The organism is Citrobacter sp. MNAZ 1397, assembly GCF_023613995.1.
Classification (GTDB): domain Bacteria; phylum Pseudomonadota; class Gammaproteobacteria; order Enterobacterales; family Enterobacteriaceae; genus Phytobacter; species Phytobacter ursingii.
Genome location: NZ_JAKIVH010000008.1, coordinates 1 through 57,671, shown reverse-complemented (window position 1 = coordinate 57,671; position 57,671 = coordinate 1). Strand labels below are relative to the sequence as shown.

Here is a 57,671-nt window from a genome sequence, read left to right as displayed (position 1 = left end):
ATGGCGCGAACTCGATGGTGCGGCGTGTTCTGTATCCCGATCATGAAATCCGCAAGTACGTCTCGTTGCAGCAGTGGTTCCAGGACCGTCACCCCTCACCGTTCTATTCCTGCGTGTTTGATAACGAGACAACCGATTGTTATTCATGGAGTATCTGTAAAGACGGCTATTTTATTTTCGGTGGGGCATTTGCCATGAAGGATGGCAGGGAGAATTTTCTCCGCCTCAAACAGCGTCTTGAACCGTTCGATTTTCGCTTTGGCGACGCGGTGAAAACGGAAAAATGTACAGTGCTGTGCCCGTCCCGCTGGGCGGATTTTGTCTGCGGAAAAGAGAATGCGTTTCTGATTGGCGAAGCAGCGGGTTTTATCAGCGCCAGTTCCCTGGAGGGGATCAGCTATGCACTGGATAGTGCGGAAATTCTGGCAGACGTATTGCGCGGAGGGGCAAAAAACCTCAATGCGGAATACTGGAAGAAAACGCGGCGATTACGCATGAAATTGCTGGGAAAAGTTGTTAAAAATCGTTGTCTGACTACGCCATGGATACGCAGTCTCATCATGAAAAGTGGGATAAGCCATATCCCGGTGCAGCAGGAGACGCCTGGGCAGGCAAGGGCCTGATCGCCCCTGCCTGACGGCAGATTAATTCAGCACAAACTTCTCAATGGCATACGCTACGCCATCTTCAAGGTTGGATTTGGTGACAAAGTTGGCCACTTCTTTCACCGACGGAATGGCGTTATCCATTGCCACACCCACGCCAGCATATTCAATCATGGCGATGTCGTTTTCCTGATCGCCGATGGTCATGATCTCTTCCGGCTTGATGCCCAGCACCTCAGCCAGCGATTTCACGCCGGTACCTTTATTGACGCGTTTATCAAGCATTTCGAGGAAGTACGGCGCGCTTTTCAGCACGGTATATTTTTCTTTCACTTCTGCCGGGATGCGGGCAATCGCTTTATCGAGGATTTCCGGCTCATCAATCATCATCACCTTGAGGAACTGCGTGTTCGGATCCATGTTTTCCGGCTCACAGAACACCAGGGGGATGGTGGCGACGTAGGATTCGTGCACCGTATAGTAGCTAATATCCCGGTTGGCGGTGTAGAGCGTATTGCGATCGAGCGCGTGGAAGTGTGAACCGACTTCGCGGGACAGTTTTTCCAGATAGCGATAATCGTCATAGCTCAGTGCCGTTTGCGTCACCGTGCTGCCGTCATGGGCCTTTTGCACCAGCGCGCCGTTGTAAGTGATGCAGTAATCACCTTCCCGTTCCATGTGCAGCTCTTTGACGTAGGCATGAACCCCGGCGTAAGGGCGGCCTGTCGTCAGTACCACTTTCACGCCTTTTTCACGCGCTGCGGCAATCGCGTTTTTTACGGCAGGTGAAATTGTGTGGTCAGGCAGCAGTAAGGTGCCGTCCATGTCGATTGCAATAAGTTTGATAGCCATGAGATCCCCGGGATAAATGAGTGCTGCCTCATGCTAACGCGATTAAGCACACAAAAATAGAGCTACATTGCGCTACAGAAGCACCCCTTTTGCACCGTTCCCGGGGAACGAGGGCTCACTCGCGGGTGAGAACTATTTTGCCAAACGCACCGCGATCGAGGTGCTTAAGCGCCTGTTCAAGCTCGTGAAAGCGGTAGCGGTGCTCAATCACCGGTTTCAGCCCGTTGACATCAACAGCACGCACCAGATCTTCCAGCGCACGGCGGTGACCGACGCCAATCCCCTGAATCACCGGCGATTTCAGCAACAGTTCACTGGCAGAAAGCGAGATTTCATTCCCCGCCAGCACCCCAATGACCGAGATGCGCCCATGAACCGCCACGACTCGCAGGGAGTGTTTCAGATTTTCTCCACCCACGGTTTCAATAATATGGTCAATGCCACGATCTTCGGTCAGCGTAAGGAGCTCTTCAGCCCAGTCGCCTTTTAGCCGGTTAACGCCCTGATCGGCCCCAAGCTTTTTGGCCTGTGCCAGCTTTTCATCACTGCCGGAGGTGACAAAGACTTGCGCACCATGGGCTTTAGCGATTTGCAGCGCGAATATCGCCACGCCCCCTGTCCCTTGTACCAGCACCGACTGACCGGCGCGTAAATTGCCCCGCTCCACCAGCGCGAACCAGGCCGTTAGCCCTGCACAAGGCAAGGTGCTGGCCTCTGCGTCATCCAGTGTTTCCGGGGCGGCAACCAGCCAGTTTTCATTCATGATGACATATTCGGCCAGCACTCCCTGGAAATAGCCTCCGAGGGTTCTGTAGGGCAAAACGCGTGCGTCCGCTTTTGGTTTGCCGTCGATCCACTCCGGGAAGAAGTTTGAAATGACGCGTGCTCCGGGTTTGAAACGCGTGACGCCCTCGCCAGTACTCTCCACAACCCCCGCCATGTCAGAAGCAGGTGTAAAGGGGAAGGTGCGCGAAATGGGCATATTGCCTTCAATCACCATTTTATCGCGATAGTTGAGCGCAACGGCATTCACCCGCACGCGTACTTCACCCGGGCCAGGCTGCGGGAGGGGTTCCTGGGTAAGTCTGAGGTTCTCGCGCCCGAGGGCGTCCATTGACCAGCGTTGTATTGTCTCTGTCATTATCTTTCTCCTGCCATTAAATGAGCTTCAGTAACGACAGTCTAACGTTGACTCAAGGTCGCCAGTGGCGATACCTTTTCTCTTCATTGACGCCATGATGGATACAATCCATGACTGATACGTTGAAAGATATTCCTGTTCTTGTGGCTGCCGTTGAAGCGGGTAGTTTTGCTCAGGCCGCGGTCCGCTTGCATTTGTCGCGCTCGGCAGTGGGAAAAAGTATTGCACGGCTTGAACAGCGACTGGGGGTACGTCTGTTTCAGCGCACCACCCGTAGCCAGCGGCTGACCGATAACGGCGCGCTTTTTTATGAGCGTTGTCTGCGCGCGCTGGAGGAAATACGCAGTGCAGAATCGCTGCTGGAAACAGGGAAGCAGCAGGTGAGTGGTCGTCTGCGTGTGGCTATGCCGGTGCTCTTTGGTCGACAGTGCGTCGCCCCGCTGCTGATAACGCTGGCACAGGAACACCCAGGGCTTGAGCTGGAAATGTCATTCAGCGACAGGGTGGTAGATCTCGTGGGGGAAGGGTTCGATATGGCGGTGCGTAACGGCATACTGGCAGACAGTACCGTGCTGGCCGCCAGAAAACTGGGCGAGCACCAAATGGTCCTGTGCGCCGCGCCGGATTATCTGATGAAAAAAGGCCATCCAGAAACCGTTGCCAATTTACGTCAGCATACGGCGATTAACTATCTGCAGGCAGGCAGAATTTTACCCTGGCAGCTCGCGGACAACGAAGGAAAGCCGCAAACCCTTGTTCTCCGTTCATCACTGAATATGGATGATTTACAGGCGATCTGCGACGCAGCGATAGCCGGACACGGTATTGCATGGTTGCCCTGCTGGATGGCAAGCAAAGAGATCCAGACTGGAAAACTCGTCCTGCTCTTCAGGCAGGCGCCGGATGTGCGCTTTGACGTTCATGCAGTCTGGCAGAAGACGCCGCATCTGCCGCTGAGGGTGAGAATGGCTATAGACACGCTGGTGAGCCGCTTACCGACGGCGATGTCGCTGGATTTTCCTGACCCCATAAAAAAGCCGCGCTAAAAGCGCGGCCCGGGTATGGTGTACAGCGACGATTAAATATCGATGTTCGCGGCTTTCAGGGCGTTCTCTTCAATAAAGGCGCGGCGTGGTTCAACGGCATCACCCATCAGGGTGGTGAACAGTTGGTCTGCGGCAATCGCATCTTTAACGGTCACGCGCAGCATACGGCGGCTTTCCGGATCCATCGTGGTTTCCCACAGCTGATCCGGGTTCATTTCACCCAAACCTTTATAACGCTGGATAGCCAGACCACGACGTGACTCTTTGACCAGCCAGTCCAGAGCCTGCTCAAAACTGGCGATCGGCTGCTTGCGCTCGCCACGTTCGATAAACGCATCGTCTTCGATCAGACCACGCAGTTTTTCACCCAGCGTGCAGAGACGGCGATATTCGCCACCGGCGATAAACTCATTATCCAGCGGATAGTCAGTATCAACACCGTGGGTACGCACGCGAATAATCGGCTCGTAATGGTTAAGCTCCGCATTTTCGCGAATATCGAACTTCCAGGTGCTACCGTGCTGTTCTTTCTCATTCAGCTCAGTGACCAGCGCGTTCACCCAGCGGGTGACGGTCTGCTCGTTGCCCAGGTCGGCTTCGGCCAGCGTCGGCTGATACACCAGCTCTTTTAACAGCGCACGCGGGAAGCGACGTTCCATACGACCAATCATCTTCTGCGCGGCATTGTATTCAGAGACCAGTTTTTCCAGCGCTTCACCGGCCAGCGCAGGCGCGCCTTCGGTGGTGTGCAGGGTCGCACCGTCCAGCGCGATAGCGATCTGGTACTGATCCATCGCCTCGTCGTCTTTAATGTACTGCTCCTGCTTGCCTTTTTTCACTTTGTACAGCGGCGGCTGGGCAATATAGACGTGACCACGTTCAATGATTTCCGGCATCTGACGATAGAAGAAGGTCAACAGCAGCGTACGGATGTGCGAGCCGTCGACGTCCGCATCGGTCATGATGATGATGCTGTGATAACGCAGTTTGTCCGGGTTGTACTCGTCGCGACCAATACCGCAGCCGAGCGCGGTGATAAGCGTCGCCACTTCCTGAGAAGAGAGCATCTTGTCAAAGCGCGCCTTCTCAACGTTAAGGATTTTACCTTTCAGCGGCAGAATCGCCTGGTTCTTACGGTTACGCCCCTGCTTCGCAGAGCCGCCCGCAGAGTCCCCTTCCACAAGGTACAATTCAGACAGCGCCGGGTCGCGTTCCTGACAGTCAGCCAGTTTGCCCGGCAGGCCTGCTAAGTCCAGCGCCCCTTTACGACGGGTCATTTCACGGGCCTTACGCGCCGCTTCACGGGCACGCGCCGCATCAATAATTTTGCCGACCACGATTTTTGCGTCAGACGGGTTTTCCAGCAGGTATTCGCCCAGCAGTTCGTTCATCTGCTGTTCAACCGCCGTTTTCACCTCGGAAGAGACCAGTTTATCTTTGGTCTGTGAGGAGAATTTCGGGTCTGGTACTTTTACAGATACAACCGCAATCAGGCCTTCACGGGCATCGTCACCGGTGGCGCTGACTTTCGCTTTTTTGCTGTAGCCTTCTTTGTCCATGTAGGCGTTCAGGGTACGGGTCATCGCCGCACGGAAGCCTGCAAGGTGCGTACCGCCATCACGCTGTGGAATATTGTTGGTGAAGCAGTAGATATTTTCCTGAAAGCCATCGTTCCACTGCAGCGCAACTTCCACGCCGATACCGTCTTTCTCGGTGGAGAAGTAGAAAATATTCGGGTGGATCGGCGTTTTATTCTTGTTCAGATATTCAACGAACGCCTTGATGCCGCCTTCGTAGTGGAAGTGGTCTTCTTTGCCATCGCGCTTGTCTTTCAGGCGGATGGATACGCCGGAGTTCAGGAAGGACAGCTCGCGCAGACGTTTCGCCAGAATTTCATACTCAAATTCGGTGACGTTGGTGAAGGTTTCATAGCTCGGCCAGAAACGCACCATGGTACCGGTTTTTTCTGTGTCGCCCGTGACGGCCAGTGGTGCCTGCGGTACACCGTGTTCGTAAATTTGACGGTGGACTTTATTATCACGCTGGATAACCAGCTCCAGTTTCTGCGACAGGGCGTTTACAACCGAAACCCCTACGCCGTGCAGACCGCCGGAGACTTTATAAGAGTTATCATCGAACTTACCGCCCGCGTGCAGCACGGTCATGATGACTTCGGCTGCAGAAACCCCTTCTTCCGGGTGAATACCGGTTGGGATCCCACGTCCGTCATCCTGTACGGAGACGGAGTTATCGCTGTGGATCGTAACAACGATATCTTTACAGTAACCTGCGAGCGCTTCGTCGATAGCGTTATCTACCACCTCGAATACCATGTGGTGCAGACCGGTGCCGTCATCCGTATCGCCGATATACATACCCGGGCGCTTACGCACCGCATCCAGCCCTTTCAGGACTTTGATACTGGAGGAGTCATAAGAATTCGACATCAACGTTTCTCGCTCATTTTGTCTTGGGTTAATCCGTTATTTTACCCTTTTCCACGGTGAACATCTTCGAATTTTTGTCCGACATGTCCAGTACGTGTTCAGCGCTGATGGCGCTGACGAAAACCTGTGATTGCGTGGCTTTTAAGCGGCTGGCAAGCAGTCCGCGACGCGCATCGTCAAGTTCCGAGGCAAAATCATCTATCAGGTACAAACAGCGGCGACCGCTCTCGCGGGTCAAAAACTCCCCCTGTGCCAGGCGTAGCGCGCACATCAGGAGTTTTAGCTGCCCACGGGAAAGCGTATCTTCCACCGGCGCACCGTCAGCACGGATGCGGAAATCCGCTTTGTGCGGGCCGTGTGCGGTGTAAGTCAGCAGGCGATCGCGTTCGAAGTTCTTCTCCAGTACTTCGGCATAATCCGTCTCTTTCTCCCAGCCGCGCTGGAAAGAAAAGGTCAGAGAGAACTCCGGTAAAAATTGTTTGCAGGTGTCTGCCATATCCTCAGCGATACCGGCGCTGTACTCGGCACGCCACAGGCTGATTTGCTCCGCCAGGGGAATCAGTTCTTTATCCCACGGACGCAACTGGCCGTAGTGGCTTACCTGACGAAGCGCGGCATTACGCTGTTTGAGCAGCCGCTTTAGGTTGCTCCAGGCGTTAAAGAATCCGGCTTCGTTGTGAAAGCATCCCCAGTCAAGGAACGCTCTTCTGTATTTGGGGCCGCCGTTGAGTAAAGTAAACCCCTCCGGCGTAATCAACTGCATAGGCATCAGCAACGCCAGTTCCGCCACCTTGTGACCATCGGTTCCATCGATGCGCACGGTGCTGTCGCCCTGTTTATCCTTCGTCAGACCAATGGCGATTTCCCGCTCCGCCTCCTGCAAACGCCCGTGCAGAATAAATGACTCCTGCTCATGGCGAATGACGCGGCCAATTTGCAAACTGCGAAAGGCCCGACCGTGGCCAAGTGTATAGATGGCTTCCAGCACGCTGGTTTTGCCGCTGCCATTCGCGCCAACCAGAAAGTTAAAGCCGGGAGATAAGGCGAGATCCGCATTTTCAATATTGCGGAAGTCTTTGATTAGGAGTCGGGATAGCGACATATCAGCTCGTCATCATTCAAGGGGCGTGGGTGTCGCAGCCAGTTCGTCTACCGCCAGCGCGCAGAAAGCGGAGCGTACACGAAGTACGTGAGCATTTGCTCGCTCCGCTCGTCCTTCGGACCGTCTTACAGACGTCCAAAACGCATAGCATTTTGTCGAGCACTGCCGGAAGGCGAAATGGCAAGTAAACCAGCCCCTTTGCAGATTCTACAATCGCATGGGCATGACGACGTAAGCTGCGGATTGCGATGCCGCATCCTCAATCTGCACGCTCGAAACGGAATCCGTCAGCATAATGCGTACATTTTCGCACTTCAGCGCATTAAGTACGTCCAGCACATAGCTAACGTTAAAACCAATCTCCATTTCGCTACCGGAGTAAGTCACATCCAGTATCTCTTCCGCTTCTTCCTGTTCCGGGTTGTTAGCGGTGATTTTTAACTGGTTTTCACTGACATACAGACGCACGCCGCGGAATTTCTCGTTCGAGAGAATGGCGGCACGGGCAAAGGCCTGCTTGAGGATGTCGCAACCCGCATCCAGGTGCTTGTCCGGGTTCTTCGGTAATACGCGGCGATAATCCGGGAAGCGACCATCGACCAGCTTCGAGGTGAAGATAAAGTCGCCGACATGTGCACGGATGTTGTTGCTGCCGATCTGCACGGTCAGCGGGTTGTCGCCGCCGTCGAGCATACGCATCAGTTCAATCACCCCTTTACGCGGTACGATCACCGAATGGTTGGGCAGAGGCTGCCCGACAGGCATAGAGCATACCGCCAGGCGGTGGCCGTCCGTTGCCACGGTACGCAGCTCTTCACCTTCGGTTTCAAACAGCATGCCGTTTAAGTAATAACGCACATCCTGATGCGCCATTGAGAACTGAGTCGCTTCAATCAGGCGTTTCATTGTGGCCTGCGGCAGCGTGAACTCCACTTCGCTTTGCCAGTCATCCAGATTCGGGAAATCGGCGGCAGGCAGCGTGGAAAGGGAGAAACGGCTGCGGCCAGAACGCACCAGCATACGCTCGCCTTCAAGCTGGACGGCGATTTCTGCGCCTTCCGGCAAACCACGGCAGATATCAAAGAATTTCCGCGCCGGGACGGTAGTCGCGCCGGGCTCATGCGGCTGGACGAGCGCAACACGGGCCACCATTTCCATTTCAAGATCGGTACCGGTTAGCGAAAGCGTACCGTCTGCAACCTGAAGCAGCAGATTACCGAGAATGGGTAACGTCGGGCGACCGCCCAGCGGGCCGCTGACTTGTTGCAGCGGCTTTAAAAGATGTTCACGTTCAACGGTAAATTTCATAGCGTCACGATGATAATGTTCTGATTAAATTGGAAAAATCTTCTTTGATATCGTGGCTCTCTTCACGCAACTGCTCAATCTTACGGCAGGCGTGTAGCACGGTAGTATGGTCACGGCCACCAAACGCATCGCCAATTTCCGGCAGACTGTGGTTGGTGAGCTCTTTCGCCAGCGCCATCGCCATCTGACGCGGCCTCGCGACAGAACGCGAGCGACGCTTCGACAGCAGGTCCGCGACCTTAATCTTGTAATACTCCGCCACCGTCTTCTGAATATTGTCGATGGTGACCAGTTTTTCCTGCAGCGCCAGCAGATCACGCAGCGCTTCACGCACGAAATCAATGGTAATCGCCCGGCCGGTAAAGTTGGCATTGGCAATAACGCGGTTCAGTGCCCCTTCCAGCTCACGCACGTTAGAGCGCAGACGCTTGGCAATAAAGAAGGCCACTTCACCCGGCAGACGAATGTCATTTTCGTCGGCCTTTTTCATCAGGATCGCGACGCGGGTTTCCAGCTCAGGCGGCTCGATCGCGACCGTCAGCCCCCAACCGAAGCGGGATTTCAGACGATCTTCAACGCCGTTGATCTCTTTAGGATAACGATCCGACGTCAGGATGATCTGTTGATTACCTTCCAGCAGGGCGTTGAAGGTGTGGAAAAACTCTTCCTGAGATCGTTCTTTATTGGCAAAGAACTGGATGTCATCGATAAGTAAGGCGTCAACGGAGCGGTAGTAGCGTTTAAACTCTTCGATCGCATTATTTTGCAGGGCTTTTACCATGTCCTGGACAAAACGCTCGGAGTGCATATACACCACTTTGGCATTGGGTTTACGCGCCATGATGCCATTGCCCACCGCGTGCAACAGGTGAGTTTTACCTAAACCCGTACCGCCATAAAGGAACAGTGGATTGTAGGCGCCGCCAGGGTTATCCGCCACCTGACGCGCCGCCGCGCGCGCCAGCTGGTTTGATTTACCTTCGACGAAGTTATCAAAGGTATGTTTCAGGTTGACGTTGGAGCGGTATGTTGGCTCAGCCGGCGCAGGAACGTTGTCCCAGCCAGGACGTACCGCCGGCGCAACGCGCTGTGGCTGTACCTGAGTCGTCTGTACAGGCGCAGCAACATGGGCAGGTTCCCGGTGGATCTGCGTGACAGGCTTCGTACCGACCTCAAAGCGCAGTTGCGGGGCGTCCGCACCGCAGAAATCGTTCAGCAGTCCATTGATATTATTGAGATACTTGTCTCTTACCCAATCGAGCACAAAACGGTTTGGCGCATACAAAGCCAGCGTGTTATCGCTCAGTTCCGCCTGCAACGGGCGGATCCACATGCTGAATTCTGTGGCTGGTAACTCATCCTGCAATCGGGCAAGACACTGCTGCCAAAGCGAAAGTGACACGGCGGACTCCACTCGAACAAAAATCGATAAATAAAAGGCAGAAACATTAATGATTGTTGACACACGTCGATCAGACCCAACGAGGGTGACGTGCGAACCGCTATCTGCGGTTTTACACGCTTCCTTCTGGCTGCATCATTGCGCCTTAAAGGAAAGTGTACTTTGCCCTGTTCACGATCCACGGATCGCGATCGGGACCGCGGATCATAGCCTAAACTGCGTCAGAGATCTTCTGTTTATCACAGATTCTTCACGATTTATCCACAGGGGGATTCGGAATCGGGTAAGTGTAATCGATCCCAGGTGCAGTGCGGGACGATTTACGCCGCATATTGGAAAATTTAATGAGTAATGCCGAATTCCTGCTTAATCGATCTAATGAAGATCCCGGCGGATCCTTGCGCTTTGCCCACCAGGCCGTATAATCCACCACCCGGCGCGCTTTGCTCGTTTTTAGTCGTCGAGCACGGCTTATTTTTTACGCGAAACTGTGCAAAAATAAGCGTGTTATAAGGAAAGAGAATTGACTCCGGAGTGTACAATTATTACAATCCGGCCTCTTTAATCACCCATGGCTTCGGCGTCCGTCGTACGATATTCGTTCGGATATCCAAAAAAGCCATTGAATTTATTCAAGTTTAGGTAGAAATCGCCATGAAACGCACTTTTCAACCGTCCGTACTGAAGCGCAACCGTTCTCACGGCTTCCGTGCTCGTATGGCTACTAAAAATGGTCGCCAGGTTCTGGCTCGTCGTCGCGCTAAAGGCCGCGCACGTCTGACCGTTTCCAAGTAATAAAGCTAACCCTGAGTGGTTAAGCTCGCATTTCCCAGGGAGTTACGTTTGTTAACTCCCAGTCATTTCACTTTCGTCTTCCAGCAGCCACAACGGGCTGGCACGCCGCAAATCACCATTCTCGGCCGCCTGAATTCGCTGGGGCATCCCCGTATCGGTCTTACCGTCGCTAAGAAAAACGTTAAACGCGCACATGAACGCAATCGGATTAAACGTCTGACGCGTGAAAGTTTTCGTTTGCGTCAACATGAACTTCCCGCAATGGATTTCGTGGTAGTGGCGAAAAAGGGGGTTGCTGACCTCGATAACCGTGCTCTTTCGGAAGCGTTGGAAAAATTATGGCGCCGCCATTGTCGCCTGGCACTCGGCTCCTGATAGGCCTGATTCGGGTCTATCAAATCCTGATTAGTCCGCTACTCGGGCCGCGTTGCCGTTTCAACCCTACATGCTCTCGCTATGGAATTGAGGCATTGCGCAGGTTTGGAGTGATAAAAGGCAGTTGGTTGACAGTGAAACGCGTATTAAAATGCCACCCTTTACACCCGGGTGGAGACGACCCCGTCCCGCCAGGACCCTTTAATACCAGAGAACACTAACGATGGATTCGCAACGCAATCTTTTTGTCATCGCTTTGTTGTTCGTGTCTTTCATGATCTGGCAAGCCTGGGAGCAGGATAAAAATCCTCAGCCTCAGCAGCAGACCACGCAGACTACGACCACCGCAGCGGGTAGCGCAGCCGACCAGGGCGTACCAGCCAGTGGCCAGGGGAAACTGATTACGGTTAAAACCGACGTGCTGGAATTGACTATCAACACCCGTGGTGGTGATGTCGAGCAGGCACAGCTTTTGGGTTATCCGAAAGAGCTGGGTTCCAGTGAGCCGTTCCAGTTACTGGAAACGACGCCGCAGTTTATTTATCAGGCTCAGAGCGGTCTGACCGGTCGCGACGGCCCGGATAATCCGGCAAACGGCCCACGTCCTCTGTACAACAGCGAAAAAGATGCGTTTGTGCTGGCCGATGGCCAGAACGAACTGGCAATTCCGCTGACCTATACCGATGCTGCGGGTAACACCTTCACTAAAACTTTCACCCTGAAACGCGGTGAATATGCGGTGAATGTAGGTTACAACGTGCAGAACGCCGGCGAAAAACCGCTGGAAGTTGCTACCTTCGGTCAGCTGAAGCAGTCCATCAATCTGCCATCGCACCGCGACACCGGCAGCAGCAACTTTGCATTGCATACTTTCCGCGGTGCGGCGTACTCCACGCCTGACGCGAAGTATGAAAAATACAAATTTGACACCATCGCCGATAACGAAAACCTGAACGTCAGCGCAAAAGGTGGTTGGGTCGCAATGCTGCAGCAGTATTTCGCGACTGCATGGGTTCCGCGTAACGAAGGCACCAATAACTTCTATACGACGAACCTGGGCAACGGTATTGCCGCTATCGGTTATAAATCTGAGCCGGTTCTGGTTCAACCGGGTCAAACCAGTACGCTGGGCAGCACCCTGTGGGTCGGCCCGGAAATTCAGGATAAAATGGCTGCCGTTGCGCCGCACCTGGATCTGACCGTGGATTACGGCTGGCTGTGGTTTATCTCTCAGCCGCTGTTCAAACTGTTGAAATGGATCCATAGCTTCCTGGGCAACTGGGGCTTCTCCATCATCGCCATCACCTTTATCGTCCGTGGCATCATGTACCCGCTGACTAAAGCGCAGTACACCTCTATGGCGAAAATGCGTATGCTGCAGCCGAAAATTGCGGCGATGCGTGAGCGTTTAGGCGATGACAAGCAACGTCAGAGCCAGGAAATGATGGCGCTGTACAAAGCAGAGAAAGTAAACCCGCTGGGTGGTTGCTTCCCTCTGGTTATCCAGATGCCAATCTTCCTTGCGCTGTACTATATGCTGATGGGTTCCGTTGAACTGCGCCATGCGCCGTTCGCCCTGTGGATCCATGACCTGTCTGCACAAGACCCGTACTACATCCTGCCGATCCTGATGGGCGTGACGATGTTCTTCATTCAGAAGATGTCGCCGACCACTGTGGCCGACCCGATGCAGCAGAAGATCATGACCTTTATGCCGGTCATCTTCACGGTGTTCTTCCTGTGGTTCCCGTCAGGTCTGGTGCTGTACTATATCGTCAGCAACCTGGTGACCATTATCCAGCAGCAGCTGATTTATCGTGGTCTGGAGAAACGTGGCCTGCATAGCCGCGAGAAGAAAAGCTCCTAAACTGTAGGCCGGGTAAGCTAAGCGCCACCCGGCAAACGGAAGAGTAAAGAGAGGGCGGTCAGCAGACCGCCTTTTTTATTGGTAAAAAAGAGACATATCATGAGCCATAACGACACGATCGTCGCCCAGGCTACCCCACCGGGACGCGGTGGCGTTGGTATCCTGCGTATTTCCGGTCTCAACGCGCGCGATGTCGCGCAAGCCGTACTGGGCAAGCTGCCAAAACCCCGCTACGCCGACTATCTGCCATTTAAAGAGGCAGACGGCACCGTGTTAGATCAGGGTATTGCGTTGTGGTTTCCGGGCCCGAACTCCTTCACTGGCGAAGATGTGCTGGAACTGCAGGGCCACGGCGGCCCGGTGATCCTCGATCTGCTGCTCAAACGTATTCTGCTGCTCCCGGGCGTACGCATTGCAAAGCCGGGAGAGTTCTCTGAGCGGGCGTTCCTCAATGACAAGCTTGATTTAGCCCAGGCGGAAGCCATTGCCGATCTGATTGACGCCAGTTCAGAACAGGCGGCACGCTCGGCGCTGAACTCACTGCAGGGGGCTTTTTCCGTACGCATTAATCACCTTGTGGAAGCACTCACTCACCTGCGCATCTACGTGGAAGCGGCGATTGATTTCCCGGATGAGGAAATCGACTTCCTGTCCGACGGCAAAATTGAAGCTCAGCTCAACAGCGTGATGAGCGATTTAGATGCCGTGCGTGCCGAAGCTCGCCAGGGTAGCCTGCTACGCGAAGGGATGAAGGTAGTGATTGCCGGGCGTCCAAACGCCGGGAAATCGAGCCTGCTGAATGCGCTGGCGGGCCGTGAGGCTGCGATCGTGACAGATATCGCTGGCACCACGCGCGATGTATTGCGCGAGCATATCCACATTGATGGCATGCCGTTGCATATTATCGACACCGCCGGGTTGCGCGATGCCAGCGACGAAGTCGAGCGCATCGGTATTGAGCGAGCCTGGCAGGAGATTGAACAGGCAGACCGCGTACTGTTTATGGTAGATGGTACGACGACCAGCGCCGTTGACCCGGCAGAGATTTGGCCGGACTTTATCGCCCGTCTGCCCGCCAAACTGCCCATTACCGTGGTGCGTAACAAAGCGGATGTGACCGGCGAAACGCTGGGTATCAGCGATGTAAATGGTCACTCACTGATTCGTCTGTCGGCACGTACTGGTGAAGGCGTGGATGAGTTGCGTAACCATCTCAAGCAGAGCATGGGTTTTGATACCCGTCTGGAAGGCGGCTTTCTGGCACGTCGTCGCCATCTGCAGGCACTGTCAGACGCTGCCAGTCACCTTGAACAGGGCAAAGCGCAGCTACTGGGCGCCTGGGCAGGGGAACTGCTGGCAGAAGAGCTGAGACTGGCACAGCAGGCGTTAAGTGAGATCACCGGAGAGTTTACCTCCGACGATCTGCTGGGCCGTATTTTCTCCAGCTTCTGTATCGGTAAATGAGCCAGACGAACGATAGCCTGTCCGCCCTCTACGAAGCGACCAGCGAACGTACGCTGGCCGCCTGGCAAAAAGCGCCTGATTGCGGCGACATTATGCTGCAAGGCTATTACGATCCGCACAAACTGGCGCTGGCCAGCGGTATTCAGCCACCATTGCCCACTCTTGTCGCTTCCCTGCGCCAGCAGCTGGCGATACGGGCAAGCGGCGATACGCTGGCCGATGTCATGCCTGCTAACGGCCTGCACTTTACCTTTCTCCCGATCACTTTACCGCTTTATACCGCCGCAGAGCCGCCGGATGACATAGGCACTTTGCTGACGCTCTGGCAGCGCTGGCGGCAACATAGCATCCGCATCAGTGAACTACGGCTGGTTGCGCTACCGGGCCAGATTTTACTGGCGGGCATTCCTGATGAGAAAAGCCAACAGGCGCGCCAGCAATTTTGCGACGCGCTACTCGCCTCCCCCTGGCGCACTCCTCTGCTTGACCGTCATGCGCACACTCCTCTGCCACCGCCATTCTGGCACACCACGTTATTACGTTATCGTGCACAATACCTGCCCCCATCTTTACGACGCTTTTTCCTCGCAAATCGCCAGCAACGCTACGGCAGCGTAGAAGGAATGCTGAAACTGGCTCAGGTGAATTACAACTGGACACGCGTACTGCCGATTGAATGAATTGTGCAGGAAATATGTAGATGGGCACATATTGACTAAATATATTGTAAATGTGGCCAGTTTGGTCTTTTCAGCGGCGTTTTTCCGCATTAAAACCTATGCGGTATGCGCGATAATGTTGATTATCGTTTCCTGCATCAGACCATTATCACGGAGGGAAAATGGCAACGCATTTTGCACGAGGGATCCTCTCAGAGGGATGTTTAGTTTCAACGCGACTCTCCGGGGCTTGTCATAACAGCGCCCGGCAACTTCCTGAACACCAGCAGTCGCGCTATCTGGCTTCACGAGCACTGCTCGCCGAAATGATGTTTATGCTTTATGGCATCAGCGAGCTCCCGGACATCATAATTGAGTCCAGCGGACGCCCGAAATTTTCCGATCCTGGCCTGCCCCATTTCTCTCTGGCGTACGCCGGAAATATGGTCGGCGTGGCGATAACCACCGAAGGTGAGTGTGGCCTGGACATGGAGTTACAGCGCGCCACCCGCAGTTTTCATAGCCCTCATGCTCAAAAAGCCTGGCAGTTCAGCAGCAACGAACAGCTGTGGATCAATAACCAAAACGACCCTAACGAAGCACAGGCACAGCTCTCAACCCTGAGACAAAGCGTGCTCAAGCTTCTCAATCAAATGCAGGATTCCCCCGGCATGCTGCAACTCCTGCCCGGCGCCGGGCGACTGCGCGTTCCCCAACTGGCTCAGGTTGAAGTGTTATGCGATGCTGAGGATGTCCTAATCTGGTCGGTTGCGGTAACGCCGGCCATCGAGAGCCTTAAGATCTGGGAGTTTGATTGTAGAAATGGGTGGAGATTTCTGCCTGACGTGCAGACACGCGCTAACGATCCCGCCTCCCGCCTGATGCGCTTCACCAGCTTACCAGCAGAAAAAGCCCTTATTATTAACTGACCCGATTGCAAGGAGTCATTATGTCTGCATCACTTAACGTTGTGACGTTACTGGGTAGTTTGCGTAAAGGATCGTTTAACGCGATGGTTGCACGGACGCTACCCAAACTGGCCCCTGTGGGCATGGACGTTTTACCGTTACCGTCCATCGGTGACATTCCGCTGTATGATGCCGATTTGCAGCAGGAAAGCGGTTTTCCCGCACGTATCGAAGAGATCGCACAACAGATTCGCGAGGCGGATGGGGTGGTCATTGTGACGCCGGAATATAACTATTCCGTACCCGGCGGGCTGAAAAACGCCATCGACTGGCTCTCACGTCTTCCTGAACAGCCGCTGTCCGGCAAACCGGTGCTTATCCAGACCAGCTCAATGGGCGCGATTGGCGGCGCGCGTTGCCAGTATCACCTGCGGCAAATTCTGGTCTTCCTTGATGCCATGGTGATGAACAAACCGGAATTTATGGGCGGCGTGATTCAGAGCAAAGTCGATCAGCAAACGGGAGAAGTGGTCGATCAGAGTACACGCGATCATCTGACCGGGCAGTTGATGGCATTTGGCGATTACATCAGGCGGGTAAAAGCGTAAGCAAAGTGCGGGCTGATGCCCTCTCCCACGGAGAGGGCGCAAACACGAAAGCCCTTTTCTTCGAAAAGGGCTTACTGCTTATTTGGCGTCGATAAAGACAATTTTCAGCACGAACAGCACCGCAACCACAACCACACACGGGCTGAGGTCACGCAGGCGACCGGTGAACAGCTTCATCACACAGTAAGAGATAAAGCCCAGCGCGATACCTTCGGTAATCGAGAAGCTGAACGGCATCATTACGGCGGTAATAAATGCCGGGACGGCTTCGGTCAGGTCATCCCACTTCACGCGAGAAAGGCTGGATGTCATCAGGACACCAACATAAATCAGCGCGCCCGCAGCAGCATAAGCAGGAACCATTCCGGCCAACGGTGACAGGAAGATAACCAGCAGGAACAGGATGCCGACGACAACAGCCGTCAGGCCTGTGCGGCCACCAACAGAGACGCCGGAAGAGGATTCGATATAGGCGGTCACCGAAGAGGTACCGATGAACGAACCTGCCACGGAAGAGATACTGTCGACATACAGCGCCTGCTTCATGCGCGGGAATTTACCGTTCTCATCAACCAGACCCGCTTTGTCAGTTACACCGAGCAGGGTACCGGAGGAGTCAAAGAGGTTAACCAGCATAAAGGAGAAGATAACGCCTGCCAGGCCAATGTTGAATGAACCGGCCAGGTCAACGTTACCCACTACGCTCGCCACGCTCGGCGGCGCAGAAATAATCCCGTGATACTGCACGTCACCCATCATCCAGCCCAGCAGGGTGGTCACGACGATAGAAATCAGTACCGCAGCGTGAATATTGCGGGAAGCCAGAACAGCAATGATGAAGAAGCCCAGAACACCCAGCAGAACACTATGAGATGTCAGGTTACCAATCGCCACCAGGGTATCTTTGTTCGGGACAATCACACCGGCGTTTTTCAGGCCCATCATGCCGATAAACAGACCAATACCGCTGGTGATGCCCACACGCAGGCTGACCGGAATGTTAGCAATCATCCAGTAACGCACGCGAAAGATAGTCAGCAACAGCAGACCGACTGCGCCCCAGAAAATCGCGCCCATACCAATCTGCCAGGACAACCCCATCGCACCAACAACCACAAACGCGAAGAAAGCGTTCAGGCCCATCGCGGGTGCCAGCGCAACCGGCAGGTTAGCAAACAGCCCCATCAGGATACTGCCGAACGCGGCAATCAGACAGGTGGTGACGAATACCGCACTGGTGTCCATCCCGGCGACACCCAAAATCTGCGGGTTAACAAAAACGATGTAAACCATCGTCAAAAACGTGGTGAAACCGGCGATCACTTCGGTGCGTGCCGACGTGCCATGTTCACGCAGTTTAAACACGCGCTCAAGCAACCCTTGGCTCGACGCCTGGGTAGTGTGTTGTTGGCTCATTATCAATTTCCGAACAAGGAGGGAAAATTCGTCGCTATCCTATACCAAAATGAGACAATGTTGACGGTTATCACACACTTTTTTTCATTGAATTTGCTTATACGGCAACGATTGCGTGGGGTAATCTGCCTTAAGTAAACGATAAACTTGCAAGTTACAGGAAATCACATGTCCCAAATAGAAGCAGTATTTTTCGACTGTGACGGCACCCTGGTCGACAGTGAAGTCATCTGTTCGCGCGCATATGTGCATATGTTTAAAGAATTTGGCATCACGCTCGATCTTGAAGAGGTGTTCAAACGTTTCAAAGGGATGAAACTCTACGAGATCATTGAGGTGACAGGTGAAGAACACGGCGTGACGCTGGATAAGACCAAGCTGGAGCCGGTTTTTCGCAGCGAAGTGGCGCGGCTGTTTGATTCCGAGCTGGAAATCATTCCGGGGGCGAAGGAGTTACTCGATGCGGTCAGCGTGCCTGTTTGCGTGGTCTCTAACGGGCCGGTAAGCAAAATGGAACACTCTCTTGGCAAAACAGGCCTTCTGCACCATTTCCCGGAACGCCTGTTTAGCGGCTACGATATTCAACGCTGGAAGCCGGACCCGGAACTGATGTTCCATGCGGCAAAAGCGCTGAATGTGAATACGACACGCTGCATTCTGATTGATGACTCGGTGGCGGGCGCGCAATCGGGTATCGCAGCGGGCATGGAAGTCTTTTATTTCTGTGCCGATCCGCACAACAAACCGATCGACCATCCGCAGGTGACCACGTTCACCGAACTGTCGCAACTCCCGGCATTGTGGAAAGCGCGCGGCTGGAACATTACGCGCTAACGGTAAACGCCTCCCCCATAACAGGAGAGGCGTAATGCATCACTTAAACAGTTTCTGCACAAACTCGGCATAAGCCGGACGCCAGACATCCATTTCGTGGTTCAGGCCAGGGTACATTTTATAGTCAAACTTGATACCCTGTTTTTCCAGGTCGGTTTTCAGTCCGGCAATATCTTTCCCGGTAACAGAATCTTTTTCGCCGACCACTACCGTGAAGTTATGCAGTTGCTTATTGATCTCCTGAGGTTTATTGAGCTGAGCGGTAACACCGGCATCCGGAACGGTGGTGGTGGTCACGCCGCTGAATGTTGCCAGCCAGCCAAAGCTATCCAGATGGTTCATCCCGGATACCAGCGCCTGATAACCGCCCTGCGATAAGCCAGCCAGCGCGCGTCCGTTTGCATCTTTACGCACGTTAAACCGTGCATCGACCATCGGTATAATGTCATGCATCAACTCGCGATCGGCCGCTTTCGCATTGAGGGGATAAAATGCTTTGCGACGATCTTTTGGCGGGTAATTTTCCGGTATGGCCTGCACAATATCCGTTTCCGTATCCGGAACGACCACCAGCATCGGCTTGATTTTCCCCTCCGCCAGCAGGTTGTCCATTATCTGCGGCAAACGCCCCTGATCGATAGCGGACAGACCGGTGTCGCCAAAACCATGATAGAAATAGAGCACCGGCAGGGGTTCGCCTTTGCCGTTATAGCCCGGCGGCGTCCAGATAGAGACGCGACGTTCTGAGCGCAATTCTTTCGAGTGATAGGTTACCGTCAACAGATCGCCATGCGGTACGGCGCGATCGTCGAGAATACTTCCCGGTACCAGGATCAGGCTGGTATTGACCTGACGCTGCGGTTTCTGAAAACGGCTTCCTGTGTCTACCGAGCGGAAACCATCCACATCAAAGTAGTACTCGTACAGATTCGGCGTCAGAGAATCGCTTTTCCAGGACCAGACGCCGCTCTCATCTTTGCTCATATCATGGGAGACAAAGCTGTCCGGGGTGGAACCGGTCACCACCGACACCCGTTTTGCTGCGGGCGCAAACAGGCGGAAGGTAATGCTTTTATCAGCGTTCACCTGGGTTACGTACTGGCTCACCGGCACCGACATGTCCGGGGTTGCCGGAAAGGGTGCGGCGAACGCAGGCAGGGCGGCACCACCCAGCAGCGCAGTGATGGCGAGTGTCAGACAGGCGATGTTTCTTTTCATAGCAAATCCCTCATTTTATTGTCTCGTTCATGTAAATCCCTGTGCGGGCATTACCACCAGACCTCAGCCTGAACGCCTGCGGCAAACTGATTGTTTTTCTCGTCAGCGAAGCTGAAATTATCCAGTTCGTTGTCCAGCGCATGGATGTAGGTACCATAAAAACGAATTTCCGGACGGGACGTCAGCATGCTGGTGTTGACTTTAAGCGTATGGTAAAGCGTGGTTTTATACCCCGCCTCTTTGAATTTCGCGCCATACTGATTTTTATTCTGCTGGTTGAAATACGCCAGTTCTACGCCCGTCTGGTTGTATTTGTCCCAGATATACGCCGGACGCACCACCGCGCGATAGCTGTTGAAATCACTGTGTGCGCCCGTCTCATAGCTATAGACATCTTCGCCGCGTGAGTAGACCAGCGCGTTGGCCACGATCACATCGTCACGTAAATAGGTTTCACCCTGCGAAACCAGACGAATCGCCGTACCGTTGGTGTGGTCGCCATAGTAACGGCCATTGAACGCGATGTACGGGCTGGAGCCGCTGTAGCGGGCAAAGCTGCTTGCCAGCGAGTTGTTGGCCATCAGGAAGCTGAATTCGTTATAGCCGCCATTTTTGAATTTCTGCGTTAACGCCGTGCCAAACATCCAGGTATCTTTCCATTTGTAATACCCGTTGTCGTTCACGTTCTCTTTCTGCGTATCCGTTGAGTTCGCCATCGCATAACGGCCATTGATCATCAGCTCGGCTTTATCCCACAACGGAATGGCTTTGTAGCGGACATCAACGGTGTTGGTATTGAGTTTCTGTGAGTGGCTCAGTGAGCGGTCGTACTGGTCAATATCCTCACGCAACAGCGCAATATCGAGCTTACCGCTGCCAAGCTTCATGTTTTCAATCCCGGCGCCGCCTGATGAATCAGTACGCTGCGTTTTCCAGTCGAGCATCTGTACTTCATATTTGGGAAGCTGGTGCTTACCCACCCACAGATCCGCTTCCGGGGCGAATGGCAGGAAACCGGTGGTGGTGAGGTAGATATCGGAAAATTGCAGGTAGTTTTCGTTGGTGCTGTTATCACCAAACCAGCCAGCAGAGTAAGACTGTCCAACGTTGCCATCCAGCATGACGACCGCTTTCGCACTCTTACCATTTTCGTTATAGACGCGCTGGGAGAACTGCAAATCAAACCAGCTGGTGTATTCGTTGCCAAAACGCCCCAGCGAGCCGATAGCCCAGGATTTTGGGGATCCGTTAGTGGTGGTCGCCCAACCAGAACGGAAATAACCGTTGTAACTAAACCCAATTTCATCTTTAACGAACTTACTGAGATCTTTCATCGATATAGATGAAACATCGTCAGTTTTAGACGGTTGAGCGCCCGGCGCTGGCGCTGTCTGAACCAGCACAGCTGCGGGTGCAGGAGCCGGGGTCGCTTTCGCCGTATTTGCCGCCGCCGATGCTGGCGCAGAAGAGGCCTGGGCAAAATAAACCGCCTGTTTACCCTTCTCTTCGTCCTTGTAGCGCTGTAATTCCTTTTTCGTTTCGCTGAGGTCTTTCTCCAGCGCCGCAAGACGCTGCTCGATGGTCATATTTCCGCTCGCGGCCATCGCTGGGGTCACTGAGTATAAAAAAGATGATGCCAGAATTAAGGGTATTGTTTTTTTCATGGTTTCCATCCAACCATTTTTTGGATAAAAAAAAACCTGAACCCACCCGAGAGTGATCGGGTATGGGTTCAGGTTTTGCCTGTCTAAAGCAGTAACAATCCTGTACTGGACACATCTTTGCGGCTGACTGTTTTTTTCAACAGCTCAAAAAACAAAAAACCTGGCACCTCCGAAGAAGAGATGTCAGGTTTAGCCCGCAAAGCGGTAGCAATCCAGTTTCAGCCCACAACATAGCGATTTTTAAACCACCAGCAATGAGCAAAAGAATAAATTGTGATTTATAACGAGTTTTTCTGTCGCCACTTGCTGTCGACGACAGGTTTTACGGCGATCAGTCTTACTCTTTCGGATCTTTCCCGGCGAGCAATTTATCCAGTTCATCGCCACCTACATGACGGAAGTCCTGGCCTTTAACAAAATAGAAAATGTATTCGCAGATATTCTGGCAACGGTCGCCGATACGTTCGATGGAACGGGCGCAGAACAGCGCAGTCAACACGCTCGGAATAGTACGCGGGTCTTCCATCATGTAGGTCATCAGCTGACGCACGATGCCTTCATATTCCTGGTCGACTTTTTTATCTTCACGGTAAATACGTACCGCTTCGTCAATATCCATACGCGCGAAGGCATCCAGCACGTCGTGCAACATCTGCACGGTGTGACGGCCGAGTGACTCCAGGCTCACCAGCAGCGGCTGGTGCTGCGAAGAGAATTTCTCCAGCGCGGTACGACAGATTTTATCGGCAACATCACCAATACGTTCCAGTTCAGCGATCGTTTTAATGATCGCCATAACCAGACGCAGGTCGCTGGCGGTCGGCTGACGCTTGGCAATAATACGTACGCAGGCTTCATCGATAGCGACTTCCATCATGTTCACCTGCTTATCACCCTCAACAACGCGCTGAGCCAGCTCGCTGTCCTGGTTATGCATCGCAGTGATCGCATCAGAAAGTTGTTGCTCTACCATCCCACCCATGGTCATGACCTGAGTACGGATACTCTCCAGCTCAGCGTTGAACTGGCCCGAAATATGTTTGTTAAGATTGAGGTTGTCCATGGTGTCTCCTGATGCCCAACTATTTTTGGGCTATAACAAGGCGGCAACTGAGCGAATCCCCGGAGCGCATCACACGATACGACCGGGGTGAACAAAGGCAGCCAACACAGCTAGAGCCTGAAAGCAGTATGGCAAATCAACCGTAGCGGCCAGTAATATAATCTTCGGTTTGCTTTTTCTTCGGCTTGGTGAACAGGTCATCTGTGTTGCTGAACTCAATCAATTCGCCGAGATACATAAACGCCGTGTGATCGGAACAACGCGCAGCCTGCTGCATATTGTGAGTGACGATGACCACGGTGTAATCCTGCTTCAACTCGGTGATCAATTCTTCGATACGACCAGTCGAAATGGGGTCCAGTGCGGAGCAAGGTTCATCCAGCAGTAACACTTCTGGACGGATCGCAATCCCGCGGGCAATACACAGACGCTGCTGCTGGCCACCGGAAAGAGAGTACCCGCTCTGGTGCAATTTATCCTTGGTTTCATTCCATAATGCAGCCTTGGTCAAGGCCCATTGCACGCGTTCGTCCATATCGGCGCGAGAAAGTTTTTCAAACAGACGCACGCCGAAGGCGATGTTGTCGTAAATCGACATCGGGAACGGCGTTGGCTTCTGGAAAACCATCCCAACTTTTGCACGCAACAGAGCGATATCCTGGGTATTGGTGAGGATGTTATCCCCATCCAGCAGAATTTCACCTTCTGCGCGTTGTTCCGGGTACAGTTCAAACATTTTATTGAACGTACGCAGCAGCGTTGACTTACCGCAGCCTGACGGCCCGATGAACGCCGTTACCTGGTTTTTAGCAATGTCCAGGCTGATGTTTTTCAGGGCATGGAATTTGCCGTAATAGAAGTTCAAATCGCGAACCTGAATTTTGCCCGGCGTGGTATCAACCATACTCATTTATCTCTTTCCTCACTCGGCACCGCGTTACACCGCGCCGCAAAAATTAGTGTTTCTTCGCCGCGAAAATGACACGCGCCAGAATGTTCAGCAACAGCACACACAGCGTGATAATCAGGACACCGGCCCAGGCCAGTTGCTGCCATTCAGCAAACGGGCTCATCGCAAACTTAAAGATGGTGACCGGTAAGTTCGCAATCGGCCTCATCATGTCGGTGCTCCAGAACTGGTTCGACAGCGCAGTAAACAGCAGCGGTGCGGTTTCACCTGCAATACGCGCAACCGCCAGCAGTACGCCGGTCATGATCCCGGAGATAGAAGCTTTCACGGTAATCGCGGAAATCATCTTCCACTTTGGTGTCCCCAGCGCGTAAGCCGCTTCTCGCAGGCTGTCCGGCACCAGTTTCAGCATGTTCTCGGTGGTACGAATGACTATCGGCACTTGCAGCAGCGCCAGCGCAATCACACCCGCCCAGCCAGAGAAGTGTTGCATCTGCGCCACCACAATGGTGTAAACGAACAGGCCAACAACAATAGACGGTGCGGAAAGCAGAATATCGTTAATGAAACGGATAATTTCGGCCAGAATCGATTTACGACCATACTCGGCCAGATAGATCCCGGCCATAATACCCAGCGGCGTACCAACAGCGGTCGCCCAGAAGATGAGCAGCGCGCTTCCCGCCAGCGCATTCGCCAGCCCCCCACCCGCCGTGTTCGGCGGCGGCGTCATTTCGGTAAAGAGCGCCAGAGACATCCCATCAAAGCCACGCCCAATGGTCGACAGCAGGATCCAGACCAGCCAGAACAAACCAAAAGCCATGGTCGCCATCGACAGCGTCAGGGCGATACGGTTTTTGGTACGGCGCTTAGCCTGCATCTTGCGGCGAGATTCAGCCAGCTCTGCGGTGGTTTGCATTTCAAGCGTAGCCATTATCGAGCCCCCTCATTTTTCGCCAGGCGCATGATCATGAACTTCGAAATCGCCAGCACAATAAAGGTAATGACGAAGAGGATAAGACCCAGTTCCATCAAGGCGGCAACGTGCAGACCGGATTCCGCTTCGGCAAACTCATTCGCCAGCGCGGAGGTAATACTGTTGCCAGGCATATACAGCGAGGCGTTATCGAGCTGGTAGGTGTTACCGATGATGAAGGTCACCGCCATGGTTTCGCCCAGTGCACGACCCAGCCCCAGCATAATGCCGCCGATAACGCCATTTTTGGTGAACGGCAGAACAATACGCCAGATAACTTCCCACGTGGTGCAGCCGATACCGTAGGCAGACTCTTTCATCATCACCGGGGTTTGTTCGAATACATCGCGCATAACGGCGGCGATGTACGGAATGATCATAATGGCGAGGATGACCCCAGCAGCCAGGATACCAATACCAAATGCAGGGCCAGAGAAAAGGGCGCCAACAAACGGAATCGCGGACATGACGTTGCCGACCGGCTCCTGGAAATATTTGGCAAACAGCGGCGCAAAAATAAACAAGCCCCACATGCCGTAAACGATACTCGGAATAGCCGCCAGCAGTTCAATCGCAATCCCCAGAGGACGTTTCAGCCAGCCAGGCGCCAGCTCCGTCAGGAACAATGCGATACCAAAACTCACCGGAACGGCAATCAGCAGTGCGATAAATGACGTGACCAGCGTACCGTAAATGGGAACCAGTGCCCCAAAGGTTTCATTCGGCGCATCCCACTCTTTGTTCCATAAGAAGGAAAAACCAAATTTCTGGATACTCGGCCATGAGGAGAAAATCAGAGACACGATAATGCCGCCGAGCAGCAATAGCACAATCAGCGCAGCCAGTTTTACCAGCGCGCTGAAAATCATGTCACCTTTTTTGCCCGGGGGGCTAAAAGCCGGCTTGGTTGCAGCCATAAATCACTCTTTAAGTTTGGGCCAGGAAGCGCGCATTTTATCGTGCTTCCTGGCTAACGTAATGCCATACCCTAAATAATTCGAGTTGCAGCAAGGCGGCAAACTTGTGAAGCCCCAGGAGCATAGATTCACTATGTAACTGGGGTGGACAAGTGCAGCCAACACAGCTGCGGCTCGAAGTATGACGGGTATTTAGTACAGCGCTTTACCGCTGCTGTCTTTCACGTTGGTTTTCCATGCAGCGCGAATCTGTGCAACAACACTCTCAGGCAGGGTAGCGTAGTCCAGGTCATTAGCCTGTTTGCCGCCGTTTTTGTATGCCCAGTCGAAGAATTTCAGCACTTCTGCGCCCTGCTCAGGATTTTTCTGCTCTTTGTGAACCAGGATGAAGGTGGTGGACGTAATCGGCCACACATCGGCACCTTTTTGGTTGGTCAGGTCCTGTGCAAAAGATTTGCTCCAGTCGATGTTTTTGGTCGCATTGGAGAAGTTTGCTTCGGTCGGGCTAACCGGCTTGCCATCAGCAGACAGCAGTTTGGTGTAGGTCAGGTTATTCTGCTTAGCATACGCATATTCAACATAACCAATGGAGCCCGGAAGACGTTGTACGAATGCAGCGATACCGTCGTTACCTTTACCGCCCAGACCGGTCGGCCAGTTAACAGTAGAGCCAGCGCCGACAGAGGATTTCCACTCTTCGTTAACTTTTGCCAGATAGCTGGTAAACACGAAAGAGGTACCGGAACCATCAGCACGACGCACAACAGCGATATTCTGAGAAGGCAGTTTCTTACCCGGGTTCAGCTTAGCAATGGCCGCATCATCCCATTTTTTGATTTTGCCCAGATAAATATCGCCCAGCGTTTTACCGTCCAGCACCAGTTCACCAGATTTGAAACCTTCCAGGTTAACAGCCAGAACAACGCCGCCGATGACGGTCGGGAACTGGAACAGGCCTTCCTGAGCCAGTTTATCGTCAGCCAGCGGAGCATCAGAAGCGCCGAAGTCTACAGTGTTTGCAGTGATCTGTTTTACGCCGCCAGAAGAACCGATACCCTGGTAGTTAACCTTATTACCGGTTTCTTTCTGGTAGGTATCAGCCCATTTGGCATACACCGGCGCCGGGAAAGTTGCACCCGCACCTGTCAGGCTTGCAGCGGCGTTAACTGCAAATGCACTCAGAGAAAAGGTCGCGGCGACAACAGTTGCGACAGTGGTACGCATAACGTTCATAATGTCTCCTGCAAGAATCGTAAATCGTTGTTTAAGTGGCTACGACGAGCAAAATAGGACACTTTGATGACAGTTATATGCAATGATTGTTACTGTTTGATGACAATGACAGCTTTCACATAGATTAACCGTATCTTGTATGATTTATCAGCAAGATAACGTGTTTCATGACAGTGAGATGTCAGCAAGATTTTAGTTTTATGACACTAGAAAAGTAGTAGATGCCGGCAAGATGTCCCAGCAAAAATCGACAAAAGATAGCCGCAGATCAATTCATTTGCGTCTGGGTTGCGTCAATGCCTGGCGCCGATACTGCGCTATCCGAAGTGAAACACGCCACTGCATCAGTTTCGTCAGTTCTGGCCCGTTCATGACCTGCCGTGTTAGCCATAAGAGAAGTAAACTCCCGGCCCAACAACCGACACTTAACCATGAAAAAGAGGCGAACAGCAGCCATCCTGCCACCAGCACATTGCAAACACATAACAGCGACCAGACGGCTAAAAATAATCTCAGGGATCGTGTTCTCCCTTTATCTGCTCCTGATAACGCCATCACCAGCAGAATAAAGACAACAAGACCTGTGATAACACCCCAGCCGCCGGTAACGGTTCTGAGTGCAATGGCAAGTCCGACATAGCTCAAAAGCAAGGTATAAAACAGCGCCAGTATGCTGCCGAAATATGTCGTCACGCGGATGTAGTAAGCCTTCGGCATTTCCTGAAAGGCCTCTGCCAGCTGTTTTAATTGCGCAAGTTTACGGCCCGATATTGCTGCTTCCACCTTGTCGCAGTAGTCGATGAGCGCCAAAAATTTGCGCCCGATTATGCGTTTCAACAGATTCATCATCATCCTGAAAAAAAAGAGGCTGCCACCAGGCAACCTCTTTTATGCGTTATGACGTGTTTACGACTTTATTCCACGGTCACCGATTTTGCCAGATTGCGCGGCTGGTCCACATCAGTGCCTTTAATCAGCGCAACGTGATAGGCCAGCAGCTGTAGCGGAACAGTGTAGAAGATAGGGGCAATAACTTCATCAACATGCGGCATATCAATGATATGCATGGTATCGCTGCTGACAAAGCCTGCATCCTGATCGGCGAAGACATACAGTACGCCGCCACGAGCGCGAACTTCTTCAATGTTGGATTTCAGTTTTTCCAACAGTTCATTGTTCGGCGCAATGACGATAACCGGCATATCATCATCAATCAGGGCCAGTGGGCCATGTTTCAGTTCACCAGCGGCATACGCTTCTGCATGAATATAGGAGATCTCTTTGAGCTTCAGCGCGCCTTCCAGGGCAATCGGGTATTGATCGCCACGACCAAGGAACAAGGCGTGATGCTTGTCAGAGAAGTCCTCTGCCAGTTGCGCGATGCGTTTATCCTGCGACAGCATCTGTTCAATGCGGCTCGGCAGCGTCTGCAGACCGTGAACAATGCTATGTTCAACAGAGGCATCCAGCCCTTTCAGATGGCTCAGTTTCGCCACCAGCATCAGCAGCACGGTTAACTGAGTCGTGAAGGCTTTGGTCGAAGCCACGCCAATTTCCGTACCCGCATTGGTCATGATAGCCAGATCGGATTCACGCACCAGTGAGGAACCAGGAACGTTACAGATAGCCAGCGAGCCCAGATAGCCCAGCTCTTTAGACAGACGCAGCCCCGCCAGAGTGTCGGCCGTTTCGCCAGACTGAGACAGTGTAATCATCAGACTATTGCGACGCACGGCAGATTTGCGGTAACGGAACTCGGAGGCGATCTCTACATCACACGGAATACCCGCCAGCGATTCAAACCAGTAGCGAGAAACCATGCCGGAGTTGTACGAGGTACCGCAGGCGATGATCTGGATGTGCTCAACTTTGCTCAGCAGATCATTGGCATGTGAGCCCAGTTCACTTAAATCCACTTCACCGTGGCTGATACGCCCGGTCAGCGTGTTTTTAATCGCATTCGGCTGTTCGTAGATCTCTTTTTGCATATAGTGACGGTAAGCGCCTTTATCGCCTGCGTCATATTGCAGATTGGATTCGATCTCCTGACGCTTAACCTGCGCGCCCGTTTTATCAAACACCGTCACGCTACGGCGTGTTACCTCAGCGATATCGCCTTCTTCAAGGAAGATAAAGCGACGCGTCACCGGCAGCAGAGCCAGTTGATCGGAAGCGATAAAGTTTTCACCCATGCCCAGACCGATAACCATCGGACTACCGGAGCGAGCAGCCAGCAGCGTGCTCGGATCGCGGGAATCCATGATGACTGTGCCGTACGCGCCGCGCAGTTGCGGGATAGTACGCAGTACAGCATCACGCAGCGTACCGCCTTGCGCCAGCTCCCAGTGCACTAAGTGAGCAATCACTTCTGTATCGGTCTCAGAAACAAAAGTGTAGCCGCGCGCTTTCAATTCTTCGCGCAGCGGTTCGTGGTTTTCGATAATGCCGTTGTGTACTACAACGATGTGTTCAGACACATGCGGGTGTGCGTTGCCCTCGGAAGGTTCACCGTGCGTCGCCCAACGGGTGTGAGCAATACCGGTACCACCGTGTAACGGATGCTCTTCCGCGGCCTGAGCCAGCATCTGTACTTTGCCGAGACGACGCAGACGGGTCATATGACCTTCTGCATCAACCACTGCCAGACCGGCAGAGTCATAGCCACGGTATTCCAGACGACGTAAGCCTTCCAGAAGGATTTCAGCAATATCACGCTGCGCAACTGCGCCAACAATTCCACACATAGTTAGATTTCCTGATTATGGCATTGTGCCATGCGTTGTCGCTGACCTGTTTTCACCCTTTGTCTTTCACACTGTAACTGCGTTGGCTACATGTGTTCTCCATGGTCACTTACATCAGTAAGCTCCCATGGCCTCACGCATTTGCCGCCTTGCCACAACGCGAAATCCTTTGGGTAATGCCCTTTTTTGGGCGCCCCGAGCCTTGTAGAGAGTGGGGTTATTTTTATGGTACTGATTATCGGGCGGGGGATTATGTTATCCCCTCATCCCTGTTTGCCGGATTCCTCCGGCATCAAAATTACTTTTTTTTCACCGGACGCTGCCAGCCCTGTTTATGGACCTGCGGCACGCGGCTTAAAACCAGTTCGTTATCGGCGACATTACGGGTCACTGTCGTGCCTGCCGCTATGGTTGCCCCTTTACCCACGCTCACCGGGGCCACCAGTTGGGTGTCGGACCCGACAAACACATCATCGCCAATAATCGTCTTGTGTTTGTTGGCCCCGTCATAATTACAGGTGATTGTCCCCGCGCCGATATTGACGTTGTCGCCAATTTCCGCATCGCCAAGATACGTCAGATGACCGGCTTTCGAGCCTTTGCCCAGACGCGCTTTCTTCATTTCAACGAAGTTACCTACGTGCGCACCTTCCTGTAATTCAGCACCCGGACGCAGGCGGGCAAACGGGCCAATCGTACAGGCAGCTTCAAGCGTGGCATCTTCCAGCACACTGTAAGGGCTGATTTCACAGTCATCGCCAATTACGCTGTTTTTGATGACACAACCCGCGCCAATTTTCACGCGGTTGCCAAGTTTGACGTCACCTTCAACAATCACGTTAGCATCAATCTCAACATCCCGCCCATGCGTCAGGGTTCCACGCAGATCGAAGCGTGCCGGATCGCGCAACATCACGCCAGCAAGAAGCAATTTTTCAGCCTGCTCAGTTTGATAGACACGTTCGAGGCGGGAGAGCTGGAGGCGGTTGTTCACCCCCTCCACTTCACTCAGGCGCTGCGGATGGACGGCTGCGATTTCATGACCTTCCTGATAAGCAAGAGCAATGATGTCGGTGATGTAATACTCACCCTGCGCATTATTATTGGTGAGCTGACTCAGCCAGCGTTTCATGTCGCCGCCGTTTGCTATCAGAATACCGGTATTGATTTCCTGGATCTGGCGCTGCTGCTCGGTAGCATCTTTATGTTCAACAATGCCGGTAACTTTACCGTTCTCACGCGTAATTCGGCCATATCCACTCGGATCGTCAAGCTTCACGGTGAGCAGACCAATCCCCCCTTGCGGCTTTGCTTCGCGCAGGCGGGTGAGGGTATCGATGGAAATCAGGGGCACATCGCCATAAAGCATCAGGATATCTTCGTCGTCAGCGAAGAAGGGCGCAGCCTGCTGCATTGCATGCCCGGTGCCCAGTTGCTCAGCCTGTAACACCCAGTTGAGTTTGTCGTCAGACAGCGTTTGTTTTAATAGATCGCCGCCGTGCCCATAGACAAGGTGTACATGATCGGCGCCAAGATTATTCGCCACATCAATAACATGCTGAACCATCGCTTTCCCTGCAAGGGTATGCAGCACTTTCGGAAGATCGGAATACATGCGTGTGCCTTTGCCAGCGGCAAGGATCACCACACTCATTTTCGTGTTCAACATACGCGTCCTGACTTTAATTTGAGTGGAAGTTTTACTGTTTCACCTTGAAAATTCTACATTTTTTTCAACGCGAAATGGCAAGAAAGTAAAATGCACAACCTGCCTTATCAGAGCGTAATTTAGGGCATTTTTTTTGCTTTTACACGGTACTTTATCTGCAAAAATAGCGCTTCCTGCCCGGATATCGTGAGCAGGACGATGTTTTTGCTATTTTTTTTAGCGGTGAATAAAGTCTTGAGCAGGGCATTTGTGTCATCAATAAAAGTACAGATTTTGCCCATAAAAAAAGCCAGCCTGATAATCAGACTGGCTTTTTGACTTTAAGCCGGTGTTACATCGCTTTTTTGGTCAACTCGATAACGCGCAGTTTCGCAATAGCTTTCGCCAGTTCGGCAGACGCCTGAGCGTAATCCACGTCGCCGTGCGAGCTCTTAATGTGCTCTTCGGCCTTACGTTTCGATTCCAGCGCTCGCGCTTCGTCGAGATCCTGGCCACGAATAGCGGTATCAGCCAGTACGGTCACGTTGCCAGGCTGCACTTCAAGAATGCCGCCGGACAGATAGATAAACTCTTCATGACCGTGCTGTTTCACGATGCGGATCATACCAGGCTTAATGGCGGTGAGCAGCGGCGCGTGACCCGGGTAAATACCCAGTTCACCTTCGCTACCCGTTACCTGGATTTTCTCGACCAGACCAGAGAACATTTGTTGCTCTGCGCTGACGACGTCCAGGTGGTAAGTCATTGCCATATCACCCTCCGATTAAGGCGTTAAAGTTTTTTGGCTTTTTCCACGGCTTCGTCAATGGAACCGACCATGTAGAACGCCTGCTCCGGCAGGTGATCGTATTCGCCTTCCATAATGCCTTTAAAGCCACGGATGGTGTCTTTCAGGGAGACGTATTTGCCCGGAGAACCGGTAAATACTTCTGCCACGAAGAACGGCTGGGACAGGAAGCGCTGGATCTTACGCGCACGTGCTACCACCAGTTTGTCTTCTTCTGACAGCTCATCCATACCCAGGATGGCGATAATGTCTTTCAGTTCCTGGTAACGCTGCAGGATAGACTGTACGCCACGCGCAGTGTCGTAGTGCTCCTGACCAACCACCAGAGGATCCAGCTGACGGCTGGTGGAGTCCAGCGGGTCAACGGCCGGGTAGATACCCAGAGACGCGATCTGACGGCTCAGTACCACGGTTGCATCTAAGTGCGCAAAGGTGGTGGCTGGTGACGGGTCAGTCAAGTCATCCGCAGGTACGTATACCGCCTGTACGGAGGTGATAGAACCGGTTTTGGTGGAGGTGATACGTTCCTGCAGAACGCCCATCTCTTCCGCCAGCGTCGGCTGGTAACCTACCGCAGAAGGCATACGACCCAGCAGCGCGGATACTTCCGTACCAGCCAGGGTGTAACGGTAGATGTTGTCAACGAACAACAGTACGTCACGACCTTCGTCACGGAACTTCTCAGCCATGGTCAGACCGGTCAGTGCAACGCGCAGACGGTTTCCTGGCGGCTCGTTCATCTGGCCATACACCAGGGATACTTTGTCGATAACGTTGGAGTCGGTCATTTCGTGGTAGAAGTCGTTACCCTCACGAGTACGTTCACCTACGCCCGCAAACACAGAGTAACCGGAGTGCTCGATCGCGATGTTACGAATAAGCTCCATCATGTTTACGGTTTTACCTACACCCGCACCACCGAACAGACCCACTTTACCGCCCTTAGCGAACGGACACATCAGGTCGATAACTTTGATACCGGTTTCCAGCAGTTCCTGAGAGTTTGACAACTCTTCGTAGGACGGTGCTGCACGGTGGATCGCCCAACGCTCTTCTTCACCGATGTCGCCTTTCATGTCTACTGGTTCGCCCAGTACGTTCATGATACGACCCAGTGTTGCTTTACCTACCGGGACTTCGATCGGGTGAGCCAGGTCCGTTACTTCCAGACCACGACGCAGACCGTCAGAAGAACCCATTGCGATGGTACGTACAACGCCACCGCCGAGCTGTTGCTGAACTTCCAGCACCAGACGCTCTTCACCATTCTTTACCTCAAGTGCATCGTACACTCGTGGTACGGCATCCTGAGGGAACTCGACGTCCACCACGGCGCCGATTACCTGGATAATTTTTCCAGTAGCCATCTTGAATCCTCTACGAAATTCGTAAACCTGGTTAAACCGCGGCGGCCCCCGAGACGATCTCGGTGAGTTCCTGAGTAATGCTGGCCTGACGAGCTTTGTTGTAAACCAACTGCAGCTCTTTAATCAGGCTGCCGCCATTATCGGTCGCGGCTTTCATCGCCACCATACGTGCGGCCTGCTCGCTGGCCAGGTTTTCAACAACACCCTGATAAACCTGAGATTCCACATAACGACGCAGGAGAGTATCCAGCAACGCCTTCGGATCAGGTTCATACAGATAATCCCAGGATTTACGCTTCAACTCTTCATCTTCTTCTGCCGGTAACGGCAGCAGTTGGGTGATGGTTGGAACCTGAGACATGGTGTTGATAAATTTGTTGCTGACAATGTAAAGCTTGTCCAGACGACCTTCGTCGTAGGCCTGCAACATCACTTTAACCGAGCCGATCAGTTCCGACAGGGACGGGTTATCACCCATACCGGTCACCTGGGCGACAACGTTGCCACCAACGGAATTAAAGAAGGACACGCCTTTCGAGCCGATCATCGCGAGGTCGCTCTGAACGCCTTTATCGGACCATGCTTTCATATCCGCCAGTACTTTCTTGAACAGGTTAATGTTCAAGCCGCCACACAGACCACGGTCGGTCGACACCACCAGGTAGCCCACACGTTTAACGTCGCGTTCTTCCAGGTAAGGGTGCTTATATTCCAGATTACCGTTCGCAAGGTGACCAATCACTTTGCGCATGGTATCTGCATAAGGACGGCTGGCCGCCATGCGATCCTGCGATTTACGCATTTTGGAAGCGGCGACCATTTCCATCGCTTTAGTGATCTTTTGCGTGTTCTGGACGCTTGCGATCTTACTACGTATCTCTTTTGCGCCGGCCATGAGCTTCTCCTCAATGCCTTGCGGCCTGCCCTAAGGCAGGCCACCAGACGTTACCAGGACTGGGTTGCTTTGAAGGAATCGAGGATGCCTTTCAGCTTGCCTTCGATTTCGTCGTTATAGCCACCGGACTGGTTGATCTCTTGCATCAACGGAGCGTGGTCACGGTCAACGTAAGCCAGCAGAGCGGCTTCGAAGCTACCGATTTTCGCCAGTTCTACATCCGCCAGATAACCACGTTCTGCTGCGAACAGAACCAGAGACTGCTGCGCAACGGACATCGGCGCATACTGTTTCTGTTTCAGCAGTTCGGTCACTTTCTGACCGTGGTCAAGCTGTTTACGGGTTGCATCGTCAAGGTCAGAGGCAAACTGGGAGAACGCTGCCAGTTCACGATACTGCGCCAGCGCGGTACGAATACCACCGGACAGTTTTTTCATGATCTTGGTCTGCGCTGCGCCACCCACACGGGATACGGAGATACCCGGGTTAACCGCAGGACGAATACCGGCGTTAAACAGGTTGGTTTCCAGGAAGATCTGACCATCGGTAATAGAAATTACGTTAGTCGGAACGAACGCGGAAACGTCACCTGCCTGCGTTTCGATAATCGGCAGAGCGGTCAGAGAGCCGGTTTTCCCAGTCACTTCACCTTTGGTGAAGGCTTCAACGTATTCGGCGTTAACACGCGCAGCACGCTCCAGCAGACGAGAGTGGAGGTAGAATACGTCGCCCGGGAATGCTTCACGTCCTGGCGGACGACGGAGCAGCAGGGAAATCTGACGGTAAGCAACGGCCTGTTTAGACAGATCATCATAAATGATCAGCGCATCTTCACCGCGGTCACGGAAGTATTCGCCCATCGCGCAACCGGCATACGGTGCCAGGTATTGCAGTGCGGCGGATTCAGATGCGGTAGCCACCACAACGATGGTGTTAGCCAGCGCGCCGTGTTCTTCCAGTTTACGCACCACGTTAGAAATGGTGGACGCTTTCTGGCCGATAGCCACGTAGACGCACTTGATGCCGGAATCACGCTGGTTGATGATAGCGTCGATAGCCAGAGCGGTTTTACCGGTCTGACGGTCACCGATGATCAATTCACGCTGACCACGACCGATTGGGATCATGGCGTCAACGGATTTATAACCGGTCTGTACCGGCTGATCGACGGATTGACGTTCGATAACGCCCGGCGCGATAGCTTCAACAGCGGAGAAGCCGTCGTGCTCCAGCGGACCTTTACCATCAATCGGCGCACCCAGGGTGTTCACAACGCGGCCCAGCAGACCACGACCAACCGGAACTTCCAGGATACGACCCGTACATTTAACCTTCATGCCTTCGGCGAGGTCAGCGTACGGCCCCATCACAACGGCACCTACAGAGTCGCGCTCCAGGTTCAGTGCGATAGCGTAACGGTTACCCGGCAGGGAAATCATCTCACCCTGCATACAATCGGCCAGGCCGTGGATGCGGATAACACCGTCACTTACAGAAACAATAGTACCTTCGTTGTGAGCTTCACTCACAACATTGAACTGAGCAATGCGCTGCTTGATCAGTTCGCTGATTTCGGTGGAATTCAGTTGCATGCTCCAGTCCCCTTAAGACTGCAAGACGTCTGCGAGGCGTTCAAGACGGCCGCGTACGCTACCATCAATGACCATATCACCCGCACGGATGATAACACCTGCCATTACAGACTTATCGATTTTGCAATTCAGCTTAACTTTGCGTGACAGACGTTTTTCCATCGCGGCGCTGATTTTCGAAAGCTGTTCTTCACTCAGTGCGGTCGCAGAGGTCACTTCGACTTCTGCGGTAGCCTCGCTGGCTGCACGCAATTGAACAAACTGCTCAAGAACATCAGGAAGCACTTTAAGACGACCATTTTCAGCCATCACCCGAATCAGGTTCTGACCGTTGTCGTCAAGTTGCTCCCCACAGACTGCGATAAACGACTCGGCAAGCGTTTCCGGTGCAATAGCACCGGAGAGAAGCTCTGCCATATGTTCGTTTTTCGTCACCTCGGCTGCGAACGCCAGCATATCCTGCCAGCGATCGACACCCTGGTGTTCGACAGCAAAGTCAAAAGCTGCTTTGGCGTAGGGGCGAGCTACCGTTACAAATTCAGACATCGGCCCCTCCCTCCTTACAGTTCAGCGACCAGTTTATTCACGATGTCGCTGTTAGCAGCTTCATCCACGGAACGCTCGATGATCTTCTCGGCGCCGGCAACAGCCAGCAGAGCCACTTGTTTACGCAGCTCTTCGCGAGCGCGTTTACGCTCGGCGTCAATTTCCGCCTGAGCCTGCGCCACGATTTTGTTACGTTCCTGCTCGGCTTCTGCTTTCGCTTCGTCCAGGATCTGAGCGCGGCGTTTGTTCGCCTGCTCAATGATGACCTGAGCTTCTGCTTTCGCTTTTTTCAGCTGGTCGGTCGCATTGGCCTGTGCAAGGTCCAAATCCTTCTTAGCTCGTTCCGCAGAAGCCAAACCGTCAGCGATTTCTTTCTGACGTTTTTCAATGGCTGCCATTAATGGCGGCCATACATACTTCATGCAGAACAGAACGAACAGGACAAACGCGATGGCCTGGCCGAGGATTGTTGCGTTTAGATTCACAGCACAATGCCTCTTATCTGGTTAACGTTCTAAATACTTGCTGTAAAAAGCAACCCTTACTACGCGACAGCAAACATCACGTACAGACCCAGACCTACAGCGATCATCGGGATTGCGTCCACCAGACCCATAACGATAAAGAACTGAGTACGCAGAAGAGGAATCAGATCAGGTTGACGCGCTGCGCCTTCCAGGAATTTACCCCCGAGGATGCCGATACCGATCGCAGCACCGATTGCCGCCAGACCCATCATAATAGCGGCAGCCATGTACAGCAGATCCATATTCAGGTTTTCCATGACAGTCTCCAGATTGTTTCAGTTAAAACGTAGTAGTGTTGTTAAAATCAATGCTCTTCAGACGCCATCGACAGATAGACGATCGTCAGAACCATGAAAATGAAGGCTTGCAGCGTAATAATCAGGATGTGGAAAATGGCCCACGGCACATTCAGGATCCACTGTGACCACCACGGCAACAGACCAGCAATCAGAATGAAAATCAACTCACCGGCATACATGTTGCCGAACAGTCGCAGACCGAGAGAAACCGGTTTGGACAGCAGGCTCACACCTTCCAGGATAAGGTTGACCGGGATAAACACCGGGTGGTTGAACGGCTGGAGTGTCAGCTCTTTAGCAAAACCACCCAGGCCTTTCATTTTGATGCTGTAGAACAGAATCAGGATAAATACGCCCAACGCCATCGACAGAGTGATGTTCACGTCTGCGGACGGCACAACGCGAAGAGCAGGTAGACCAAGGTATTTTTCAGCGATGGTCGGCAGCAAATCGATAGGCAGTAAATCCATCAGGTTCATCAGGAATACCCAGACGAAAATCGTCAGGGCCAGTGGCGCGATAAGCTTGCTTTTGCCGTGGTACATGTCTTTCACGCTACCGTGGACAAAACCAATAACCAGCTCAATCGCGGTCTGGAATTTCCCCGGGACGCCGCTGGTGGCCTTTTTGGCTACGCTACGGAACATCACCAGGAACAACAGACCCAGAACCACCGAGAAAAACATGGAGTCAATGTTGAGCGTCCAGAAGGTGGCCGGGGGGTTATGCGGATCCACCAGCGAAAGCGTACGAAGGTCAATCTGAAGGTTGTTCAGATGGTGGCCTATGTACTCCTGCGGTGTTGAGATTTCTCCTGCAGACATGATGCCTCTTACCCTTTGTTGTTAATTACAGCGGGTGCCAGTATCTGAACAACCAGCACCGAAACCCACGTGACTATCAGCGGTAAAAACACCGCCTTTAAAACCGCCAGCGCCACCACCAGCAACACGAATGTTGCTAACACCTTGAACACTTCACCGAAGGCGAAGGACCAGGCCACTCGGCCTTTAGCTGGTGTATGCGCCTGATGACGCCAGGCAAAAATCATAAACAACATATTCGGCAGAACGACTGCCATACCGCCGCACACGGCGGAAGTGCCCCAGAAGGGGTCTTTGAGGCTAAACAGCAATCCGCTTGCTATTACCGCCAGGAACTGAATAAGCAGAAGCCTGCGAGCAACATTTCGACCCAAGAGCGACACAGACATCACTTTTAACTCCTGCTCACTTCGGGGTAGGCCGCGTGTCGTATAAAACGTTCTTTAAGGCCTGGAGTCAAGCATCAAAAAGCGGTCAAATTATACGGTGCGGCCTCGTGATTTCAAACAATAAGTAGCGAAAAGGTGAATAAATGTTTAAATAATTTTCCCGAGGGCTATTTTTCAACTTTTAGCGAAACTGTGAACCATTATGCAAAACGTCGAATAACGCGAAACAGCTGCTGTTAAAGCGTGCACCAGATCACAAATTAAACATTTATGCGCTCGCCAAAATATTCACCTGAGGAATTTGAGCCTTTTCATCTTTTTGATATTCAAGATGATTACTGACAACTCTTTTTAAAACAGCTCGCTATACAATAAAAACCTTTCATTGACATTTATAATAATCATTTAACATTCATAAATTGGTACAACCTGCCGATTTTTAGCAGACTGATATTTTCGCAGTTGACTATTTTAAGGGTTAAGCAAAAGCCCAGCGTTAAAACATCGAAAAATCAAAGTAAAATATGCGTTAAATGTAACCGAACGTATCACTGTTTTTTACGCCGTTTTTTAACATTCAGAAAACAGCACGAATTCTACATTTTTTGATAAAAATTAAATTTTGTTTGCCTTAATGACCACGAGATGTCGGTCGCCCTCAAGATGCGGTACATCTAATTTGACGATAGATTCTACTGAAAACTGAGCAGGCAGCGTGTCAATTTCATCATTGGGAATCAACCCCTTAAGGGCATAGAACTTGCCTTGTGTTCCTGGCAGATGCTGGCACCAGTTCACCATGTCATTCAGCGATGCGAATGCCCGGCTGATGACCCCATCAAAAGGCGGCTCGGCCGGAAAATCCTCGACGCGGCTCTGTACGGGAGTGACATTCGTCAGATGAAGCTCATGCTGAACCTGGCGCAGGAAACGGACGCGTTTACCCAGGCTATCCAGCAGCGTGAAGTGTGCGTCAGGAAGAACAATAGATAACGGGATCCCCGGCAGGCCCGGCCCCGTACCGACGTCGATAAACCGCTCCCCCTGCAAGTGTGGCGCCACCACGATACTGTCCAGAATATGGCGAATCAGCATCTCGTTCGGGTCACGTACGGAGGTCAGGTTGTAGGCTTTGTTCCATTTGTGAAGCATTTCAACATAAGCCACCAGTTGGTTTTTCTGGTGATCGGTGAGCGAAATACCTGCTTCATCAAGCAGACGAGAAAGTTTATTGAGCACGGTGATTACCTGTCTGAAAAATATGCCCGGCGGCGTTAACGCTTACCGGGCTTAAATCTGTTGCGCTGTCAGGCAGCGCGCTATCTGCCAGTGGAGGTTTAGCGAAGCGTATCAGGCGCTACGGCGCAGCATCCCCTGCTTTTTCAACCAGACCAGCAGAATGGAGATCGCAGCAGGTGTGATCCCGGAAATACGCGATGCCTGTCCGATAGATGCCGGTTTGTGGTCGTTGAGCTTCGCGATCACTTCATTCGACAGTCCACTGACCTGACGGTAATCGAGCGATGCAGGTAACAGGGTATTCTCGTTACGCTGCTGTTTTTCAATTTCATCCTGCTGACGGGCGATATACCCCTCGTACTTCACCTGAATCTCAACCTGCTCAGCCGCCTGTTCATCGCTCAGCCCAGGAACAAATGGTGCCAGTTGTACCAGCTGTTCGTACGTCATTTCCGGGCGACGCAGCAGATCTTCGCCGCTGGCTTCACGAGACAGCGGCGCAGTCAGGTTTTTATTCACTTCCGGCGCGTTTTCCGACGTTGGGTTCACCCAGATAGATTTCAGGCGCTGACGTTCACGTTCGATATTTTCGAGTTTCTCGTTATAGCGAGCCCAACGTTCGTCATCCACAAGACCAAGTTCGCGACCGATTTCGGTCAGACGCAGATCGGCGTTATCTTCGCGCAGCATCAGGCGATACTCGGCACGAGAGGTGAACATGCGGTACGGTTCTTTGGTCCCCAGCGTACAAAGATCATCCACCAGTACGCCAAGATAGGCTTGAGAACGCGCCGGTGCCCAGCCCTCTTTCTCGGCGGAGAAGCGTGCGGCGTTCAGACCGGCTAAAAGCCCCTGAGCCGCCGCTTCTTCGTAGCCAGTGGTACCGTTGATTTGCCCGGCAAAGAACAGCCCGTGGATGAATTTGCTCTCCAGGGTTAGTTTCAGGTCACGCGGATCGAAGAAATCATACTCAATGGCATAACCAGGGCGAACGATTTTTGCGTTTTCCATCCCCTGCATTGAGCGGACAATTTTCATCTGTACATCAAACGGCAGGCTGGTGGAGATACCGTTCGGATAAATTTCGTTAGAGGTCAACCCTTCCGGTTCAAGGAAGATCTGGTGCTGGTTGCGATCGGCAAAGCGCATCACCTTATCTTCGATCGACGGGCAATAGCGTGGGCCGATCCCTTCGATCACGCCTGCGTACATTGGGCTGCGATCGAGGTTATTGCGGATAACGTCGTGGGTCTTTTCGTTGGTATGCGTGATGTAGCACGGCACCTGCTGCGGATGCTGCGCCGCATTGCCCATGAACGAGAAGACCGGCATCGGGTTATCACCGTGCTGCTGAGCCAGAACGCTGAAATCAATGGTACGTGCATCAATACGCGGCGGCGTACCTGTTTTCAGACGGCTTACGCGCAGCGGTAATTCACGCAGACGACGAGAAAGCGGAATGGACGGCGGATCGCCCGCACGGCCACCGCTGTAGTTATCCAGCCCGATATGAATTTTGCCGTCCAGGAATGTCCCGACGGTGAGAACGACCGCTTTGGCACGGAATTTCAGACCCATCTGGGTAACAGCACCCACGACGCGATCGTTTTCTACAATCAGATCTTCGACCGCCTGCTGGAAGATCATCAGATTGGGCTGGTTTTCCAGCGCGGTACGCACAGCCTGACGGTAAAGCACGCGATCGGCCTGTGCGCGGGTCGCACGAACCGCCGGGCCTTTGCTGCCGTTTAGTATCCTAAACTGGATACCCGCGTGGTCGATCGCTTTTGCCATCAGGCCGCCGAGTGCATCCACTTCTTTTACCAGGTGTCCTTTCCCAATACCGCCAATGGCCGGGTTGCAACTCATTTGCCCCAGCGTGTCGATATTGTGTGTCAAAAGCAGAGTCTGTTGACCCATACGCGCTGCGGCCATCGCGGCCTCAGTGCCTGCATGACCCCCGCCAATGATGATGACGTCAAAAGGATCCGGATAAAACATGGTGTATTGCCTCGCATAAAGCGGTTAGAAAGTGGATTGATGCCCGGGCCGTGGATTCTACTCAACTTTAGCTCAGTGAGAAAGCATCAGGATCCCGGGTATTAAAAAGAAGATCTTTATTTAGAGAGATCTGTTTTACTGTGATCTCTTATTAGGATCGACCTGGCTTGTGGATAACCCGGATCCGGATATAAAGATCATGATGTTAGCCTGGATCATTAGCTGTGAATGATCGGTGATCCTGGTCAGTATAAGCTGGGATCAGAATGGGCAGTTATGCACAACTCAAAAACTAAGCGACGGTTATACGTTGGATAACTACCGGTTGATCAACGGTTTTAAGCATAGTTATCCACACTCGATCGCGCGATCTTTAATCGTTATTGAGTAAAATAATCCAGGATCCGAGCCAAATTTCAGCCGGATCTTCAGGAATGTCATGCTCAAGGATGTTGATCTTCTCGGTTTCACCTACCTGTTTTGCCCCACAGGCCTTGAGTGAAACCTCGAGTTTTTCAATCGCACCGCAAAACGTGTCGTATTCGCGGCTACCAATACCAATCGCGCCGAAACGTACGGCGGAAAGGTCAGGCTTTTGTTCATTAAGATCGTCATAAAACGGCTGGATGTTGTCCGGCAAATCGCCTGCGCCATGAGTAGAACTCACCACCAGCCAGGTTCCTTCCCGCGGCAGATCTTCCAGTAACGGGCCGTGCAGGGTTTCGGTTGTAAAGCCTGCATCTTGCAGTTTTTCCGCCAGGTGTTCTGCTACATATTCTGCGCCACCCAGGGTGCTGCCACTAATAAGCGTAATATCTGCCATTAAGTCCACTCCGGTTATGAGCTGCGTATTGTACGCTGTGAATGGACTGGGATCTACCTGTGGACAATATGGGTATTAACGGTGGGGGAAAATGCCCTGTTAAGGGCGGATCGTACGCATGATGGGGTTTTGCAAAGAGATCAGCGTTTCAGTGGACTGGATTTCATCAATTGTTTGGATCTTGTTGATAAGCACCTGCTGCAGTGCGTCGATCGAGCGACACATCACCTTAATAAAGATGCTGTAGTGACCGGTGGTGTAGTACGCCTCGGTGACCTCTTCCAGACTTTCCAGCCGTGCCAGCGCAGAAGGGTAATCTTTGGCGCTTTTGAGGATAATGCCGATAAAACAGCAGACGTCATAACCTAATTGTTTGGGGCTGACGTCAATTCGCGCGCCGGTAATAATCCCCGCCTGCTTCATTTTCTCTACGCGCACATGAATCGTACCCGGGCTTACACCGAATTGCTTGGCGAGCTCTGCGTAAGCGGTGCGCGCATTCGCCATTAAGGCGTCAAGGATGCCGCGGTCCAGATTGTCGATCTGATAATTTTCCATAGGTTTTTCTTATGATAAATAAACATTCTTATTATTTTAGCGGTTAATTATGACGAATCAAAACCCATGAGGCCTTTTTTATTGTTGATTATTGAATAAAGGATGGGCTTTGTTGCTTAATCGTTTGCAACAGAGCAAAGGAGTTAGAAGATGAAATCCGCTTACATCAGCAAACAACGTCAGATCGTATTCGTGAAGTCGCATTTTTCCCGTCAGCTGGAAGAAAAACTGGGGCTAATTGAAGTTCAGGCACCCATTCTAAGCCGCGTAGGAGATGGGACTCAGGATAACCTGTCGGGCTGTGAAAAAGCGGTACAGGTAAAAGTCAAAAACCTGCCGGATGCGCAGTTTGAAGTGGTCCACTCCCTGGCTAAATGGAAACGTCAAACGCTGGGGCAACATGATTTCAGCGCGGGTGAAGGGCTGTACACGCACATGAAAGCCCTGCGACCGGATGAAGATCGTCTCTCTCCCATCCATTCTGTTTATGTTGATCAATGGGACTGGGAACGCGTACTGGGTGAAGGCGAACGCCACACCGGCACGCTGAGATCAACGGTTGAAGCCATCTATGCCGGGATCAAAGCAACCGAAGCGGCGGTGAGCAAAGAGTTTGGCCTGATTCCTTTCCTGCCTGAACAGATCCACTTCGTGCACAGTGAAGAGCTGCTGAGCCGCTATCCGGGACTGGATGCAAAAGGGCGAGAACGCGCAATAGCCAAAGATCTGGGTGCCGTATTTCTGATGGGCATTGGCGGGAAGCTTAGCAATGGTCAGCACCACGATGTACGGGCCCCGGATTACGATGACTGGAGTACACCTGGTGAGAAGGGGTTGCGCGGCCTGAACGGCGATATTCTGGTGTGGAACCCGGTACTGGAAGATGCGCTTGAGCTCTCTTCTATGGGGATCCGCGTTGATGCTGACGCACTGAAACGCCAGCTTAACATCACCGACGATGAAGATCGTCTGCGTCTCGACTGGCACCAGGCGTTGTTGCGGGGCGATATGCCGCAAACTATCGGTGGCGGTATTGGGCAGTCTCGTTTGACGATGCTGCTGCTGCAACAGCCCCACATCGGACAGGTTCAGTGTGGCGTATGGCCTGCACAGGTTCGTGATACCGTCGACGCGTTACTGTAATTAGCGACGCCAGCGTCTGAGCAGACGGCTACGCATCCCGGTATCAAAGCGCCAGATATGATCGAAGATACGCATGATGCCGGGTTTTCCGTGGGCTGACATCGCCACCGCATGAAAACGGTGCTGGTGCACGGCCTGCAGTTCCTTGACCTTGCCAATCACATCGTCCGGCAGACGCTGGGCGATAAAGTCAGAGATAACCACCGCGTCGGCGTCATACCACTCCCCACCCTGCATACGTTCAATAATGGCGCGAAAACAGCTCGCTAAGTCCGTGCCGCCGCGAAAGCGTTGACTCAGAAAGCGGATCGCGTGTTCCAGTCCCTGCTGGCAGGTCAGTTCGTAGCGCACGACCTCGCTGGAAAACAGCATAATATAGCAGCGTCGTTTGTCTGCCAGCGCCACGCGCATCAGCGCCAGGCAAAAGGCTTTTGCGCACTGTTCATTGAACCCGCCCATCGAACCGGATGTGTCTACACAAACGATGAACGGCCCACGCGGCTGTTCATCGAAATCCTGATGAATCACCGGACGCTCAACGACTCTTTCCCGCCAGGCATCACCGTGAAGGCGGTAGGTCAGGAGCTGTTTTTCAACCAGCCGACGGTAGAACTCATACTCCAGTTCGGTAATGCCCAGCGTCGCCAGTTCAGGCGGCAACAGACGCAGGATGTCATCACTTTGGTGCAGCCCGTCAACCTGCTCCGGTACGGTGGAAGGTTCGCGCACCAGCATACGGAAGGTTTCCATTGGCGCATCTTTGCGCGGAACAGATTTTGCCTCGCGGGAACGTCCAAGTTGTTCTGCCAGTTGCCTGAGTTCCGGCTGTTCCGTCAGGAAGTCGCCATATTTCACGATGAGCTGGTAGTCGCCACGCTTGATTTGCCCGGCGCTCATATCCCATAACCGCCCGGCGGCATTTTCGTTTTCAATCAGTATCGGTTCAAGCTGACCGCTTAGCGTCATGCGTTCCTGTACTTCACTGAGTAATTGCTCACGCTCTCCTTCCAGCAACTGCTGGTTAAATGCGGTTGTCTGCACCACCAGACTCAGCCGCCAGCGCTGTAAGAAAAGCGTCTGTAGCGCTGGAGTAAAGGTCGGGTTGTCCTTCACCATTGCGTTTGCCTGAGCGGCGAAAGGCGAGCGAAGCTTATCCAGAAGCGTCAGAATTTGCGGCAACTGGACGACGAACTGTGATGTGGAAAGCAACTGGCTCTGCTGATAGCAGAGCACTTCTTCGGTCAGTTCTGGCGGTACCTGCGCCTCTTTGAGGTGATTTTTCAGCGCTTCGCGCCAGCGCGGCACATCTTCGGTTATGACGTGCCGGAGTTTGGGGAATTTCTCGAAGAAAACAGCCAACTGGGGTGAGGCCAGTAAGGCAACGATAAGCTCTTCAACTATCGTCTCCTCACTGATGGCCAGCAGGGCATTCAACGTATCCAGTGTCAGCATTGAAGCGCCTGTTGTATCTGCGCGCGGACGTCCTGCAGGCTGGCTTCAATGCGGCCTAACCAGTCTGAGGGGATGAACAGACATTTTTGCTGTTCGCTAAAACGGGTGTGCTGCTGGTGCCAGAGCGTGTCCAGCGCTGCCAGTTGCTGCTTTATTTCTTCCGGCACCTGGGTTGCTGTTCCACCCGGTAAAGCAAGACGGGAGCCCTGCAAGCTGATATCGCGGATCAACAGATGCAGGCTGGTGTCAACTTCGAGGTTCAGGATCTGTGCGAAACCAATACCGTTAAGTTTGCCACGGATCTCGCCCCCTTTAACCAGCCACTGGGCCAGTGCGGCGCGTTCGATAGTCACATGATTGACCTGCAAGTCATGCAATTTTAAAGGCTGCTGGAGCAACAATGTCAGTGTGCTTTCTTGCAGCTCTTCCGGCAGATCGTAATGTGGACGACGGCTGAACATGCCGCCCTGACGCGAAACTTTAAGAGCGGTTTTGTCACTTTGCTGCTGCTGGATCTGAATGTTGCGCTGTGCGATAGCGCCCAGTTGCGTCAGCATAGGTTGCTGCTGCCACGCGTGCCCGGTCATCAATATTTCCAGCTGATTTTGCATCAGGCGCATACTTTCAGCGTCATGCCACAGGCAGTCTTTCAGCAAGATCAAATCCACTGGGGCAACCGCATCGCGTCCGCTGAAAAAGGCGCTGGCTTGTAGCAAGCGAATGGCCTTTTTCCAGCGCCGGTCAGAGACATAAGGCGCAGTGGGTAGGTTATCAAGCTGCTGGCGTAGCATGAAAATCAGATCAAAAACGGCGTCGGGCAATTTCACCTGCACGATTTCCTGCTGCCAGCGCGCATACTCCTCATCACTGATTTGCAGGTCAGCCGGAACCGGGTTATCGCTTTCATCCTGCTGGCTGATGAGCATCGAGCGGAAATTACTCTTCTCCTGCACTTTATCGAGCCACAGGCGAATCAACATGCGGTCATAAAGTGCTTCGAGGCTGCTGTCAGCCTCGGGCAGTTCGTTAGACGCCGCCACCAGTAAACGCATGGGAATTTTCTCTTCCAGCGCGCCGTTGCGAAAGCGACGTTCGTTAATGGCAGTCAATAACGTATTCAGGATCGCCGGTCCGGCTTTCCAGATTTCGTCCAGAAACACAATCTCCGCTTCCGGAAGGTAGCCGTGTGTTAAGCGTTCATAACGCCCTTCATCTTTCAGCGCCTGAATCGAAAGAGGACCGAACACCTCCTCGGGGGTGGAGAAGCGGGTCATCAGGTATTCAAAAGCGCGGGCATTTTTAAAGGCGAATTTCAGGCGGCGGGCGATCAGGCTTTTGGCGATGCCTGGTGGACCGAGCAGGAAGACGCTTTCACCACTTAATGCGGCCAGCAGGCACAGGCGAATAGCGTGGCTACGCTCAAAAAGACCTTTTTCCAGCGCGCTGCTCAGGCGGGAAATTCTTTCTGCTAATAAATGTGAGTGAGCCATAATTGATTTGCATCCTTTCGCCGCGATTCCGGCTTGCAACTGCGAGTATAGACGTTTCGATAAAGGCTTGTAATAGACTGAACAACAGCATCATTTTCTTTGCGCCAGGTTAATACGGTCGCAATTAGGGGGTACGATTTCGTAAATAATCGTGCATACTGTGCGCTTTTTGTGGGCCAAGGGACTAAGCACACATTTGTCATTCAAACAAAAGATTAGTCTATGAGCACTGATAATAAGCAATCGTTGCCCGCGATAACACTCGCGGCTATTGGGGTTGTCTACGGTGATATTGGCACCAGCCCGCTTTATACACTTCGTGAATGTTTGTCAGGTCAATTTGGTTTTGGGGTTGAACGCGACGCCGTCTTCGGCTTTTTGTCGCTCATCTTCTGGCTGCTGATACTGGTCGTCTCGGTTAAATACCTTACTTTCGTCATGCGTGCAGATAACGCGGGTGAAGGTGGGATCTTAACGCTGATGTCGCTGGCAGGACGAAATACCTCCGCCAGAATGACCTCAGCGCTTGTTATCATGGGACTTATTGGCGGCAGCTTCTTCTATGGTGAGGTCGTTATTACACCCGCCATCTCCGTGATGTCGGCGATAGAGGGGCTGGAAATCGTCGCACCATCGCTGGATACGTGGATTGTTCCGCTTTCCATTCTGGTGCTCACGCTGCTGTTCATGATCCAAAAGCACGGCACAGGGCTGGTGGGTAAACTTTTTGCTCCCATTATGCTGGCCTGGTTTTTGATTCTGGCGGTGCTGGGCGCGCGCGGTATTATCAGCAACCCTGAGGTGCTACAGGCGCTTAATCCGACGTGGGCGGTTAATTTCTTCCTTCAATACAAAGCCGTCTCGTTTGTTGCGCTGGGCGCGGTGGTGCTTTCTATCACCGGGGTAGAGGCGTTATATGCGGATATGGGCCATTTCGGTAAGCTGCCTATTCGCCTTGCGTGGTTTATCGTGGTATTGCCATCTCTGGCGCTGAATTATTTTGGTCAGGGGGCGTTGCTGCTGAAAACCCCGGAAGCCATCAAAAACCCGTTCTTCCTGCTGGCGCCTGAATGGGCACTGATTCCGATGTTGATCATCGCGACGCTGGCGACGGTCATTGCGTCTCAGGCGGTCATCTCGGGCGTGTTCTCTCTGACACGTCAGGCCGTGCGTCTGGGCTATCTCTCGCCAATGCGCATTATCCATACCTCAGAGATGGAATCCGGTCAGATTTACATTCCCTTTATTAACTGGCTGCTCTACTTCGCGGTCGTTATCGTGATAGTCAGTTTTGAACACTCCAGTAACCTGGCGGCGGCGTATGGTATTGCGGTGACCGGTACGATGGTGCTGACGTCGATTCTTTCTATGACCGTGGCGCGTAAAAACTGGCACTGGAATAAAATGGTTGTGGGTCTGTTGCTTACGATGTTCCTGTGTATCGATGTGCCGCTTTTCTCGGCAAACCTTGATAAGTTGCTGTCTGGCGGCTGGTTACCGTTGAGTTTAGGTCTGGTTATGTTCATCGTGATGACCACATGGAAGAGTGAACGTTTCCGCCTGTTGCGCCGCATGCATGAGCATGGCAACTCACTGGAGGCGATGATTGCCTCACTGGAAAAATCCCCGCCGGTGCGAGTCCCAGGTACTGCGGTATATATGTCCCGCGCGTTGAATGTCATTCCGTTTGCTATGTTGCATAACCTGAAACATAACAAGGTGCTGCATGAACGCGTGATCCTGCTGACTCTGCGTACAGAAGATGCACCTTATGTGCATAACGTGCGTCGCGTGCAGATTGAGCAACTCTCGCCGACGTTCTGGCGCGTGGTGGCCAGCTACGGCTGGCGCGAAACGCCAAATGTGGAAGAGGTGTTCCACCGCTGCGGCCTGGAAGGGCTCAGTTGCCGCATGATGGAGACATCCTTCTTTATGTCTCATGAGTCGCTGATTGTGGGTAAACGGCCCTGGTATCTACGGCTGCGTGGCAAGCTATACCTGCTATTACAACGCAATGCGCTGCGTGCGCCGGACCAGTTTGAAATCCCCCCCAATCGGGTTATCGAGCTCGGTACGCAGGTCGAAATTTAATGCTTTTTAAAACCCCTCACCCAGAGGGGTTTTTGCTATTTATCTCCCGCAATTTTATTTAAGTAAGATAACTTTTGTTTTTTTTCTGCAACGCGCGCGAAACGTTTCGATTTCGATCACACTTCTGTAATGCCATGGTGGTTTTCTGAACATTCTCAGATCTACACTGAGATCAGCGAAACGTTTCGCTAATGGAGCATAAAAATGAAAAAAGGTACTGTTCTCAACGCTGAAATCTCGTCGGTCATCTCCCGTCTTGGGCATACCGATACGCTGGTGGTTTGTGATGCAGGCTTGCCTGTGCCGAAAAGTACCGCGCGTATTGATATGGCATTAACCCAGGGGGTTCCATCCTTTATGCAGGTACTGGAAGTGGTTACCACTGAGATGCAGGTTGAAGCAGCTATCCTCGCGTCGGAAATCGAACAGCAGAATCCACAGCTCCACGAAACGTTGCTCAGACATATTGAGCAGCTGCAGCAACACCAGGGGAATACCATAGAAGTTCGTTACGTTTCACACGAACAATTTAAAAAACACACCGCGGACAGTCAGGCGGTGATTCGCAGCGGGGAATGTTCCCCGTATGCGAATATTATTCTCTGTGCTGGCGTCACCTTCTGAGGCCATCATGGACGCATTACTGCAACTCAAAGGGATCGATAAAGCGTTCCCCGGCGTTAAAGCCTTATCCGGCGCCGCGTTAAATGTTTATCCAGGTCGCGTAATGGCGCTGGTAGGCGAAAATGGCGCAGGCAAATCCACGATGATGAAGGTCCTGACCGGGATCTATACCCGTGATGCCGGTTCATTACTGTGGCTGGGTAAAGAGACCACCTTTACCGGACCGAAATCCTCGCAAGAAGCCGGTATCGGCATTATTCACCAGGAACTCAACCTGATCCCGCAGCTCACCATTGCCGAGAACATCTTTATCGGCCGTGAATTCGTTAACCGCTTTGGCAAAATCGACTGGAAAAAGATGTATGCCGAAGCCGATAAGCTGCTGCTTAAACTGAATCTCCGCTTTAAAAGCGACAAGCTGGTGGGGGAACTTTCCATTGGCGATCAACAGATGGTCGAAATTGCGAAGGTCCTGAGCTATGAGTCGAAGGTCATCATTATGGATGAACCGACCGACGCCCTGACCGATACCGAAACGGAATCCCTGTTCCGCGTTATTCGCGAGCTGAAAGCGCAGGGGCGCGGGATCGTCTATATCTCTCATCGTATGAAAGAGATCTTCGAGATTTGCGACGACGTGACGGTGTTCCGTGACGGCCAGTTTATCGCCGAGCGTGAAGTGGCAACGCTGACCGAAGATACGCTTATCGAAATGATGGTCGGGCGCAAACTGGAAGAACAGTACCCGCGCCTCGATAAAGCGCCGGGTGATATCCGTCTGAAAGTCGATAACTTATGCGGCCCGGGCGTGAACAATGTGAGCTTTACCCTGCGTAAAGGGGAGATTTTGGGTGTGGCGGGCCTGATGGGCGCCGGGCGCACTGAACTGATGAAAGTCCTTTATGGCGCGCTGCCGCGCACCAGTGGGAGCGTCACGCTGGATGGTCATGAAGTTGTGACCCGTTCACCGCAGGATGGTCTGGCGAACGGTATCGTCTACATCTCCGAAGATCGTAAGCGCGATGGTTTAGTGCTGGGCATGTCAGTTAAAGAGAATATGTCGCTGACGGCGCTGGGTTATTTCAGCCGTCCGGGTGGCAATTTAAAACATAAAGAAGAACAGCAGGCGGTGAGTGATTTCATTCGTCTGTTCAATGTCAAAACGCCGTCAATGGAACAGGCTATTGGCCTGCTTTCCGGTGGCAACCAGCAGAAAGTGGCTATCGCGCGCGGTTTGATGACGCGCCCGAAAGTGCTGATCCTCGATGAGCCGACGCGCGGTGTTGACGTCGGGGCGAAAAAAGAGATTTATCAGCTTATTAACCAGTTTAAGGCCGACGGCCTGAGTATCATTCTGGTGTCATCGGAGATGCCGGAAGTCTTAGGCATGAGCGATCGCATCATGGTGATGCATGAAGGGCATCTCGGCGGTGAATTCACGCGCGAGCAGGCCACTCAGGAAGTATTGATGGCTGCCGCAGTGGGCAAGCTTAATCGTGTGAATCAGGAGTAAAAAAGATGACTACCCAGGCTGTTTCTGGTCGCCGCTATTTCACCAAAGCGTGGTTGATGGAACAAAAATCGCTGATCGCTTTGCTGGTGTTGATTGCCATTGTGTCGACCATGAGTCCGAACTTTTTTACCGTCAATAACATGCTGAATATCCTGCAGCAGACCTCGGTTAACGCCATTATGGCGGTTGGCATGACGCTGGTCATTTTAACTTCCGGGATCGATCTGTCCGTCGGTTCTCTGCTGGCGTTGACCGGTGCGGTTGCCGCGTCGCTCGTCGGTATGGAAGTGAATGCGCTGGTGGCTGTCGCCGCCGCTCTGGCGCTGGGTGCAGCGATTGGCGCGGTAACCGGGACTATCGTGGCGAAAGGGCGAGTACAGGCGTTTATCGCAACCCTGGTCATGATGCTGTTACTGCGCGGTGTGACGCTGGTTTACACCAACGGGAGTCCAATCAATACCGGTTTTACGGACAATGCAGATGTCTTTGGCTGGTTCGGTATTGGTCGTCCGCTGGGGATCCCGACGCCGGTATGGATCATGGCGATTGTCTTTATCGCCACCTGGTATTTACTGCATCACACCCGCCTGGGCCGCTATATCTATGCACTTGGGGGAAATGAAGCAGCAACACGCTTGTCGGGTATCAGCGTCGATAAAGTCAAAGTGATTGTCTACTCTTTGTGTGGGCTTTTGGCATCGCTGGCGGGCATTATTGAAGTTGCACGCCTCTCCTCAGGGCAACCGACGGCAGGTACTGGCTATGAGCTGGATGCTATTGCCGCGGTGGTGTTGGGCGGTACCAGTCTGGCAGGCGGTAAAGGGCGTATCGTTGGGACATTGATCGGCGCATTAATTCTCGGCTTCCTGAATAATGGATTGAATTTGTTAAGCGTTTCCTCCTATTACCAGATGATCGTTAAAGCAGTGGTGATTCTGCTGGCGGTGCTGGTAGACAACAAAAAACAGTAATTACCTACACTACAGGACATCATGATATGAACATGAAAAAACTGGCCACTCTGGTTTCTGCTGTTGCACTGAGCGCCACCGTAAGCGCGAACGCGATGGCGAAAGACACGATTGCATTGGTTATTTCCACACTCAACAACCCATTCTTCGTCAGCCTTAAAGATGGCGCCCAGAAAGAAGCGGACAAACTGGGTTACGATCTGGTTGTGCTGGATTCTCAAAATAACCCGGCAAAAGAGCTGGCTAATGTGCAGGATTTAACGGTACGCGGTACCAAACTGCTGCTCATCAACCCGACTGATTCCGACGCTGTAGGTAACGCCGTGAAGATGGCGAATCAGGCAAACATTCCGGTTATCACCCTTGACCGCGCTGCTGCAAAAGGCGAAGTGGTAAGCCATATCGCTTCTGATAACGTGCTGGGCGGTAAAATTGCTGGCGACTACATTGCCAAGAAAGCAGGTGAAGGTGCGAAGGTTATCGAACTGCAGGGTATTGCCGGTACTTCTGCCGCTCGTGAGCGTGGTGAAGGCTTCCAGCAAGCTGTTGCAGCCCACAAATTTAATGTCCTGGCGAGCCAGCCGGCTGACTTTGATCGTACAAAAGGCTTGAACGTAATGCAGAACCTGCTGACGGCGCATCCGGATGTCCAGGCGGTATTTGCACAGAACGACGAAATGGCGCTGGGCGCGATGCGCGCGCTGCAAACTGCCGGTAAAACCGATGTGATGGTTGTTGGGTTTGACGGTACGCCTGATGGCGTAAAAGCCGTGAATGACGGCAAAATGGCGGCGACGATTGCTCAGCTTCCGGAAATGATTGGCGCGAAAGGCGTAGATACCGCAGCAGAGGTGCTGAAAGGTGAAAAAGTCCACGCGAAGATCCCGGTAGACCTGAAACTGGTTATCAAACAATAAAAATCGTCAGGCTATCTCACCGGGATAGCCTGAAAAAAGCATCAAGAAAAGCAGAGCTCGCGCCACCCGCTGGCGGGTGGCGCATTTTAATGGACAAGCTCATCATGAAAACCACAGGCAAACTTGTTGTTCTCGGTAGTATTAATGCCGATCACATTCTTAACCTTGACTCGTTTCCAACCCCCGGAGAGACCGTTACCGGCACGCAATATCAGATTGCATTTGGCGGTAAAGGCGCAAACCAGGCGGTGGCTGCCGGACGCAGTGGTGCAGATATTGCCTTTATTGCCTGTACGGGTGATGACGACACCGGTGAACGTGTCCGCCAGCAACTGATTAGCGACAATATCGATGTGGCGCCCGTTAGCGTGATCGCTAATGAGTCGACCGGCGTGGCACTGATTTTTGTTAATGGCGAAGGTGAGAATGTCATCGGTATTCATGCGGGGGCGAATGCGGCGCTCTCTCCGGCACTTGTTGATGCACAGCGTGAGCGTATTGCCCAGGCGTCCGCCCTGTTGATGCAGCTGGAATCTCCGGTAGAAAGCGTACTGGCAGCAGCGCGTATTGCCCATGAAAACCAGACTATTGTGGCGCTCAACCCTGCCCCGGCGCGTGAGCTTTCTGATGAACTGCTGGCGCTGGTGGATATCATCACACCTAATGAAACCGAAGCCGAAAAACTGACGGGTATTAATGTTGCCAGCGATGAGGATGCGGCGCGCGCGGCCCAGGCACTACATGCTAAAGGTATTGATACGGTCATCATTACGCTGGGAAGCCGTGGCGTCTGGGCGAGCGTGAAAGGCGACGGTCGTCGCGTGCCGGGCTTTAAAGTGAAAGCCATTGATACTATTGCAGCCGGTGATACGTTTAATGGCGCTTTGATGACCGCATTGCTGGAAAACCTCGCGCTGGATGAGGCTATTCGTTTTGCTCATGCGGCGGCGGCCATTGCTGTCACCCGCAAAGGCGCGCAACCGTCTGTTCCGTGGCGCAAAGAAATTGACGATTTCCTGGCTAAGCAGGGGTGATGATTGGCTACGATGAAGGATGTGGCCCGGATGGCGGGCGTATCGACGTCGACCGTTTCGCATGTCATCAATAAAGATCGCTTTGTCAGTGATGCTATTCGCGAAAAGGTGGAGTCCGCGATCAAGGCGCTCAACTATGCGCCGTCTGCGCTGGCGCGCAGTCTGAAAATCAATCAGACCCGCACTATCGGGATGCTGATTACCGCCAGTACCAACCCTTTCTACTCCGAGCTGGTGCGTGGAGTGGAACGTAGCTGCTTCGAACGTGGTTATAGCCTGGTGTTATGCAACACCGAAGGGGATGAGCAGCGCATGAACAGTAATCTGGAAACGCTGATGCAAAAGCGTGTCGATGGCCTGCTGCTTTTATGTACTGAAACCCATCAACCTTCACGGGAAATTCTGCAGCGTTATCCTTCGGTTCCCACTGTGATGATGGACTGGGCTCCTTTTGATGGAGACAGTGACCTTATTCAGGATAATTCTCTGCTCGGCGGCGATATGGCGACGCAGTATCTGATCAATAAAGGTCATACGCATATTGCCTGTATTGCTGGCCCGCTGGATAAAACCCCGGCTCGCCTGCGCCTCGAAGGGTATCGTGATGCGATGGCCCGCGCGGGTCTGACTATCCTTGACGGTAACGAAATTATCGGCAACTTCGAATTTAGCGGCGGCTTTGAAGCGATGCAGATGCTGCTGGCGCTGGAAGTACGCCCGCAGGCGGTATTTATTTGTAACGATGCGATGGCTGTGGGGGCTTACCTGGCGCTGTATCAGGCCGGACTACGTGTGCCGCAGGATATTGCCATTGTTGGTTATGACGACATTGAACTGGCGCAGTATATGACGCCGCCGCTCACCACTATTCATCAGCCGAAAGATGAACTGGGTGAGCTGGCGATCGATGTGCTGATTCACCGTATTTCTGACCCTACGCAACAGCAACAGCGGCTACAGCTTACGCCAGTGTTGATGGAGCGCGGTTCAGCGTAGTGTTAATGCTTTTCTTTTATCAGGTTACGCCCATCTTTCGGCTTTAAGAGCATAAATGTCAGGGCGGATACCAGGGTAATTGCTCCCATTGTCACAAAAGTATAGTGAAACTGTTCCACGGTATTCGCGCTGTCGAACCCTTCATAAAATCGCAACACTGCCGCACTGACGGCGACACCAAGGCTGATGGAGAGCTGTTGCGTTACGGCCAGAACACTATTCCCGCTACTGGCGTTTTCGTCAGTCAGGTCGGCAAGCGTAATGGTGTTCATGGCGGTGAATTGCGTGGACATGGCCATCCCCAGAATGAATAGCGGTAAGATCAGCAACCACACTTCCATTGACGGTGATTGCAGAGAAAATTGCGCAATCATCAAACCGATAAACAGGGTAATACCTACCAGTGTTTTTCTGTAACCCAGACGGCGTAATACCTGGGTGACCAGTGATTTTGCCAGAATTGAACCCATTGCCGTTGGCGCCATCATGCATCCGGCAATCAGTGCAGGATAGCCAAACCCAACCTGTAACATCAGCGGCATCAAAAAGGGCACGCAGCCTGTCCCCAGTCGTGAAGCAATATTGCCAACAATACCGACAGAGAAAGTGCGCGTCTTAAATAGATTGAGCGAGATGAGCGGGGTAGGATGACGGCGCGCGTGGCGAATATAAAGAAGAAATAACAGTACACCGCTCAGAATAACGGCCGATGCCAGCCAGCTTGCGACAATTTTCTCGCCAAACAACTCCATGCCACTGGAAAACAGGACCAGGCTCAGGCCAAAGAGGAAAAAGCCGCTGGTATCGAAGCCCTTACGCGGTGTGGTGAAGTTCGGCATATATTTACGTGCATAGAAGATCCCGGCTATACCAATCGGAATATTAATAAGGAAGATCCAGTGCCAGCTTGCCCAGGTCACCAGTACGCCACCCAATACCGGGCCGAGGATGGGGCCAACCAGACCAGGCATGGTGACAAAATTAAGTACCGGCAGAAGCTCACTGCGTGGATAGGCGCGTAGCAGTGCCAGACGTGCAACCGGCATCATCATTGCGCCACCGATCCCCTGAATCACGCGAAAGCACACCAGCGCCCCGAGCGACGTCGAGAGCGCGCACGCCAGTGAACCCAGCGTAAAAAGGGTGACGGCCAACATGAAGACCCGCCGGGTACCAAACCGATCCGCCAGCCAGCCGCTTGCCGGAATCAACATGGCGACCGTCAGGGTATAACTGATAATGGCGGACTGCATAGCAAGAGGAGAACGATCAAGGCTCTGTGCGATAGCGGGTAGTGCGGTGTTCAGGATAGTGGCGTCCAGCGCCTGCATAAAGAAGGCCATGGCCGCAATCCACGGCAATCCGGCCATACTGCGAGCTTTCTTTTCAGTCATTCTTTGTCCTGTTATTTTGCCGTGGGCGCATTTGGCGTCTTCAACAGAGCCTGGCAAGCCTGAAAGGCATTTTCCCCATCGCTTTCCTGAATCGCGTCAACAATAGCCTGATGAAGATCGAGCTTTATAGCCTGGTCCTGAGTGATGGAAGTGAAGTAGGTATGGTATATAGAATGAAACAGCGTAGCGAAAGAGATGAGAAAAGGATTAGCACTCATCGTATAGATGTGTTCGTGCCAGGCCATATCAACTTCAATCCAGCGCTCACGGTTAAAGTGCTTTTTCAGATACACCATCTCTTCCATTAATGTATTGAGATGCGCTTTTTGTTCCGCACTTCCTGATTGTGCCGCCAACTGGCACGCCTGTGGTTCGAGACTGCTACGCATAATAAGGAAGTGCTGAATGACTTCGTGAAAATTATCCTCACTCATCCACCAGACCAGTAATTCTTTATCAAGGAAATTCCAGTTTTCCCTGGGCATTACCCGGGTACCGATTCTCGGACGAGGAAGTACCATACCTTTCGCCGTTAATGTCTTTACCGCCTCCCTGACCGCCGTACGACTTACGCCGAACTGTTCACCCAACTCCATCTCACCAGGCAAAATGCTGCCCGGGGCATAATCACCTCTCAGGATTTGCTGTGCCAGTTTTTCCGCCAGCACCCATGAGAGATTTTTTTGCGCGGCAAGCTGTTGTGCGTTCAAAGACATTTATTGCTTCCTTTTGTTCTTATTCACTCTTTAGTATGCCACCGGGGCTATTCCTGTGGTGGCAAAAACAGCAAAACAGGCCTTTTACGGTGCTTTTTACCGCGTCTTGTTGAAAAAAGAGACGGTTAAAAACTTTTTTTAAATTTATGCTTGTCACTTCACAAGAACTCCCTATAATGCGCCTCCACTGACACGGAACAACGGCAAACAAGCCGCCGGGTCAGCGGGGTTCTCCTGAGAGTCCCGACAGAGAAAAGCGA

At 52.7% G+C, this 57,671-nt stretch carries 54 protein-coding genes (1 of these 54 running past the window's edge); 20 read left to right on the top strand and 34 right to left on the bottom strand.

Features of this window, described 5'->3' with window-relative positions:
• A protein-coding gene (locus tag L2097_RS23790) for an FAD-binding protein (RefSeq protein WP_250353789.1) crosses the window boundary here: on the top strand, window positions 1-623 show its 3' portion. 463 nt of this gene lie to the left of the window's left edge; the window shows 623 of its 1,086 coding nt (coding positions 464-1,086); its start codon lies off the left edge, out of view; its stop codon occupies window positions 621-623.
• Between the two features lie 21 nt (window positions 624-644).
• Here the strand turns inward: L2097_RS23790 and yidA are convergent, their stop codons facing one another.
• Complete coding sequence (gene yidA, locus L2097_RS23785) at window positions 645-1,457, bottom strand: sugar-phosphatase (protein ID WP_047372471.1); 813 nt, start codon at window positions 1,455-1,457, stop codon at window positions 645-647.
• A 115-nt stretch (window positions 1,458-1,572) separates the two neighbouring features.
• A complete protein-coding gene (locus L2097_RS23780; RefSeq protein WP_250353788.1) occupies window positions 1,573-2,598 on the bottom strand; it encodes a zinc-dependent alcohol dehydrogenase family protein in 1,026 nt (341 codons plus the stop codon).
• A gap of 110 nt (window positions 2,599-2,708) precedes the next feature.
• Between L2097_RS23780 and L2097_RS23775 the strand changes: the two genes are divergently transcribed.
• Window positions 2,709-3,644: a LysR family transcriptional regulator gene (locus L2097_RS23775; protein WP_250353787.1), complete on the top strand. Its 936-nt coding sequence runs from the start codon at window positions 2,709-2,711 to the stop codon at window positions 3,642-3,644.
• A gap of 32 nt (window positions 3,645-3,676) precedes the next feature.
• Here the strand turns inward: L2097_RS23775 and gyrB are convergent, their stop codons facing one another.
• The 4 genes from gyrB to dnaA form a co-directional block, all read right to left on the bottom strand.
• Window positions 3,677-6,091 carry a DNA topoisomerase (ATP-hydrolyzing) subunit B gene (gene gyrB, locus L2097_RS23770; protein ID WP_047372468.1) on the bottom strand — a complete coding sequence of 805 codons (2,415 nt, stop codon included), beginning with the start codon at window positions 6,089-6,091 and terminating at the stop codon, window positions 3,677-3,679.
• 28 nt (window positions 6,092-6,119) lie between these two features.
• Window positions 6,120-7,193 (bottom strand): DNA replication/repair protein RecF, encoded by a 1,074-nt coding sequence (gene recF, locus L2097_RS23765; RefSeq protein ID WP_047372467.1) that lies wholly within the window; start codon window positions 7,191-7,193, stop codon window positions 6,120-6,122.
• A 207-nt stretch (window positions 7,194-7,400) separates the two neighbouring features.
• The gene (dnaN, locus tag L2097_RS23760; protein WP_047372466.1) at window positions 7,401-8,501 is read right to left on the bottom strand and encodes a DNA polymerase III subunit beta; all 1,101 of its coding nucleotides are present in this window, start codon (window positions 8,499-8,501) and stop codon (window positions 7,401-7,403) included.
• A gap of 4 nt (window positions 8,502-8,505) precedes the next feature.
• A complete protein-coding gene (dnaA, locus tag L2097_RS23755; RefSeq protein ID WP_047372465.1) occupies window positions 8,506-9,903 on the bottom strand; it encodes a chromosomal replication initiator protein DnaA in 1,398 nt (465 codons plus the stop codon).
• Window positions 9,904-10,247: 344 nt separating this feature from the next.
• Between dnaA and L2097_RS25935 the strand changes: the two genes are divergently transcribed.
• From L2097_RS25935 to L2097_RS23715, 9 genes are all read left to right on the top strand, one after another.
• Window positions 10,248-10,328: a hypothetical protein gene (locus tag L2097_RS25935; RefSeq protein ID WP_431520362.1), complete on the top strand. Its 81-nt coding sequence runs from the start codon at window positions 10,248-10,250 to the stop codon at window positions 10,326-10,328.
• A 229-nt stretch (window positions 10,329-10,557) separates the two neighbouring features.
• A complete protein-coding gene (rpmH, locus tag L2097_RS23750; RefSeq protein WP_000831330.1) occupies window positions 10,558-10,698 on the top strand; it encodes a 50S ribosomal protein L34 in 141 nt (46 codons plus the stop codon).
• Between the two features lie 15 nt (window positions 10,699-10,713).
• On the top strand, window positions 10,714-11,073 hold the full coding sequence (gene rnpA / locus L2097_RS23745; protein ID WP_071195137.1) for a ribonuclease P protein component: 360 nt from the start codon (window positions 10,714-10,716) through the stop codon (window positions 11,071-11,073).
• Complete coding sequence (gene yidD / locus L2097_RS23740) at window positions 11,037-11,294, top strand: membrane protein insertion efficiency factor YidD (RefSeq protein ID WP_071845955.1); 258 nt, start codon at window positions 11,037-11,039, stop codon at window positions 11,292-11,294. The genes rnpA and yidD overlap by 37 nt, the downstream gene beginning before the upstream one ends.
• A 2-nt stretch (window positions 11,295-11,296) precedes the next feature.
• Window positions 11,297-12,940 carry a membrane protein insertase YidC gene (gene yidC, locus L2097_RS23735; RefSeq protein WP_047372463.1) on the top strand — a complete coding sequence of 548 codons (1,644 nt, stop codon included), beginning with the start codon at window positions 11,297-11,299 and terminating at the stop codon, window positions 12,938-12,940.
• Between the two features lie 99 nt (window positions 12,941-13,039).
• A complete protein-coding gene (mnmE, locus tag L2097_RS23730) occupies window positions 13,040-14,404 on the top strand; it encodes a tRNA uridine-5-carboxymethylaminomethyl(34) synthesis GTPase MnmE (protein WP_250353786.1) in 1,365 nt (454 codons plus the stop codon).
• Window positions 14,401-15,084, top strand: a complete 684-nt coding sequence (locus tag L2097_RS23725) for a hypothetical protein (protein ID WP_250353785.1) — start codon at window positions 14,401-14,403, stop codon at window positions 15,082-15,084. Before mnmE ends, L2097_RS23725 begins: the two co-directional genes overlap by 4 nt.
• A gap of 161 nt (window positions 15,085-15,245) precedes the next feature.
• Window positions 15,246-15,992: a 4'-phosphopantetheinyl transferase family protein gene (locus tag L2097_RS23720; protein ID WP_047372460.1), complete on the top strand. Its 747-nt coding sequence runs from the start codon at window positions 15,246-15,248 to the stop codon at window positions 15,990-15,992.
• 20 nt (window positions 15,993-16,012) lie between these two features.
• Window positions 16,013-16,579: an NADPH-dependent FMN reductase gene (locus tag L2097_RS23715; protein ID WP_085005151.1), complete on the top strand. Its 567-nt coding sequence runs from the start codon at window positions 16,013-16,015 to the stop codon at window positions 16,577-16,579.
• Window positions 16,580-16,657: 78 nt separating this feature from the next.
• Here the strand turns inward: L2097_RS23715 and L2097_RS23710 are convergent, their stop codons facing one another.
• The gene (locus tag L2097_RS23710) at window positions 16,658-17,995 is read right to left on the bottom strand and encodes an NCS2 family permease (RefSeq protein WP_039080019.1); all 1,338 of its coding nucleotides are present in this window, start codon (window positions 17,993-17,995) and stop codon (window positions 16,658-16,660) included.
• A gap of 168 nt (window positions 17,996-18,163) precedes the next feature.
• Here L2097_RS23710 and yieH point away from each other — a divergent pair, with 168 nt between their 5' ends.
• Window positions 18,164-18,829, top strand: coding sequence for a 6-phosphogluconate phosphatase (gene yieH, locus L2097_RS23705; RefSeq protein ID WP_047372458.1), 666 nt, complete (start codon window positions 18,164-18,166; stop codon window positions 18,827-18,829).
• 39 nt (window positions 18,830-18,868) lie between these two features.
• Here yieH and L2097_RS23700 read toward each other — a convergent pair whose 3' ends face one another.
• The 23 genes from L2097_RS23700 to asnC form a co-directional block, all read right to left on the bottom strand.
• A complete protein-coding gene (locus L2097_RS23700; RefSeq protein WP_250353784.1) occupies window positions 18,869-20,047 on the bottom strand; it encodes an esterase in 1,179 nt (392 codons plus the stop codon).
• A gap of 50 nt (window positions 20,048-20,097) precedes the next feature.
• A complete protein-coding gene (locus L2097_RS23695) occupies window positions 20,098-21,651 on the bottom strand; it encodes a carbohydrate porin (RefSeq protein WP_250353802.1) in 1,554 nt (517 codons plus the stop codon).
• Between the two features lie 397 nt (window positions 21,652-22,048).
• Window positions 22,049-22,774, bottom strand: a complete 726-nt coding sequence (gene phoU / locus L2097_RS23690; RefSeq protein WP_039080015.1) for a phosphate signaling complex protein PhoU — start codon at window positions 22,772-22,774, stop codon at window positions 22,049-22,051.
• Window positions 22,775-22,910: 136 nt separating this feature from the next.
• Window positions 22,911-23,684 (bottom strand): phosphate ABC transporter ATP-binding protein PstB, encoded by a 774-nt coding sequence (gene pstB / locus L2097_RS23685; protein ID WP_039080014.1) that lies wholly within the window; start codon window positions 23,682-23,684, stop codon window positions 22,911-22,913.
• 46 nt (window positions 23,685-23,730) lie between these two features.
• Entirely contained in the window at window positions 23,731-24,618 is an 888-nt protein-coding gene (gene pstA, locus L2097_RS23680) for a phosphate ABC transporter permease PstA (protein WP_047372456.1), read from the bottom strand.
• Window positions 24,618-25,577 (bottom strand): phosphate ABC transporter permease PstC, encoded by a 960-nt coding sequence (pstC, locus tag L2097_RS23675; protein ID WP_047372455.1) that lies wholly within the window; start codon window positions 25,575-25,577, stop codon window positions 24,618-24,620. The genes pstA and pstC overlap by 1 nt, the downstream gene beginning before the upstream one ends.
• Window positions 25,578-25,769: 192 nt before the next feature.
• The gene (gene pstS, locus L2097_RS23670) at window positions 25,770-26,810 is read right to left on the bottom strand and encodes a phosphate ABC transporter substrate-binding protein PstS (protein WP_039080011.1); all 1,041 of its coding nucleotides are present in this window, start codon (window positions 26,808-26,810) and stop codon (window positions 25,770-25,772) included.
• A gap of 273 nt (window positions 26,811-27,083) precedes the next feature.
• Window positions 27,084-27,656 carry a hypothetical protein gene (locus L2097_RS23665; protein ID WP_047372454.1) on the bottom strand — a complete coding sequence of 191 codons (573 nt, stop codon included), beginning with the start codon at window positions 27,654-27,656 and terminating at the stop codon, window positions 27,084-27,086.
• Between the two features lie 68 nt (window positions 27,657-27,724).
• A complete protein-coding gene (gene glmS, locus L2097_RS23660; protein WP_047372453.1) occupies window positions 27,725-29,554 on the bottom strand; it encodes a glutamine--fructose-6-phosphate transaminase (isomerizing) in 1,830 nt (609 codons plus the stop codon).
• A gap of 298 nt (window positions 29,555-29,852) precedes the next feature.
• Window positions 29,853-31,223: a bifunctional UDP-N-acetylglucosamine diphosphorylase/glucosamine-1-phosphate N-acetyltransferase GlmU gene (glmU, locus tag L2097_RS23655; RefSeq protein WP_250353783.1), complete on the bottom strand. Its 1,371-nt coding sequence runs from the start codon at window positions 31,221-31,223 to the stop codon at window positions 29,853-29,855.
• Between the two features lie 331 nt (window positions 31,224-31,554).
• Window positions 31,555-31,974: a F0F1 ATP synthase subunit epsilon gene (locus L2097_RS23650; protein ID WP_039080007.1), complete on the bottom strand. Its 420-nt coding sequence runs from the start codon at window positions 31,972-31,974 to the stop codon at window positions 31,555-31,557.
• A gap of 20 nt (window positions 31,975-31,994) precedes the next feature.
• Complete coding sequence (gene atpD, locus L2097_RS23645) at window positions 31,995-33,377, bottom strand: F0F1 ATP synthase subunit beta (protein WP_039080006.1); 1,383 nt, start codon at window positions 33,375-33,377, stop codon at window positions 31,995-31,997.
• A gap of 31 nt (window positions 33,378-33,408) precedes the next feature.
• Complete coding sequence (atpG, locus tag L2097_RS23640) at window positions 33,409-34,272, bottom strand: F0F1 ATP synthase subunit gamma (protein WP_039080005.1); 864 nt, start codon at window positions 34,270-34,272, stop codon at window positions 33,409-33,411.
• Between the two features lie 50 nt (window positions 34,273-34,322).
• The gene (gene atpA, locus L2097_RS23635; RefSeq protein WP_047372451.1) at window positions 34,323-35,864 is read right to left on the bottom strand and encodes a F0F1 ATP synthase subunit alpha; all 1,542 of its coding nucleotides are present in this window, start codon (window positions 35,862-35,864) and stop codon (window positions 34,323-34,325) included.
• 12 nt (window positions 35,865-35,876) lie between these two features.
• Window positions 35,877-36,410 (bottom strand): F0F1 ATP synthase subunit delta, encoded by a 534-nt coding sequence (atpH, locus tag L2097_RS23630; protein WP_047372450.1) that lies wholly within the window; start codon window positions 36,408-36,410, stop codon window positions 35,877-35,879.
• A gap of 14 nt (window positions 36,411-36,424) precedes the next feature.
• On the bottom strand, window positions 36,425-36,895 hold the full coding sequence (gene atpF / locus L2097_RS23625; RefSeq protein ID WP_007369369.1) for a F0F1 ATP synthase subunit B: 471 nt from the start codon (window positions 36,893-36,895) through the stop codon (window positions 36,425-36,427).
• A 59-nt stretch (window positions 36,896-36,954) separates the two neighbouring features.
• Complete coding sequence (gene atpE / locus L2097_RS23620; protein ID WP_004393045.1) at window positions 36,955-37,194, bottom strand: F0F1 ATP synthase subunit C; 240 nt, start codon at window positions 37,192-37,194, stop codon at window positions 36,955-36,957.
• A gap of 47 nt (window positions 37,195-37,241) precedes the next feature.
• Window positions 37,242-38,060, bottom strand: a complete 819-nt coding sequence (atpB, locus tag L2097_RS23615) for a F0F1 ATP synthase subunit A (RefSeq protein ID WP_103281049.1) — start codon at window positions 38,058-38,060, stop codon at window positions 37,242-37,244.
• Between the two features lie 8 nt (window positions 38,061-38,068).
• A complete protein-coding gene (atpI, locus tag L2097_RS23610; protein WP_047372448.1) occupies window positions 38,069-38,449 on the bottom strand; it encodes a F0F1 ATP synthase subunit I in 381 nt (126 codons plus the stop codon).
• 615 nt (window positions 38,450-39,064) lie between these two features.
• Window positions 39,065-39,688, bottom strand: a complete 624-nt coding sequence (rsmG, locus tag L2097_RS23605; RefSeq protein WP_047372447.1) for a 16S rRNA (guanine(527)-N(7))-methyltransferase RsmG — start codon at window positions 39,686-39,688, stop codon at window positions 39,065-39,067.
• A gap of 111 nt (window positions 39,689-39,799) precedes the next feature.
• Window positions 39,800-41,689, bottom strand: a complete 1,890-nt coding sequence (mnmG, locus tag L2097_RS23600) for a tRNA uridine-5-carboxymethylaminomethyl(34) synthesis enzyme MnmG (protein WP_047372446.1) — start codon at window positions 41,687-41,689, stop codon at window positions 39,800-39,802.
• 373 nt (window positions 41,690-42,062) lie between these two features.
• On the bottom strand, window positions 42,063-42,512 hold the full coding sequence (mioC, locus tag L2097_RS23595) for an FMN-binding protein MioC (RefSeq protein ID WP_047372445.1): 450 nt from the start codon (window positions 42,510-42,512) through the stop codon (window positions 42,063-42,065).
• Between the two features lie 99 nt (window positions 42,513-42,611).
• The gene (gene asnC, locus L2097_RS23590; protein WP_039079997.1) at window positions 42,612-43,070 is read right to left on the bottom strand and encodes a transcriptional regulator AsnC; all 459 of its coding nucleotides are present in this window, start codon (window positions 43,068-43,070) and stop codon (window positions 42,612-42,614) included.
• A gap of 150 nt (window positions 43,071-43,220) precedes the next feature.
• Here asnC and asnA point away from each other — a divergent pair, with 150 nt between their 5' ends.
• A complete protein-coding gene (gene asnA / locus L2097_RS23585; RefSeq protein ID WP_250353782.1) occupies window positions 43,221-44,213 on the top strand; it encodes an aspartate--ammonia ligase in 993 nt (330 codons plus the stop codon).
• Here asnA and viaA read toward each other — a convergent pair whose 3' ends face one another.
• Together viaA and ravA are read right to left on the bottom strand one after the other, a co-directional pair.
• Window positions 44,214-45,665: an ATPase RavA stimulator ViaA gene (gene viaA, locus L2097_RS23580; RefSeq protein WP_250353781.1), complete on the bottom strand. Its 1,452-nt coding sequence runs from the start codon at window positions 45,663-45,665 to the stop codon at window positions 44,214-44,216. It abuts the gene before it with no gap.
• The gene (ravA, locus tag L2097_RS23575; protein WP_047372442.1) at window positions 45,659-47,155 is read right to left on the bottom strand and encodes an ATPase RavA; all 1,497 of its coding nucleotides are present in this window, start codon (window positions 47,153-47,155) and stop codon (window positions 45,659-45,661) included. The genes viaA and ravA overlap by 7 nt, the downstream gene beginning before the upstream one ends.
• 222 nt (window positions 47,156-47,377) lie before the next feature.
• On the opposite strand from ravA, the gene kup reads away from it, so the two are divergent.
• The 7 genes from kup (at window position 47,378) to rbsR (ending at window position 55,301) form a co-directional block, all read left to right on the top strand.
• Window positions 47,378-49,246 (top strand): low affinity potassium transporter Kup, encoded by a 1,869-nt coding sequence (gene kup, locus L2097_RS23570; protein WP_229222930.1) that lies wholly within the window; start codon window positions 47,378-47,380, stop codon window positions 49,244-49,246.
• A gap of 204 nt (window positions 49,247-49,450) precedes the next feature.
• Entirely contained in the window at window positions 49,451-49,870 is a 420-nt protein-coding gene (gene rbsD, locus L2097_RS23565; RefSeq protein ID WP_047372440.1) for a D-ribose pyranase, read from the top strand.
• Between the two features lie 7 nt (window positions 49,871-49,877).
• A complete protein-coding gene (gene rbsA, locus L2097_RS23560) occupies window positions 49,878-51,383 on the top strand; it encodes a ribose ABC transporter ATP-binding protein RbsA (protein ID WP_250353801.1) in 1,506 nt (501 codons plus the stop codon).
• Window positions 51,384-51,388: 5 nt separating this feature from the next.
• The gene (gene rbsC / locus L2097_RS23555) at window positions 51,389-52,354 is read left to right on the top strand and encodes a ribose ABC transporter permease (RefSeq protein ID WP_085005160.1); all 966 of its coding nucleotides are present in this window, start codon (window positions 51,389-51,391) and stop codon (window positions 52,352-52,354) included.
• 26 nt (window positions 52,355-52,380) lie between these two features.
• Window positions 52,381-53,271 (top strand): ribose ABC transporter substrate-binding protein RbsB, encoded by an 891-nt coding sequence (gene rbsB, locus L2097_RS23550; protein ID WP_047372437.1) that lies wholly within the window; start codon window positions 52,381-52,383, stop codon window positions 53,269-53,271.
• Window positions 53,272-53,375: 104 nt separating this feature from the next.
• A complete protein-coding gene (gene rbsK / locus L2097_RS23545) occupies window positions 53,376-54,305 on the top strand; it encodes a ribokinase (protein WP_047373438.1) in 930 nt (309 codons plus the stop codon).
• Window positions 54,306-54,308: 3 nt separating this feature from the next.
• Window positions 54,309-55,301, top strand: coding sequence for a ribose operon transcriptional repressor RbsR (gene rbsR, locus L2097_RS23540; RefSeq protein WP_103281038.1), 993 nt, complete (start codon window positions 54,309-54,311; stop codon window positions 55,299-55,301).
• Window positions 55,302-55,303: 2 nt separating this feature from the next.
• Here rbsR and mdtD read toward each other — a convergent pair whose 3' ends face one another.
• Window positions 55,304-56,695, bottom strand: coding sequence for a multidrug transporter subunit MdtD (gene mdtD, locus L2097_RS23535; RefSeq protein WP_047372435.1), 1,392 nt, complete (start codon window positions 56,693-56,695; stop codon window positions 55,304-55,306).
• 11 nt (window positions 56,696-56,706) lie between these two features.
• On the bottom strand, window positions 56,707-57,411 hold the full coding sequence (locus tag L2097_RS23530) for a FadR/GntR family transcriptional regulator (RefSeq protein ID WP_047372434.1): 705 nt from the start codon (window positions 57,409-57,411) through the stop codon (window positions 56,707-56,709).
• Between the last annotated feature and the right edge of the window lie 260 nt (window positions 57,412-57,671).

What these genes read in the sequence shown, in the direction of transcription:
- yidA (WP_047372471.1), bottom strand. Translation starts at nt 1,457, where the DNA reads ATGGCTATCAAACTTATTGCAATCGACATGGACGGCACCTTACTGCTG.
- L2097_RS23780 (WP_250353788.1), bottom strand. Translation starts at nt 2,598, where the DNA reads ATGACAGAGACAATACAACGCTGGTCAATGGACGCCCTCGGGCGCGAG.
- L2097_RS23775 (WP_250353787.1), top strand. Translation starts at nt 2,709, where the DNA reads ATGACTGATACGTTGAAAGATATTCCTGTTCTTGTGGCTGCCGTTGAA.
- gyrB (WP_047372468.1), bottom strand. Translation starts at nt 6,091, where the DNA reads ATGTCGAATTCTTATGACTCCTCCAGTATCAAAGTCCTGAAAGGGCTG.
- recF (WP_047372467.1), bottom strand. Translation starts at nt 7,193, where the DNA reads ATGTCGCTATCCCGACTCCTAATCAAAGACTTCCGCAATATTGAAAAT.
- dnaN (WP_047372466.1), bottom strand. Translation starts at nt 8,501, where the DNA reads ATGAAATTTACCGTTGAACGTGAACATCTTTTAAAGCCGCTGCAACAA.
- L2097_RS25935 (WP_431520362.1), top strand. Translation starts at nt 10,248, where the DNA reads ATGAGTAATGCCGAATTCCTGCTTAATCGATCTAATGAAGATCCCGGC.
- rpmH (WP_000831330.1), top strand. Translation starts at nt 10,558, where the DNA reads ATGAAACGCACTTTTCAACCGTCCGTACTGAAGCGCAACCGTTCTCAC.
- yidD (WP_071845955.1), top strand. Translation starts at nt 11,037, where the DNA reads ATGGCGCCGCCATTGTCGCCTGGCACTCGGCTCCTGATAGGCCTGATT.
- yidC (WP_047372463.1), top strand. Translation starts at nt 11,297, where the DNA reads ATGGATTCGCAACGCAATCTTTTTGTCATCGCTTTGTTGTTCGTGTCT.
- mnmE (WP_250353786.1), top strand. Translation starts at nt 13,040, where the DNA reads ATGAGCCATAACGACACGATCGTCGCCCAGGCTACCCCACCGGGACGC.
- L2097_RS23725 (WP_250353785.1), top strand. Translation starts at nt 14,401, where the DNA reads ATGAGCCAGACGAACGATAGCCTGTCCGCCCTCTACGAAGCGACCAGC.
- L2097_RS23720 (WP_047372460.1), top strand. Translation starts at nt 15,246, where the DNA reads ATGGCAACGCATTTTGCACGAGGGATCCTCTCAGAGGGATGTTTAGTT.
- L2097_RS23715 (WP_085005151.1), top strand. Translation starts at nt 16,013, where the DNA reads ATGTCTGCATCACTTAACGTTGTGACGTTACTGGGTAGTTTGCGTAAA.
- L2097_RS23710 (WP_039080019.1), bottom strand. Translation starts at nt 17,995, where the DNA reads ATGAGCCAACAACACACTACCCAGGCGTCGAGCCAAGGGTTGCTTGAG.
- yieH (WP_047372458.1), top strand. Translation starts at nt 18,164, where the DNA reads ATGTCCCAAATAGAAGCAGTATTTTTCGACTGTGACGGCACCCTGGTC.
- L2097_RS23700 (WP_250353784.1), bottom strand. Translation starts at nt 20,047, where the DNA reads ATGAAAAGAAACATCGCCTGTCTGACACTCGCCATCACTGCGCTGCTG.
- L2097_RS23695 (WP_250353802.1), bottom strand. Translation starts at nt 21,651, where the DNA reads ATGGCCGCGAGCGGAAATATGACCATCGAGCAGCGTCTTGCGGCGCTG.
- phoU (WP_039080015.1), bottom strand. Translation starts at nt 22,774, where the DNA reads ATGGACAACCTCAATCTTAACAAACATATTTCGGGCCAGTTCAACGCT.
- pstB (WP_039080014.1), bottom strand. Translation starts at nt 23,684, where the DNA reads ATGAGTATGGTTGATACCACGCCGGGCAAAATTCAGGTTCGCGATTTG.
- pstA (WP_047372456.1), bottom strand. Translation starts at nt 24,618, where the DNA reads ATGGCTACGCTTGAAATGCAAACCACCGCAGAGCTGGCTGAATCTCGC.
- pstC (WP_047372455.1), bottom strand. Translation starts at nt 25,577, where the DNA reads ATGGCTGCAACCAAGCCGGCTTTTAGCCCCCCGGGCAAAAAAGGTGAC.
- pstS (WP_039080011.1), bottom strand. Translation starts at nt 26,810, where the DNA reads ATGAACGTTATGCGTACCACTGTCGCAACTGTTGTCGCCGCGACCTTT.
- L2097_RS23665 (WP_047372454.1), bottom strand. Translation starts at nt 27,656, where the DNA reads ATGAATCTGTTGAAACGCATAATCGGGCGCAAATTTTTGGCGCTCATC.
- glmS (WP_047372453.1), bottom strand. Translation starts at nt 29,554, where the DNA reads ATGTGTGGAATTGTTGGCGCAGTTGCGCAGCGTGATATTGCTGAAATC.
- glmU (WP_250353783.1), bottom strand. Translation starts at nt 31,223, where the DNA reads ATGTTGAACACGAAAATGAGTGTGGTGATCCTTGCCGCTGGCAAAGGC.
- L2097_RS23650 (WP_039080007.1), bottom strand. Translation starts at nt 31,974, where the DNA reads ATGGCAATGACTTACCACCTGGACGTCGTCAGCGCAGAGCAACAAATG.
- atpD (WP_039080006.1), bottom strand. Translation starts at nt 33,377, where the DNA reads ATGGCTACTGGAAAAATTATCCAGGTAATCGGCGCCGTGGTGGACGTC.
- atpG (WP_039080005.1), bottom strand. Translation starts at nt 34,272, where the DNA reads ATGGCCGGCGCAAAAGAGATACGTAGTAAGATCGCAAGCGTCCAGAAC.
- atpA (WP_047372451.1), bottom strand. Translation starts at nt 35,864, where the DNA reads ATGCAACTGAATTCCACCGAAATCAGCGAACTGATCAAGCAGCGCATT.
- atpH (WP_047372450.1), bottom strand. Translation starts at nt 36,410, where the DNA reads ATGTCTGAATTTGTAACGGTAGCTCGCCCCTACGCCAAAGCAGCTTTT.
- atpE (WP_004393045.1), bottom strand. Translation starts at nt 37,194, where the DNA reads ATGGAAAACCTGAATATGGATCTGCTGTACATGGCTGCCGCTATTATG.
- atpB (WP_103281049.1), bottom strand. Translation starts at nt 38,060, where the DNA reads ATGTCTGCAGGAGAAATCTCAACACCGCAGGAGTACATAGGCCACCAT.
- atpI (WP_047372448.1), bottom strand. Translation starts at nt 38,449, where the DNA reads ATGTCTGTGTCGCTCTTGGGTCGAAATGTTGCTCGCAGGCTTCTGCTT.
- mnmG (WP_047372446.1), bottom strand. Translation starts at nt 41,689, where the DNA reads ATGTTTTATCCGGATCCTTTTGACGTCATCATCATTGGCGGGGGTCAT.
- mioC (WP_047372445.1), bottom strand. Translation starts at nt 42,512, where the DNA reads ATGGCAGATATTACGCTTATTAGTGGCAGCACCCTGGGTGGCGCAGAA.
- asnC (WP_039079997.1), bottom strand. Translation starts at nt 43,070, where the DNA reads ATGGAAAATTATCAGATCGACAATCTGGACCGCGGCATCCTTGACGCC.
- asnA (WP_250353782.1), top strand. Translation starts at nt 43,221, where the DNA reads ATGAAATCCGCTTACATCAGCAAACAACGTCAGATCGTATTCGTGAAG.
- viaA (WP_250353781.1), bottom strand. Translation starts at nt 45,665, where the DNA reads ATGCTGACACTGGATACGTTGAATGCCCTGCTGGCCATCAGTGAGGAG.
- ravA (WP_047372442.1), bottom strand. Translation starts at nt 47,155, where the DNA reads ATGGCTCACTCACATTTATTAGCAGAAAGAATTTCCCGCCTGAGCAGC.
- kup (WP_229222930.1), top strand. Translation starts at nt 47,378, where the DNA reads ATGAGCACTGATAATAAGCAATCGTTGCCCGCGATAACACTCGCGGCT.
- rbsD (WP_047372440.1), top strand. Translation starts at nt 49,451, where the DNA reads ATGAAAAAAGGTACTGTTCTCAACGCTGAAATCTCGTCGGTCATCTCC.
- rbsA (WP_250353801.1), top strand. Translation starts at nt 49,878, where the DNA reads ATGGACGCATTACTGCAACTCAAAGGGATCGATAAAGCGTTCCCCGGC.
- rbsC (WP_085005160.1), top strand. Translation starts at nt 51,389, where the DNA reads ATGACTACCCAGGCTGTTTCTGGTCGCCGCTATTTCACCAAAGCGTGG.
- rbsB (WP_047372437.1), top strand. Translation starts at nt 52,381, where the DNA reads ATGAACATGAAAAAACTGGCCACTCTGGTTTCTGCTGTTGCACTGAGC.
- rbsK (WP_047373438.1), top strand. Translation starts at nt 53,376, where the DNA reads ATGAAAACCACAGGCAAACTTGTTGTTCTCGGTAGTATTAATGCCGAT.
- mdtD (WP_047372435.1), bottom strand. Translation starts at nt 56,695, where the DNA reads ATGACTGAAAAGAAAGCTCGCAGTATGGCCGGATTGCCGTGGATTGCG.
- L2097_RS23530 (WP_047372434.1), bottom strand. Translation starts at nt 57,411, where the DNA reads ATGTCTTTGAACGCACAACAGCTTGCCGCGCAAAAAAATCTCTCATGG.